This is a genomic window from Marinobacter sp. EN3, from assembly GCF_000475315.1.
Classification (GTDB): Bacteria; Pseudomonadota; Gammaproteobacteria; order Pseudomonadales; family Oleiphilaceae; genus Marinobacter; species Marinobacter nauticus.
Genome location: NZ_AXCC01000045.1, coordinates 1 through 57,671, shown reverse-complemented (window position 1 = coordinate 57,671; position 57,671 = coordinate 1). Strand labels below are relative to the sequence as shown.

43 protein-coding genes, 1 tRNA gene and 2 pseudogenes (1 of these 46 running past the window's edge) are annotated in these 57,671 nt (G+C 58.1%); 27 read left to right on the top strand and 19 right to left on the bottom strand.

From position 1 onward, the window contains the following. The 13 genes from ftsH to pnp all read left to right on the top strand — a co-directional run. Window positions 1-330, top strand: partial view of an ATP-dependent zinc metalloprotease FtsH gene (gene ftsH / locus Q675_RS32320; protein WP_022991281.1) — the end only. Its footprint begins 1,614 nt before the window's first position; only the last 330 of its 1,944 coding nucleotides appear in the window; its start codon lies beyond the left edge, outside the window; it ends in the stop codon at window positions 328-330. 97 nt (window positions 331-427) lie between these two features. Beyond that, window positions 428-1,261 carry a dihydropteroate synthase gene (gene folP, locus Q675_RS32315; protein ID WP_023011650.1) on the top strand — a complete coding sequence of 278 codons (834 nt, stop codon included), beginning with the start codon at window positions 428-430 and terminating at the stop codon, window positions 1,259-1,261. Then, the gene (glmM, locus tag Q675_RS32310; protein WP_023011649.1) at window positions 1,258-2,601 is read left to right on the top strand and encodes a phosphoglucosamine mutase; all 1,344 of its coding nucleotides are present in this window, start codon (window positions 1,258-1,260) and stop codon (window positions 2,599-2,601) included. Before folP ends, glmM begins: the two co-directional genes overlap by 4 nt. Window positions 2,602-2,680: 79 nt before the next feature. After that, window positions 2,681-3,439 carry a triose-phosphate isomerase gene (gene tpiA / locus Q675_RS32305; protein ID WP_031211574.1) on the top strand — a complete coding sequence of 253 codons (759 nt, stop codon included), beginning with the start codon at window positions 2,681-2,683 and terminating at the stop codon, window positions 3,437-3,439. A gap of 24 nt (window positions 3,440-3,463) precedes the next feature. Further along, on the top strand, window positions 3,464-3,847 hold the full coding sequence (gene secG, locus Q675_RS32300) for a preprotein translocase subunit SecG (RefSeq protein WP_014422594.1): 384 nt from the start codon (window positions 3,464-3,466) through the stop codon (window positions 3,845-3,847). An 8-nt stretch (window positions 3,848-3,855) separates the two neighbouring features. After that, window positions 3,856-3,940: transfer RNA gene (locus tag Q675_RS32295), tRNA-Leu, on the top strand. A gap of 313 nt (window positions 3,941-4,253) precedes the next feature. Next, entirely contained in the window at window positions 4,254-4,715 is a 462-nt protein-coding gene (gene rimP / locus Q675_RS32290; protein ID WP_011786762.1) for a ribosome maturation factor RimP, read from the top strand. A gap of 54 nt (window positions 4,716-4,769) precedes the next feature. Beyond that, the gene (nusA, locus tag Q675_RS32285) at window positions 4,770-6,263 is read left to right on the top strand and encodes a transcription termination factor NusA (RefSeq protein WP_011786761.1); all 1,494 of its coding nucleotides are present in this window, start codon (window positions 4,770-4,772) and stop codon (window positions 6,261-6,263) included. Between the two features lie 20 nt (window positions 6,264-6,283). Continuing rightward, the gene (gene infB / locus Q675_RS32280) at window positions 6,284-8,830 is read left to right on the top strand and encodes a translation initiation factor IF-2 (RefSeq protein WP_023011648.1); all 2,547 of its coding nucleotides are present in this window, start codon (window positions 6,284-6,286) and stop codon (window positions 8,828-8,830) included. Then, window positions 8,830-9,261 (top strand): 30S ribosome-binding factor RbfA, encoded by a 432-nt coding sequence (rbfA, locus tag Q675_RS32275; RefSeq protein WP_023011647.1) that lies wholly within the window; start codon window positions 8,830-8,832, stop codon window positions 9,259-9,261. Before infB ends, rbfA begins: the two co-directional genes overlap by 1 nt. Beyond that, window positions 9,258-10,181 carry a tRNA pseudouridine(55) synthase TruB gene (truB, locus tag Q675_RS32270; protein ID WP_023011646.1) on the top strand — a complete coding sequence of 308 codons (924 nt, stop codon included), beginning with the start codon at window positions 9,258-9,260 and terminating at the stop codon, window positions 10,179-10,181. Before rbfA ends, truB begins: the two co-directional genes overlap by 4 nt. 80 nt (window positions 10,182-10,261) lie before the next feature. Continuing rightward, the gene (rpsO, locus tag Q675_RS32265; protein ID WP_011786757.1) at window positions 10,262-10,531 is read left to right on the top strand and encodes a 30S ribosomal protein S15; all 270 of its coding nucleotides are present in this window, start codon (window positions 10,262-10,264) and stop codon (window positions 10,529-10,531) included. A 324-nt stretch (window positions 10,532-10,855) separates the two neighbouring features. Next, on the top strand, window positions 10,856-12,991 hold the full coding sequence (gene pnp / locus Q675_RS32260; RefSeq protein ID WP_413771518.1) for a polyribonucleotide nucleotidyltransferase: 2,136 nt from the start codon (window positions 10,856-10,858) through the stop codon (window positions 12,989-12,991). Window positions 12,992-13,064: 73 nt separating this feature from the next. Here the strand turns inward: pnp and Q675_RS32255 are convergent, their stop codons facing one another. The 10 genes and pseudogenes from Q675_RS32255 to Q675_RS32210 form a co-directional block, all read right to left on the bottom strand. Continuing rightward, a complete protein-coding gene (locus tag Q675_RS32255; RefSeq protein ID WP_022991288.1) occupies window positions 13,065-13,940 on the bottom strand; it encodes an alpha/beta hydrolase in 876 nt (291 codons plus the stop codon). Beyond that, window positions 13,910-15,779: pseudogene (locus Q675_RS32250) on the bottom strand (DUF4105 domain-containing protein). Before Q675_RS32250 ends, Q675_RS32255 begins: the two are co-directional and overlap by 31 nt. 79 nt (window positions 15,780-15,858) lie before the next feature. Beyond that, window positions 15,859-16,218 (bottom strand): DUF3015 family protein, encoded by a 360-nt coding sequence (locus Q675_RS32245; protein ID WP_227501252.1) that lies wholly within the window; start codon window positions 16,216-16,218, stop codon window positions 15,859-15,861. A 381-nt stretch (window positions 16,219-16,599) separates the two neighbouring features. Then, window positions 16,600-16,908, bottom strand: coding sequence for a TRL-like family protein (locus Q675_RS32240; protein ID WP_022991291.1), 309 nt, complete (start codon window positions 16,906-16,908; stop codon window positions 16,600-16,602). A 139-nt stretch (window positions 16,909-17,047) separates the two neighbouring features. Next, a complete protein-coding gene (locus tag Q675_RS32235) occupies window positions 17,048-17,749 on the bottom strand; it encodes an ABC transporter ATP-binding protein (RefSeq protein ID WP_011786751.1) in 702 nt (233 codons plus the stop codon). 9 nt (window positions 17,750-17,758) lie between these two features. After that, entirely contained in the window at window positions 17,759-18,514 is a 756-nt protein-coding gene (gene livG, locus Q675_RS32230; RefSeq protein WP_011786750.1) for a high-affinity branched-chain amino acid ABC transporter ATP-binding protein LivG, read from the bottom strand. A 5-nt stretch (window positions 18,515-18,519) separates the two neighbouring features. After that, entirely contained in the window at window positions 18,520-19,791 is a 1,272-nt protein-coding gene (locus tag Q675_RS32225; RefSeq protein ID WP_023011643.1) for a high-affinity branched-chain amino acid ABC transporter permease LivM, read from the bottom strand. Further along, window positions 19,791-20,714: a high-affinity branched-chain amino acid ABC transporter permease LivH gene (gene livH / locus Q675_RS32220; protein ID WP_014422583.1), complete on the bottom strand. Its 924-nt coding sequence runs from the start codon at window positions 20,712-20,714 to the stop codon at window positions 19,791-19,793. Before livH ends, Q675_RS32225 begins: the two co-directional genes overlap by 1 nt. A 162-nt stretch (window positions 20,715-20,876) precedes the next feature. After that, window positions 20,877-21,989: a branched-chain amino acid ABC transporter substrate-binding protein gene (locus Q675_RS32215; protein WP_023009683.1), complete on the bottom strand. Its 1,113-nt coding sequence runs from the start codon at window positions 21,987-21,989 to the stop codon at window positions 20,877-20,879. A 163-nt stretch (window positions 21,990-22,152) separates the two neighbouring features. Further along, a complete protein-coding gene (locus Q675_RS32210) occupies window positions 22,153-23,064 on the bottom strand; it encodes a TPR end-of-group domain-containing protein (protein WP_022991295.1) in 912 nt (303 codons plus the stop codon). Between the two features lie 175 nt (window positions 23,065-23,239). Here Q675_RS32210 and Q675_RS32205 point away from each other — a divergent pair, with 175 nt between their 5' ends. After that, window positions 23,240-23,764, top strand: a complete 525-nt coding sequence (locus tag Q675_RS32205) for a MarR family winged helix-turn-helix transcriptional regulator (protein WP_011786745.1) — start codon at window positions 23,240-23,242, stop codon at window positions 23,762-23,764. Between the two features lie 47 nt (window positions 23,765-23,811). Here Q675_RS32205 and lon read toward each other — a convergent pair whose 3' ends face one another. Further along, complete coding sequence (lon, locus tag Q675_RS32200) at window positions 23,812-26,262, bottom strand: endopeptidase La (RefSeq protein WP_023011642.1); 2,451 nt, start codon at window positions 26,260-26,262, stop codon at window positions 23,812-23,814. A 136-nt stretch (window positions 26,263-26,398) separates the two neighbouring features. Here lon and trxA point away from each other — a divergent pair, with 136 nt between their 5' ends. Beyond that, window positions 26,399-27,262 carry a thioredoxin gene (gene trxA / locus Q675_RS32195; RefSeq protein ID WP_023011641.1) on the top strand — a complete coding sequence of 288 codons (864 nt, stop codon included), beginning with the start codon at window positions 26,399-26,401 and terminating at the stop codon, window positions 27,260-27,262. Window positions 27,263-27,321: 59 nt separating this feature from the next. After that, window positions 27,322-27,642, top strand: a complete 321-nt coding sequence (locus tag Q675_RS32190) for a hypothetical protein (RefSeq protein WP_031211567.1) — start codon at window positions 27,322-27,324, stop codon at window positions 27,640-27,642. A 42-nt stretch (window positions 27,643-27,684) separates the two neighbouring features. Here the strand turns inward: Q675_RS32190 and Q675_RS32185 are convergent, their stop codons facing one another. After that, a complete protein-coding gene (locus Q675_RS32185; RefSeq protein WP_023011639.1) occupies window positions 27,685-29,049 on the bottom strand; it encodes a KamA family radical SAM protein in 1,365 nt (454 codons plus the stop codon). A gap of 664 nt (window positions 29,050-29,713) precedes the next feature. Here Q675_RS32185 and aceE point away from each other — a divergent pair. Both aceE and aceF read left to right on the top strand, forming a co-directional pair. Then, the gene (gene aceE, locus Q675_RS32180) at window positions 29,714-32,377 is read left to right on the top strand and encodes a pyruvate dehydrogenase (acetyl-transferring), homodimeric type (RefSeq protein ID WP_023011638.1); all 2,664 of its coding nucleotides are present in this window, start codon (window positions 29,714-29,716) and stop codon (window positions 32,375-32,377) included. A gap of 10 nt (window positions 32,378-32,387) precedes the next feature. Continuing rightward, window positions 32,388-34,043, top strand: a complete 1,656-nt coding sequence (gene aceF / locus Q675_RS32175; RefSeq protein ID WP_023011637.1) for a dihydrolipoyllysine-residue acetyltransferase — start codon at window positions 32,388-32,390, stop codon at window positions 34,041-34,043. A gap of 167 nt (window positions 34,044-34,210) precedes the next feature. On the opposite strand, the gene Q675_RS32170 is transcribed toward aceF, so the two are convergent. The 4 genes from Q675_RS32170 to Q675_RS32155 are packed head-to-tail and all read right to left on the bottom strand — an operon-like array spanning window position 34,211 to window position 41,456. Then, a complete protein-coding gene (locus Q675_RS32170) occupies window positions 34,211-35,296 on the bottom strand; it encodes a hypothetical protein (RefSeq protein ID WP_023011636.1) in 1,086 nt (361 codons plus the stop codon). Window positions 35,297-35,315: 19 nt separating this feature from the next. After that, the gene (locus tag Q675_RS32165) at window positions 35,316-36,413 is read right to left on the bottom strand and encodes a hypothetical protein (protein ID WP_023011635.1); all 1,098 of its coding nucleotides are present in this window, start codon (window positions 36,411-36,413) and stop codon (window positions 35,316-35,318) included. A gap of 19 nt (window positions 36,414-36,432) precedes the next feature. Beyond that, a complete protein-coding gene (locus tag Q675_RS32160; RefSeq protein ID WP_023011634.1) occupies window positions 36,433-37,530 on the bottom strand; it encodes a hypothetical protein in 1,098 nt (365 codons plus the stop codon). After that, complete coding sequence (locus Q675_RS32155; RefSeq protein WP_023011633.1) at window positions 37,527-41,456, bottom strand: hypothetical protein; 3,930 nt, start codon at window positions 41,454-41,456, stop codon at window positions 37,527-37,529. The genes Q675_RS32160 and Q675_RS32155 overlap by 4 nt, the downstream gene beginning before the upstream one ends. A gap of 124 nt (window positions 41,457-41,580) precedes the next feature. Here Q675_RS32155 and Q675_RS32150 point away from each other — a divergent pair. Then, window positions 41,581-42,013: pseudogene (locus Q675_RS32150) on the top strand (acyl-CoA dehydrogenase family protein); the annotation flags it as partial. A 457-nt stretch (window positions 42,014-42,470) separates the two neighbouring features. On the opposite strand, the gene Q675_RS32145 reads toward Q675_RS32150, so the two are convergent. Next, window positions 42,471-43,412 (bottom strand): DcaP family trimeric outer membrane transporter, encoded by a 942-nt coding sequence (locus tag Q675_RS32145; RefSeq protein ID WP_264673085.1) that lies wholly within the window; start codon window positions 43,410-43,412, stop codon window positions 42,471-42,473. Window positions 43,413-43,642: 230 nt separating this feature from the next. Here Q675_RS32145 and Q675_RS32140 point away from each other — a divergent pair, with 230 nt between their 5' ends. The 6 genes from Q675_RS32140 (at window position 43,643) to astB (ending at window position 51,577) form a co-directional block, all read left to right on the top strand. After that, window positions 43,643-45,106, top strand: a complete 1,464-nt coding sequence (locus Q675_RS32140) for an exonuclease domain-containing protein (RefSeq protein WP_031211563.1) — start codon at window positions 43,643-43,645, stop codon at window positions 45,104-45,106. Window positions 45,107-45,150: 44 nt separating this feature from the next. Beyond that, the gene (locus Q675_RS32135; RefSeq protein WP_023011628.1) at window positions 45,151-46,368 is read left to right on the top strand and encodes an aspartate aminotransferase family protein; all 1,218 of its coding nucleotides are present in this window, start codon (window positions 45,151-45,153) and stop codon (window positions 46,366-46,368) included. 249 nt (window positions 46,369-46,617) lie between these two features. Beyond that, the gene (locus Q675_RS32130) at window positions 46,618-47,634 is read left to right on the top strand and encodes an arginine N-succinyltransferase (protein WP_023011627.1); all 1,017 of its coding nucleotides are present in this window, start codon (window positions 46,618-46,620) and stop codon (window positions 47,632-47,634) included. A 27-nt stretch (window positions 47,635-47,661) separates the two neighbouring features. Next, the gene (gene astA / locus Q675_RS32125) at window positions 47,662-48,747 is read left to right on the top strand and encodes an arginine N-succinyltransferase (protein ID WP_023011626.1); all 1,086 of its coding nucleotides are present in this window, start codon (window positions 47,662-47,664) and stop codon (window positions 48,745-48,747) included. After that, window positions 48,747-50,222 carry a succinylglutamate-semialdehyde dehydrogenase gene (gene astD, locus Q675_RS32120; RefSeq protein WP_023011625.1) on the top strand — a complete coding sequence of 492 codons (1,476 nt, stop codon included), beginning with the start codon at window positions 48,747-48,749 and terminating at the stop codon, window positions 50,220-50,222. The genes astA and astD overlap by 1 nt, the downstream gene beginning before the upstream one ends. 14 nt (window positions 50,223-50,236) lie before the next feature. Beyond that, window positions 50,237-51,577, top strand: a complete 1,341-nt coding sequence (astB, locus tag Q675_RS32115) for an N-succinylarginine dihydrolase (protein WP_023011624.1) — start codon at window positions 50,237-50,239, stop codon at window positions 51,575-51,577. Between the two features lie 11 nt (window positions 51,578-51,588). On the opposite strand, the gene Q675_RS32110 is transcribed toward astB, so the two are convergent. After that, a complete protein-coding gene (locus Q675_RS32110) occupies window positions 51,589-52,233 on the bottom strand; it encodes a TetR/AcrR family transcriptional regulator (RefSeq protein ID WP_023011623.1) in 645 nt (214 codons plus the stop codon). Between the two features lie 163 nt (window positions 52,234-52,396). Between Q675_RS32110 and Q675_RS32105 the strand changes: the two genes are divergently transcribed. Next, window positions 52,397-53,488 (top strand): efflux RND transporter periplasmic adaptor subunit, encoded by a 1,092-nt coding sequence (locus Q675_RS32105; RefSeq protein ID WP_023011622.1) that lies wholly within the window; start codon window positions 52,397-52,399, stop codon window positions 53,486-53,488. Then, window positions 53,488-56,514 (top strand): efflux RND transporter permease subunit, encoded by a 3,027-nt coding sequence (locus Q675_RS32100; RefSeq protein ID WP_023011621.1) that lies wholly within the window; start codon window positions 53,488-53,490, stop codon window positions 56,512-56,514. Before Q675_RS32105 ends, Q675_RS32100 begins: the two co-directional genes overlap by 1 nt. A 24-nt stretch (window positions 56,515-56,538) precedes the next feature. Here Q675_RS32100 and astE read toward each other — a convergent pair whose 3' ends face one another. Beyond that, window positions 56,539-57,597 (bottom strand): succinylglutamate desuccinylase, encoded by a 1,059-nt coding sequence (gene astE, locus Q675_RS32095; protein ID WP_023011620.1) that lies wholly within the window; start codon window positions 57,595-57,597, stop codon window positions 56,539-56,541. Window positions 57,598-57,671 lie beyond the last annotated feature (74 nt).

Here is a 57,671-nt window from a genome sequence, read left to right as displayed (position 1 = left end):
CACACGGTGTACTCGCCAGAGACTGCCCAGCGGATTGATGAGGAAGTTCGCAATATCATTGATGAGTGCTACGAGAAGGCCAAGCAGATCCTGATTGATAACCGGGACAAGCTGGACATGATGGCCGAAGCACTGATGAAGTACGAAACCATCGATCGTTACCAGATTGATGACATCATGGCTGGCAAGGAGCCTCGTCCGCCCAAAAACTGGGGTGACAGTGGTCCCGCCGGAGGCGTGAAGGCTGAAGAGCCTGAGCAGGCGCCGGAGCCCAGAAGCTCCGACGATGGCCGGCAGCCCGGCGTAGGGCGTCCTGCCGGCGAGCACTGACTCGCCGTCAAAGCCTGAGTAACTGAATGCGCCGCCCGGGCCCCCGGGCGGCGTTTGTTTTTGCCTCTCTGAAAACTCTGCCTGTGGAAGCCGCGTTATGAAAATGAACTTTGCCGGTCGCGAACTGGATCTGTCTCGGTGCCACGTGATGGGTATTCTGAATGTCACCCCCGACTCGTTTTCCGATGGCGGACACTTTAATTCCAGGGAGGCTGCACTCGTGCGGGCCCGGCAGATGGTGAGCGATGGCGCTGCTTTCATTGACGTAGGCGGTGAATCGACTCGCCCCGGTGCAACTGAAGTGTCGACCCAGGAAGAGCTGGACCGCGTGTGTCCGGTAGTTGAAGCCATTGCCAAAGAGCTGGATACCGTGATTTCGGTGGATACCAGCAATCCCGTGGTCATGGCGGAAACCGCCAGGTTGGGTGCCGGCCTGATCAACGATGTCCGCGCCCTGCAGCGGGAAGGCGCGCCCGAAGTGGCGGCAAAAGCCGGCATTCCGGTGTGCATCATGCATATTCACGGTGAGCCGGATAGCATGCAGGACGATCCCCGGTACCGGAATGTGCGGCGGGAAGTCAGCTCTTTTCTGACGGAGCGTATGCGAGTGGCTGAGCAGGCCGGTATCCGTGCCGATAACATTATTCTTGATCCCGGTTTTGGTTTCGGCAAGAGCGTAGAGCATAACTATCAGCTGCTCGCCACCCTTGAACAGTTGCATATTCTCGGGCACCCATTGCTTGTCGGGGTCTCGCGAAAATCCATGCTGGGTGCGGCCACCGGTCGTGATGTGAATGAAAGGTTGCCGGCCAGCCTCGCTGCCGCGACAATATCGGCCATGAAAGGGGCGAGCATCCTCAGGGTGCACGACGTTAGGGAAACTGTGGACGCCGTCAGGATCGTAACGGCAGTGAAGGAGGCAATCCGATGACCCAGCGCAAATACTTCGGGACCGATGGCATTCGAGGGCGGGTCGGTGATAGTCCTATCACGCCAGACTTCATGCTGCATCTGGGCTGGGCAGCGGGGCAGGCGTTCAAACGGGCAGGCCAGCGTAACAGCGTGCTGATCGGCAAGGATACCCGGTTGTCTGGCTATATGTTCGAGTCGGCACTGGAGGCGGGTTTGTCGGCGGCGGGTGTTGATGTCAAGTTGCTGGGGCCAATGCCGACCCCCGCGATTGCCTACCTCACGCGTACCTTCCGGGCATCTGCGGGAATTGTCATCAGTGCCTCCCACAACCCTCATCACGATAACGGCATCAAGTTCTTTTCCTCCGCCGGTACCAAATTGGACGATGCCCTGGAAGCCGAGATCGAGCGCTGGCTGGACCAGCCTATCGAAGTGTGTGAGCCGGAAGAACTGGGCAAGGCGAGCCGGGTAGACGATGCGCCCGGTCGCTATGTGGAGTTCTGCAAAAGTACTGTGCCAAACGAGTTTACTCTCGACGGCATGCACCTGGTGCTTGACTGTGCTCACGGTGCTACCTACCACGTGGCGCCCAAAGTGTTCCGTGAGCTGGGGGCGAAAGTGACGGTGATTGGCGCCGAGCCAGATGGCCTGAACATCAACCTGAATGTTGGCTCTACCCATCTGGGCGCGCTGAAACAGGCGGTTGCCGAGAAAAAGGCTGATCTTGGTATTGCCTTCGACGGTGACGGCGACCGGGTGTTGATGGTGGATCGTGATGGTTCCGAAGTGGATGGCGACGAACTGTTGTATATCCTGGCTTCCCAGCGCCAGGCAGAAGGACGGCTGAACGGTGGTGTGGTTGGTACGTTAATGACCAACCTTGGTGTTGAGTTGGCTCTGCGCGAAATCGGCGTCGAGTTCGAGCGGGCCAAGGTTGGCGATCGTTATGTGATGGAGCGCCTGTTGGCCAATAACTGGCTGATTGGAGGCGAGGGTTCCGGGCATATGGTCATCCGGGATTGCACCACCACGGGTGACGGTATTGTCTCTGCGTTGCAGGTTCTGCTGGCAGTGCGGAAGTCCGGCAAGACCATGGGAGAGCTACGGGCAGGCATGAGCAAGCTGCCGCAGAAAATGATCAACGTACGCGTTGCCGAACGGTTTGATCCGTTGGGTAGGGCGGATATTGTTGAGGCCATGGCGCGGGCAGAGGCTTCGCTGGGTGATGCCGGGCGCATTCTGCTGCGGGCATCCGGCACCGAGCCGCTGATCAGAGTGATGGCCGAGGGTCAGAGCGCGGACGATATTACCCGGGTGGTGGAAGAGCTTGCTCTGGTGGTGGAGCGTTCAACACCCTGATTTCGAAGGGTGGTTGTGTACCGCGGGTGACTGCTGTATAGTTCCGCCTCCCTTTTGCTCGGGACTGTCGAGGACAGAGATGCGTCGCAGAATTGTTGCCGGAAACTGGAAAATGAACGGGTCGAAAGATCTGGTGAAACAGCTGGTTGGCGCAATTTGCGAGCAGTCCGGTAATGTTGGCAAAGATGTGGAGGTGGTTATTATCCCTCCTGCGATCTATCTGGGCCAGGTTGCCGAGCAGGGAGGTGGGCGGATCACTACCGGTGCACAGAACGTGTCCCAGTGGCAATCTGGCGCATACACCGGAGAAATCTCCGCCGAAATGGCCCGCGATATGGGGTGTGGTTATGTGCTGGTGGGGCATTCCGAGCGCCGGCAGTTGTTCGGTGAGACGGATTCTGTGGCAGCCGCCAAGGTTGAGCAGGTTCTGTTGAGTGGCTTGGTTGCGGTGCTGTGTGTAGGTGAAACGCTCGCAGAGCGGGAAGCCGGTCAAGCCGAAGCGGTGGTTGCCGAGCAGGTTCGCAGTGGGTTGTCAGTTGTGGCTGATGATCAGTGGTCCAGGGTTGTTGTGGCGTATGAGCCGGTCTGGGCTATCGGAACCGGAAAAACCGCGACGGCGGACGATGCCCAGGCCATGCATTCGGAAATCCGCAAGGTGCTGGATGGTATGAATGCACCGGCTAATGAGATTTCGGTACTTTACGGCGGCAGTGTAAAAGCGGATAATGCTGCCGCTTTGTTTGCAGAGCCGGATATTGATGGCGGTCTCATCGGTGGTGCATCGTTGAAGGCCGAAGAATTTATCAGCATTTGCCGGTCTTTCCCGGCAGGTGTCTAAGCCGACACGTTTACGAGAGTCTGTATGGATTGGTTGGAAACACTGGTAGTTGTTGTTCACGTCGTGATCGCCGTGTCGCTGGTGGGCCTGGTTCTGATCCAGCAGGGCAAGGGTGCAGACGCCGGAGCGGCTTTCGGTGGTGGTGCGTCCCAGACCGTGTTTGGTAGTCAGGGCAGCGGAAGCTTCCTGACGCGGATGACCACTTTTATGGCGGTTATCTTTTTTGTGACAAGTTTTTCGCTGGCAATTTTTGCCAAGCAGCGCGCCGAAGTGGCTGGCGAGGCAGGTATTCCGGTTGTTCAGGAATCGTCTCAGGCAGGTGCGCAAGCTGAGCAGGCTCCCTCTGCTGATGAGCCTGCAGCTAACAGCGAATCCGAGGGTGGGGACGCGCTCCCCGAACTCGAGTAAAGAATGATGCCCGGGTGGTGAAACTGGTAGACACGCCATCTTGAGGGGGTGGTAGCGAAAGCTGTGCCGGTTCGAGTCCGGCCCCGGGCACCATATTAAAAGAAGACGGCTTGGCAAACCCAGGCCGTTTTTTTTGGTCAGTCCTTGACCAGTCCGCGTGGCGTCACTATACTCCCGCGGATATTGGAGCCTGCGAGCATCGAGGCTTCCAGGCAGGCCAGGTGTCTGTCGGCAGAGCGCTTGAAAGGGTTGGCGCTTTGCGAATTCTTGCAACAAAAGGCCCCATGTTTCAGGGGCTTTTTGATTAAGGGGCCTGGCGCAAAGGGCCCTGGTGCATAAAAGGGCTGATTAACAGCCCTTTTTTTGTTTTTGTACCCTGAAAATTCGGAAACGGAGGCGGCGACACTTGTCAGCCAAACTGAAACAACTGGAAGACATCCTGCGCCCGGTGGTCGAGGGTCTGGGTTATGAGTTCTGGGGAATTGAATTCCGCTCCCATGGACACCATTCCAAGCTTCGGGTGTTTATTGATGATGCCGAGAACGGCATCGCGATCGACGACTGCGAGAAAGTCAGTCGTCAGGTCAGCGGGGTGATGGATGTGGAAGACCCCATCCAGACCGAATATACGCTGGAAGTGTCTTCGCCCGGTATGGACCGGCCGCTGTTCCGGCTGGAGCAGTACGAGGCATTTATTGGTCATAAAGTGCAGATCAAACTGCGTATGGCGTTTGAGGGCCGGCGCAAATTCCTGGGCCTGATCAAAGGGGTGGAGGGCGACGACGTGGTAGTTGTAGTAGATGACCACGAATACCTGTTGCCCTTCGACAGTATCGAAAAAGCCAACATCGTGCCGGTTTTCGAGTGACACATTCGAATAAATCTATAGATGTATCGTTTATTTTGAGGGCAGGGCAATCCCATGAGTAAAGAGATCTTGCTGGTAGTGGAATCCGTCTCGAACGAGAAAGGTGTCGAGAAGGATGTGATTTTCGAGGCGATTGAACTCGCACTCGCTACCGCTGCCAAGAAACGTTATGAAGACGAAGAGGCGGATATCCGGGTTGCCATTGATCGCCGCACCGGAGAATACGAAACCTTCCGCCGCTGGCTGGTGGTCGACAATGATGCCGTTCCTGCGTTGGGCACTGAGCTGACCCTGCAGGAAGCGGAAGAGATCGACACCAATCTGAAGCCGGGTGATATGTACGAAGAGAAGGTGGAGTCTGTGGCGTTCGGGCGCATTGGTGCCCAGGCGGCCAAGCAGATCATCTTCCAGAAAGTGCGCGAAGCCGAGCGCATGAAGATTGTCGACAGCTACCGCGATCGTATCGGTGAGCTGGTGTCCGGTACCGTCAAGAAGGTGACCCGGGACAATGTGATTGTGGATCTGGGTGGCAACGCAGAAGCTCTGCTTCCCCGTGAGCACCTGATTCCCCGTGAAACCTTCCGGATGGGCGATCGCGTTCGTGCTCTGCTGCTGGAGATTCGCACCGATCATCGCGGACCACAGCTGATTCTGAGCCGTACCGATTCGCAAATGCTGATCGAGCTTTTCCGCATCGAGGTTCCCGAGATTGCGGAGGAGCTGATCGAGATTCGCGGTGCCGCTCGCGATCCGGGCTCCCGGGCCAAGATTGCGGTGAAGACTAACGACCGCCGTATTGATCCGGTTGGCGCTTGTGTTGGTATGCGGGGCTCCCGCGTACAGGCAGTGTCTAATGAGCTGGGCGGTGAGCGTGTGGATATCGTGCTTTACGACGATAACCCTGCCCAGTTGGTCATCAACGCGATGGCGCCTGCTGAGGTGGCCTCCATTGTCATGGATGAAGACCGTCACACGATGGATGTAGCCGTTGCCGAAGATAACCTGGCGCAGGCCATTGGCCGGAACGGCCAGAACGTTCGTCTGGCGACCGAGCTGACCGGTTGGACCCTGAACGTGATGACGGAAGAAGAAGCCGGTGAGCGCCAGGAGCAGGAATACAACCGCCTGCTTGAACACTTTACCGCTCACTTGGATGTTGATGAAGAATTTGCCGGTGTTCTTATCGAGGAAGGCTTTACCTCCATTGAAGAGGTGGCCTACGTACCGATGGAAGAAATGCTGGCGATTGAGGGCTTTGACGAGGAAACCGTCACTGAATTGCGCCGTCGTGCCAAAGACGTATTGCTGAACCAGGCGCTGGCCAGTGAAGAAGCCCTGGAGGGCGCTGAGCCCGAAGACGATCTTCTGAACATGGACGGCATGGACCGGGCGCTGGCATTCAAGCTTGCCGGCATGGGCGTGCGCACAATGGAAGATCTGGCGGAGCAGTCGATTGATGAGCTGCTCGAAATTGAAGGTATGGATGAAGAGCGTGCTGGTCAGTTGATTATGACTGCGCGCGCACCCTGGTTTGAAGACCAGGCCTGATTCGGGAGAGGAGGACCAGTATGGCTGAAGTAACGGTAAAACAACTGGCCGCAGATGTAGGCGCTCCCGTGGATCGTTTGCTGAAGCAGATCGTGGAAGCGGGCCTGAAAGCCCGCAGCGAAAACGACTCTGTCACCAGCGATGAGAAGCAGCAGTTGCTGGCCTATCTGAGAAAAAACCATGGCGAGGCGGAAGCTGAACCGCGGAAGATTACACTCAAGCGCAAGACCACGACGACGCTTAAGGCCGGCAAGGCCAAGACTGTCAACGTAGAAGTGCGCAAGCGCCGCACCTATATCAAGCGTGCAGAGCTGCAACCTGAGCCGGAAGCTGAGGCGCCGGCACCGGAAGAGCCGGTACAGGCACCGGCGGCCGAACAGGCGCCGGTGGAAGAAGCGCCGAAGGTCGCAGCGGAAGCAGCACCTGCCGAAGCCCCTGAAACGGAAGCTCCGGCCGCAGCAGAAACCGAAGCCAAAGCTGCTCCGGAACCTGCTGCAGAATCCGCAGAGCCTGCCATCGCGCCGGAGGATATTCCCATGCCTCCGCCTGAGGATGAAGGTCGGGATCGCAAGCCGAAGAAGAAAAAAGAGAAGGTGCGTGAGCGCGGCGATGATATTGAAGAAGGCAAGCCGAAGAAGAAGCAGGCAGGCCATCGCGGTCCTCGCAGCCGTCCGGTAGAAGAACCGGTAGTACTGAGCGAAGACGAAGAGGAAACCACTCTTCGCAAGCCGCTGCGGGCCAAAAAGAAACCGAAAGAAAAGCGTCATGCTTTCGAGAGGCCCACAAAGCCCATGGTCAGAGAAGTACAGATTCCGGAAACCATCACCGTTGGTGATCTCGCCCAGCGCATGGCCGTCAAGTCCGCTGATGTTATCAAGACCCTGATGGGTATGGGGGTGATGGCAACCATCAATCAGGCGCTGGATCAGGAAACGGCGATCCTGGTGACCGAAGAGCTGGGCCACAAGCCCAAGGCGGTGAGCGAGGATGCCTTCGAAGAGGAAGTTCTGAGCGAAATCACCGGCCCGGACGAAGGCAAAGAGAAGATCAAGCGCGCGCCGGTTGTCAGTGTTATGGGTCACGTTGACCACGGCAAGACCTCACTGCTGGACCATATCCGCCGCGCCAAGGTTGCTGCCGGTGAATCCGGTGGTATTACCCAGCACATTGGTGCTTACCATGTAGAAACTGAACACGGCATGGTGTCCTTCCTGGATACCCCGGGTCACGCCGCGTTTACCGCCATGCGTGCTCGTGGTGCCCAGTGTACCGACATCGTTATCCTGGTGGTGGCAGCCGACGACGGTGTTATGCCTCAAACCAAGGAAGCCGTTGAGCACGCCCGTTCTGCCGGCGTACCGATCGTGGTTGCCATCAACAAGATGGACAAGGAAGAAGCCGATCCGGACCGCATCAAAAACGAGCTTTCAGCTCTGGAAGTCATTCCGGAAGACTGGGGCGGCGACGTTCAGTTCGTGCCTGTTTCTGCACACACCGGTATGGGCATCGATGACCTGCTGGAAGCGGTCTTGCTGCAGGCTGAAATCCTTGAGCTGGAAGCGTCCCCGGATGCAGCGGCGAAAGGTGTTGTGGTTGAATCCAGCCTGGAACGCGGCCGTGGTTCTGTTGCTACCGTGCTGGTTCAGAACGGTACGCTTCGCCAGGGCGACATGGTGGTGGCCGGTTCCTTCTTCGGTAAGGTGCGCGCCATGACCGACGAAGCCGGGCGCCAGGTGAAAGAAGCTGGTCCGTCGATTCCGGTCGAGATTCTGGGCCTGAACGGCACGCCAGACGCCGGTGACGAATTCTTTGCTGTGGCAGACGAGAAAAAAGCCAAAGAGCTGGCTGAATTCCGTCAGACCCGTGAGCGTGAGCAACGTCTCCAGCGCCAGCAAGCTGCCAAGCTCGAGAACATGTTCGAGAATATGGGCAAGGACGAGGTCAAGACCCTCAACGTGGTGCTCAAGACTGACGTGCGTGGTTCTCTGGAAGCCATTACCAAGGCCCTGCAGGACCTGGGCAACGACGAGGTTCAGGTGAAGATTGTTTCGTCTGGTGTTGGCGGTATCGCCGAGACCGACGTCAGCCTGGCCATGGCCACCAACGCCGTTATTTTCGGTTTCAACGTGCGTGCGGATACCGCATCCAAGCGTCTGGTTGAGCAGGAAGGTCTGGATCTGCGCTACTACAGCATCATCTATAACCTGATTGATGATGTGAAAGCGGCTTTGACAGGCATGCTCAAGCCGGAATTCCGCGAAGATATTGTGGGCATTGCCGATGTGCGTGACGTATTCCGTTCGCCGAAGTTCGGTCAGGTGGCTGGCTGTATGGTGACTGAGGGCACCGTATACCGTAACAAGCCGATCCGCGTACTTCGTGACAACGTGGTGATCTTTGAAGGCGAGCTGGAATCCCTGCGTCGCTTCAAGGACGATGTTGCCGAAGTTCGCAACGGTATGGAATGTGGTATCGGTGTTAAAGGCTACGACGTGAAAGTGGGCGACCAGATCGAAGTGTTCGATCGCGTCCGTGTTGAACGTCAGCTTGAGTCCACGGGGGCCTGATGGCACGGGAATACAGTCGCGTAGATCGCATCGGCGATCAGATGCAGCGAGAGCTGGCGCAGCTGATCCAGCGCGAGGTGAAGGATCCTCGCGTTGGTATGGTCACGGTTAATGATGTGAAAGTCAGCCGTGACCTCGGCTATGCCGATATCTATATTTCGTTGCTGTCCACCGAGGAGCTTACCGAGGACTCACCTGAAGTTCAGGATTCCCTGACGGTACTGAACAAGGCCTCCGGGTTTCTGCGCGGGCAGGTTGGTCGCGCCATGAAATTGCGTGTGGTACCCCAGCTGCGTTTTCACTTCGACAAGCTGTTGGGCCAGAGCCGCAAGATGGACCGCCTGATCCGAGAAGCGGTTGGCGACAAGCCGGCCGTGCCCCGGGACGATAATGATGACCCGGTTTCCGATAACCCGGAGCGTGACGCTTGAGCCGAAGACGCAAAGGCCGTGACGTAAACGGCATCCTGGTGATCGACAAGCCCCAGGGCGTTACCTCCAACGGGATTCTGCAGCAGGTCAAGCGCCTGTATGGTGCGGCGAAGGCCGGCCATACCGGTGCGCTTGATCCGCTCGCCACTGGCGTGCTGCCCCTGTGTTTTGGTGAGGCCACCAAGTTCTCCCAGACCATGCTGGACAGCGACAAGGCGTATATCACCACCGCACGCCTGGGCATCCGGACAGAAACCGGAGACAGCGAAGGGGCTGTGGTGGAGGAAAAGCCGGTTTCCCAGTTCAGTGAGGATGAGGTGGAGGCCGTGCTGGCCCGGTTCCGTGGCGACATTCAGCAGGTGCCCTCCATGTACTCGGCTCTGAAGCATCAGGGCAGGCCACTGTACGAATACGCCCGCGAGGGCATCGAAATTGAGCGCCCGGCCAGGCCGGTGACCATTTACGAGCTCAAATTGTTGGCGGTTCGGGAACAAGAGCTGGATCTTGCGGTTACCTGTACCAAGGGTACGTATATCCGCTCACTGGTTGAGGATATTGGGGAGGTTCTGGGCTGCGGTGCTCATGTCAGTGCTCTGCGCCGAACCCTGGCCTCCGGTTACACCCTGGCAAATGCCCACGATGTCAAAGACCTGGAAGCCATGCGTGAGCGTGGGGAAAGCCTGGATGGCCTGCTGCTGCCTCCGGAAACCGCCCTCACCATGTTTCCCGAGTACCGATTGTCCGGCGTGCCGCTGGTATCGATCTTGAACGGACAACCGGTTAGAATACCGGGTCAGCCTTTTGAGGGTTTTGTGCGCTTGTATGGCGAGCATTCCTTCGTAGGGCTGGCAGAAGCATTGCCGGAAGGCGATGGCACTCAACTAGTGCCGCGCCGTCTGGTCAAGAACAGCAAACGGTAAACGCCGTTTGCTGATTAGCCGGGCTGTAGAGATGCGCGGTTCGGCTGAATAGGTATGCATCGCAACCAATGAGGTGAAATATGGCACTGTCTGCCAGTGAGAAAGCTCAGATCGTTAAAGATTTTCAGCAAGGTGATGGCGATACCGGTTCCCCTGAGGTTCAGGTAGCTCTGCTGAGCGCCAACATCAACAAGCTGCAGGATCACTTCAAGGCCAACAAGCAGGATCACCATTCCCGCCGCGGCCTGATCCGGATGGTAAACCAGCGTCGTAAGCTGCTGGACTACCTCAAGCGTAAAAACGCTGACCGTTACCTGGAACTGATCCAGCGTCTGGGTCTGCGTCGCTAATCCGGTTTAGCGACCTGATGGCTGGCCCTGGGTTTCCCGGGGTCAGCCGTGCTTCTCTCCCGCTCCCTGCCTTGCTCATTCCGAACAAGCAGGAAGCGTTTTTTGCTGCAGTTGATTTGTCTGTGAAACCGAAGGATTTTCCCTGTCACAATGGAAAGCCGCTATTGATAGCAGGTTGTTGAAAAGCCCGGGAGCTCTGGCCGGGGTTTTGCAACAGCCTGTTAGCTTTCAGACGGGTTGCCTTTCGGTTCACTGATCAGACTGCTGCAGTTGTTGGAAAATGGCGAATGAATGGGTCATTGGCCAGAATCAAAACCGCTGAAAATGCAGGAGTTTATTGTGGAACTGCAACCACGTATTAAAACCTTTGAAATGGGTGGGGAAACCTTCACCCTGGAAACCGGTCGTATTGCCCGTCAGGCAACCGGCGCGGTACTGGTAAGCACCGGCGATACTGCCGTTCTGGGCACCGTCGTTGGCGCCAAAGAGCCCAAGCCGGGCCAGGGTTTCTTCCCCCTGACCGTGAACTACCAGGAAAAAACCTACGCTGCCGGTAAAATCCCGGGTGGCTTCTTCAAGCGTGAAGGTCGTCCGTCCGAGAAAGAGACGCTGACCTCCCGTCTGATCGACCGTCCGATCCGCCCGCTGTTTCCGAACGGCTACATGAACGAAGTTCAGGTTGTGCTGACGGTGATGTCTGCCAGCAAGAACCACGATCCGGACATTGCAGCCATGATTGCTGCCTCTGCAGCCCTGGCCATCTCCGGTATCCCGTTCGACGGCCCGATTGGTGCTGCCCGTGTGGGTTACACCAACGAGAAAGGCTACTTCCTGAACCCGACCTTCGAAGAGCTGGGCAGCTCCCTGCTGGACATGGTTGTGGCCGGTACCGACGAAGCGGTACTGATGGTTGAGTCCGAGGCAAAGGGCCTGACGGAAGACCAGATGCTGGGCGGCGTGCTCTACGCCCACCAGGAAATGCAGACTGCCATCAACGCCATCAAGGAATTTGCTGCTGAAAACGGCAAGCCGCGCTGGGAATGGCAGCCTGAGGCAGAGAACACCGAGCTGCTGAACGCCATCAAGGCCGAGTTCGGTGGTGCCATCGAAGAAGCCTACGCGATTCGCGACAAGATGGCCCGTTACGAGCGTCTGGGTGAGATCAAATCTGCTGCCGTTGAAAAACTGGCCGGTGAAGAAGAAGGCCAGCCTTCCGACGAGGAAGTGAAGAAGTACTTCGGCAAGGTCGAGAAGTCTGTCGTTCGTCTGCAGGTTATCGAAGGCAAGCCGCGTATCGATGGCCGTGATAACAAGACCGTTCGCCCGATCAAGGTGGAAGTTGGCGTACTGCCGTCCGTTCACGGTTCCGCCCTGTTCACCCGTGGTGAGACCCAGGCTATCGTTACCGCTACGCTGGGTACCACCCGTGACGTGCAGATCATCGATGCCCTGGAAGGTGAGCGCAAGGACCCGTTCCTGTTCCACTACAACTTCCCTCCGTACTCCGTAGGTGAAGCTGGCCGCATGGGCAGCCCGGGCCGTCGTGAAATTGGTCACGGTCGTCTGGCCAAGCGTGGTGTAGCCGCGGTTATGCCGACCATCGAAGAGTTCCCGTATGCCATTCGTGCGGTTTCCGAGATCACTGAATCCAACGGTTCCAGTTCCATGGCTTCCGTGTGTGGCTCTTCCCTGGCGCTGATGGATGCTGGTGTGCCTCTGAAGGCGCCGGTGGCCGGTATCGCCATGGGTCTGGTCAAGGAAGGCGACAAGTTCGCGGTCCTGACTGATATCCTGGGTGACGAAGATCACCTGGGTGACATGGATTTCAAGGTTGCCGGTACCAAAGAGGGCGTCACGGCCCTGCAGATGGACATCAAGATTCAGGGTATTACCGACGAAATCATGGAAATCGCCCTGGAGCAGGCCAACGCTGCGCGTCTGCACATCCTGGACGAGATGAACAAAGTGATCGCCGAGCCCCGCGCCGAGCTGTCTGAGCGCGCTCCGAGCATCACCACCATCAAGATCCATCCGGACAAGATCCGTGATGTTATCGGTAAGGGTGGCGCGACCATCCGTGGTATCTGTGACGAGACCGGTGCTTCCATCGACCTGGATGACGACGGCAACGTGAAAATCTACGCCGCTGACGCCGCCGCCGCTCAGGCTGCTGTAAACCGGGTCAAGGAAATCACTGCCGAGATCGAAGTGGGCGCTATCTACAAGGGCCGCGTTGAGCGGATTGTGGACTTCGGTGCCTTTGTTAACATCCTGCCTGGCAAGGATGGTCTGGTGCACATTTCCCAGATCTCCGAGCGCCGTATCGAGAACGTCACTGACGAGCTGAGCGAAGGTCAGGAAGTTCTGGTCAAGGTGCTGGATGTGGACAACCGTGGTCGCGTCAAGCTGTCCATGAAGGAAGTCAAAGAAGGCGAGCAGCCGACTGACTTCGCTGACTAAGATGATTCTTGGTTAGAAAAACCCGCCCGGCTTCAAGCCTGGCGGGTTTTTTCGTTTATGGACCTCGTGGCCTCTAAAGGCCTTTTTCCATGAATTCCAGTACTGCCTCTCTGTATGCCGGAATCACAAACGTCGCCGCATGGGGCGTATCGGTCTGCAAGAACTCCTTGGGCTGCTCCGCCGCCTCATACAACCGGACACCGTGCTCAAACGGAATAATGCCATCTCGAACGCTGTGGATAATCATTACTGGCACTGGTGACACGCCGGCGATGCGGTCTGTGCCCTCGTAGTCATTCGGGATGGTCCAGCTCAGTGGGTACTGGAATGGCCAGGTGAGCCAGAAAAGGTCGAGTTTTTCCCGGGCGATGTAGCGAAAGCCGGAGAAGGTGCCGTCGAGGATGATGCCGTCCAGGGTGGGTTGTTCGTTGCGCTGGGTCCATTCGCTGGCGAGCGCGATGCTCAGAGCGCCACCGAGGCTCTGGCCGAGCAGGTACAGCGGACGGTCTTCAGTGTGTTCCTGATGGGTCAGCCAGCGCAGGCCGGTTTCTGCGTCGTGCAGGGCGCCTTCGATGTCCGGGGCGCCGGTAGACTGGCCGTAGCCCCGATAATCGAGGGTGAACACGTTGTAGCCCTTTTCCGGCAGCCAGGCAACGTTGAGGATGTGGGCGCTGACGTTCTGGGCGTTGCCGTGCAGGTAGTAGATGGTGCCCTTGGCTGGTTCGTCGGTGAGGGCAGGGAGCCACCAGCCGTGGAGGGTTTCGCCGTCGGCGGTGTCGAGGTAGACGTCCTCAAAATCCAGGTTAAGCCGGTCGGGGGTAATGTAGGTGGCGTTGTCCGGATAGAAGAATACGCTGCTGCAGCCTGTTTGCAGCACCGCGGCGATGGCCAGCAGTGTGACGATGGTCGTTCTGGCGCTCAGAAGTAGGCGTGTAGGCCGGCTTGCCATGTGCTTTGGTACCTGTCGTAGTGGTCTTCCCGGGTGAATTTGGCGAATAGGCTGAATTCCCGGCCAATGTGCCAGTTGGCTTCGGCGTAAAACTGGTCTTGCCGGTGTTGGCTGTTGACGATCCAGGCTTTGGTTTTTACGCCGGTCAGCAGGCTGAAGCGGTTGTTCTGGTGCAGCAGGCCAAGGTCTGCACCCGGGGCGAAGTCGTAGCCACGTTTGATGTCATCGTCGATTTCTACATCGGCCGTGGCAATGGCGAAGGCCTGTGTGTTCTGGGCCAGGCTCCAGCTGCCGCCGGCTCCGCCTTCAAGATAAGGGGCCAGTACGCGATCATTGCCGGTGTCCGTGCGGCGGCCGCCGAAGCCAACTTGCCAGGAGATCGGTGCAAAGAACTGGTTCCGGGGGCTCAGGGAGCGTATTTCCACGCCGGTGATCTGTTCCACCTGAAGTTCGTCGTTGTCGTGGTAAAGCCGGGCGTCCAGGCGCAGGAACTGCAGTTGTGCACCGGTGCGGTAACCGGCGGGCGGATCCAGTACGTCGTGGGAGGGCCGGCCGGATGGTCAACTGGGTGAATTCACTGTGGGCCAGCTGGCCGGAACCGAGGCTCAGGCGAAAGGTGTCATGCCCCTGATCATCGCGGATCTCCGGTTCAGGCACGTCTGGAAGTTCTTCTGCATCATCAATCTGGCTGCGGGCCACCAGGAGCTGATGGGACAGCGGCGCCGCGTGTTCCCGGGGCCAGTCTTCGGCCTCGCTCTGGTAGCGGACGTAATCGTAAGTGGCATCCAGGATCTGGGCGCGGTCGTCTTTGGCCAGCTCGAGAACTTTCGGGTCGTTCACTGCCACGTAGCCATTGGCTAAGGCAGCGGCAATGGTCTGGTGGTCTGAGGGCAGGCTATCCAGGCTATGGGCTACAGAGGTGGCAGCAGACGGGCGGTAATGGATGCTGTCAAGCAGCCCGGCATCCCTTACCCAGCGCACGGTGTCAGACGGGATGGCGTGAGTGCTTACTTCGTCGAGCAGGTCTGTGCCTGGGCGGGCGGCGTCGATCAGGGCCAGCAGGCGATAGGCGCAGTTTTCGTCGAAGAAGTAATAGTCGAAGTTCTTGTCCTGAATTTCCCAGGTGTGGGCCAGCAGGGTGTCGACCTCCTGTTGGTCGAGATTCAGCGTGTACTCCCAGAGATCTCGGTGTTCGATGTCATTGTACAGCCGGATCATTTCGTAATAGGGCTTGATGGAGGTAATGCCCGGATAGCCGCCGAAAATACCGCGATAGGCAAACAACAACTCGCTGTCATGTTCGGCGGCATCGGCTGCGTAGGAAATGGTGTTGGCAAGCAGCAGATCGGTTTCTTCGTCATCCTGGGGGGGATCGAGCCGCAAGAAGGTGTGTCCGAACATGGATGAGGGACTGTTCAGATAGGACGCGGCAAATACCAGGGTGACTTTCTCGGTATTCAGTGTGCCTGCCCATTCCTCGAAAGCGGGGCAGTTTACCGGTGTATCCGGCAACTCCAGTTGCTCTCTCAGCCAGGTATCCCGGGCCGGGAATCGACAGCGGGCGTGGCTATCACCACCTCCGAGTTGTTGTATGGCCTCCAGGGTGGCTTCCAGCTCGGCTCTGGGCGATGTTTTGCCGTTGTCACTCAGAAAGAACGCCGGGTCATCGGCCTGGCTGGTGTAATCGGAACCGAACCTGTCCTGATGATAATGGCCGAGGGTCAGCCAGGTTGGATTGTGATGAAGGTCGTCCGGCAGTTTAACGGATTCTGCCTGCGCCCAGGCAGTACTGCATGCAAGCCATAAAACGGCCTGCCCGATACGGAGGGTAAAGCCCATGGAGTTGGTGTTTCCGGATTAGTGGCTCTGGGGTTTGTGTGCCGTCCATGGCGCCATTCTGTTCCATTGTCGCCAGTGATCAGGCGGCTACGTATTTGCTCAGAGCGTCGTTCTGCTCCAGCAGGGCCACGATGTCGTCTACGGCTTCACCTGAGGTGGTATCAGCGTTGGGGAAAATGGAAGCAAAGTTGTCTTGCAGTACTTTGCGGAAGGTATCACGGTCGGTTTCATCTACACCCAGCAGGACTGCCAGAGTGTCCAGGTTTTCACCGGAACCGCGGGACATGTCGCGGGCAACCTTGTCGATGTTGCTGTCCATGTACATGGCCATGGATTGAACAGACTGGTTGGTCTGACAGCCCAGAGTGCCGGTGGTCATACCAAAGGTCTGGTTACCGAAGGTTCCGTTGGTGGTCGCGGCCAGTACATGTGGCGCAATGCCGGACTACCCCTTCCAGATCATGGCTCCCACGCCACAGCCGGGCTGGGCGAAAGCCATGGAGGAAGCACCAAGAAGAATTGCACCTGCGATCAGTTTTTTCATTATCCACTCCTTTCTGTGGTTTTGCTTTGTCGCATACCCTGCAGCGGTCTGATTCCCTGGCTGCAAGACAACGGCCAGTATCTGATTAGGGTTATAGACCGTCAGTTTGAGTATAGATCAAAACCTAGGATTGAAAAGGAATCAAGCGCTTGGAGTGATTCAAGCTTGATGATGAAGCAGGTAAAGGCCGAGGAGGGGAATTTCTTGGCTAAAAAGTCTATTTCGGACCCTGTGGAAGCAAACCGGAGCACAAAGCTCCGGTAGTACTCAAGGTAATCAGTTACCGTGAACAGTCAGTTCATAGTTACCGATAATGCCCAGAATGTTGTTCGCTTTCCAGTCAATATGAGTAACGGAGGTGATGTTGCCGTCAGCTTTTGCTGCTTCGATGCTGCAGTCACCTTGAGCGATCAGAGCAAGGATGCTCTGGCATTTAGCGGTACCGACTTTCGATCCTTGAGCGTTGGCAGTAGCCGCAACCGGGAGTTGGATGTCAGTGAACAGGCCACCTACGGGAACAGAGGTTGCACAACCGGCCATGGTCATGGAAGCAGCGAGTACTGCTGTTGACATGATTTTTTTCATAACTGAAGTCCTTTTTGCTATTTCGATTATTAGGAACAGAGTTACAAACTCCGTGTCGGATTGTAATCCAATCGTTCGGAGTTTGGAATGTTGTAACGCTCTGAGTTATCAGGTAGTTGTGAAAGCAAAGATATTTCCGTCAACCACCCAGGTAGGCATCCCTCACTTCCGGATTGGCCAGCAGGTTCTTGCCGGTGTCGTGCAGGCGGATACGGCCGGTTTCCAGCACATAGCCCCGGTCTGCCAGGCTCAGGGCCTGGTGAGCGTTCTGCTCCACCAGGAACACCGTAATCCCTTCCTCTCTCAACTGGCCGATGATCTCGAAGATCTGCTGAATGATGATCGGCGCCAGCCCCAGTGACGGCTCGTCCAGGATGATCATTCTGGGTTTGCTCATCAGTGCTCGGCCGATGGCCAGCATCTGCTGTTCGCCGCCGGACATGGTACCGGCCCGCTGATGTTCACGCTCTTTCAGCCTCGGGAACAGCTCGTACACGTGATCCTGGCTTTTTCGAATTTCCGATTTGGTGTTGAAGAAACCGCCCATGTGCAGGTTCTCTTCCACCGTCAGCCCGGGAAACACCCGGCGGCCTTCGGGCACAATGGCAATGCCGGAGCGCATGATGTTGGAGGTGGCTTCATTGGTAATGTCGCGGCCTTCCAGAATCACCCGCCCTGAGCTGGCCTGCGGGCTGCCGCAGACGGTCATCAGCAGCGTGGTTTTGCCGGCGCCGTTGGCGCCGATCAGTGACACAATCTCGCCCTTCTTCACTTCCACGGACACGCCGTGCAGGGCCTCGATCTTGCCATAGTGGGTATGTACGTCTTCCAGTACCAGCATGGTGTCTCCTCAGGCCTCGCCCAGATAGGCTTTGATCACATCGTCGTTCTGGCGAACTTCGTCCGGGGTGCCGGCAGCCAGGGGGCGTCCCTGATTGATGACGGTAATCCGGTCTGAGATGTCCATAACCAGGCTCATATCGTGCTCAATCAGCAATACGGAAACGTTGTAGTCCTCTTTCAGGCTGACAATCAGCTGGTTGAGGTCTTTGGTTTCCGCCGGGTTCAGGCCTGCGGCTGGTTCGTCCAGCATCAGCAGTTTTGGTTCGGTCACCATGCAGCGCGCAATTTCCAGCCGGCGCTGCTGGCCATAGGCCAGGTTGCCGGCCTCCCGGTTGGCCAGTTCCAGCAGGCCAACGCGATCCAGCCAGTAGGCGGCCCGGTCAAGGGACTTGCGTTCCCGCTCCCGGTAGTCGGGTGTCTTGATCAGGCCGGATATCAGGTTGGTGTTCAGGTGCCGATGCTGGGCCACCAGCAGGTTTTCCACCACGGTCATCTGGCCGAACAGGCGCACGTGCTGGAACGTTCGCACCATGCCCAGTCGGGAAATCTTGTAGTCCGGTTTACCCTGGACTTCATTACCTTCAAACAGGATTTTCCCGCCCGTGGGCTTGTAAAAACCACTGATGCAGTTGAAGACCGTGGTTTTGCCGGCCCCGTTGGGGCCGATGATGGAGACTATTTCGTGTTCCTGCACGTCCAGGCTTACCTGGTCGACTGCCAGCAGGCCGCCGAAGCGCATGGACAGATTCTGTACTTCTAGCATGTCTGTCACTCCTGGCGTCTGAGTTCAATGTGAATGCGGCGCATGGGCATCAGCCCCTGTGGCCGCCAAACCATCATCAGTACCATGGCGGCGCCGAAAACCAGCATCCGGTAGTCGGAAAACTCCCGGGCCAGTTCCGGCAGGATGGTCACGGCAACGGCGGCAAGCACGACGCCCAGCTGCGAGCCCATGCCGCCGAGCACCACGATCGCCAGGATGATGGCAGACTCAAGGAACACAAACGACTCCGGGCTGATGAAGCCCTGTTTGGAGGCAAACACCGTGCCGGCAAACCCGGCAAAGAAAGCGCCAATGGTAAAGGCGGAGAGTTTCACCGCCGTGCGGCTCAGGCCCAGGGAGCGGGCTGCAATCTCGTCTTCCCGCAGGGCTTCCCAGGCACGACCAACGGGCATGCGCATGAACCGGCGGATGATCAGGGCTGTAATAACGGCCAGAACCAGAGCGATCAGGTAAAGGAAAATCACCTTGTGCTCACCGCTGTAGGCTATGCCGAAGGTCTCATGAAAGGAGGTGTTGCCTTCCTCGCGCACCCGACGGCCAAACTCCATGCCGAACAAGGTGGGATCGGGAATGCCCCCAATGCCGTTGGGGCCGCCGGTGACGGCAGTCCAGTTGTTGAGCAGAATCCGGATGATTTCACCAAAGCCGAGCGTAACGATGGCGAGATAGTCACCTCGTAATCGCAGCACGGGGAAGCCGAGAACCAGGCCAAACAAGGCTGCCAGGCAAGCTCCGATAGGCAGCGCCATCCAGAAGGAAATGCCGGCGTATTGGGACAGCAGGGCAAAGGTGTAGGCGCCAACCGCGTAGAACGCCACGTAGCCAAGGTCCAGCAGGCCCGCAAGACCCACGACGACGTTCAGTCCCAGTGCCAGCATAACGTAGATCAGAACCAGAGTGGCCAGATCCACAGCACCTCGGGAAACGAAGAAGGGCCAGAACAGGGCCAGCACGACAATGCCGGTAAGCACCCATGATTCGATTTTAGCCCGCTTGTTCTCGGCCATCGGCTCCTTCTGGGTTTTGGGCAGCGGGCTCGGGATGCTCTTGAGCCCGCCCATGATCTGGTCCCGGAACAACTGGAACAGGAACACGATCACCGCGGCCAGCAACACGAGGATAACCGTGCTGGTGTCGGCGCCGGTCAGGGTCACGCTGATGCCCTGAGCTTCCAGGTTGAAGCCGATGATCGGGTAGGAAATAATCAGTGTGATGATCGCGCAGAAGAGCGCGTGTCTGAAATTGTTGGCAGCCATCAGATCTTCTCAACCTCCGGTTTGCCCAGCAGTCCGGTGGGTTTGAACAGCAGAATCAGAATGAGCAGGCTGAACGACACCACATCTTTGTATTCACCACTCAGGTAGCCCGAGGTCATACTCTCGGCAACGCCGAGGATGAGGCCGCCCAGCATGGCGCCGGGAATGCTGCCGATACCGCCAAGGACGGCTGCGGTGAATGCTTTCAGGCCGGCAATAAAGCCGAAGAGCGGATCCACTGAACCGTAATACATACCCAGCAGCAGACCGGCGACGGCAGCGAGCGCGGCACCAATCACAAAGGTGGCTGAAATAATGCGGTTGGTGTCGATGCCCAGCAAATTCGCCATGCCCAGATCCTGCGAGACCGCGCGACAGGCCCTGCCGATACGGGAGCGGGAGATGAACAGGGAAAGTGCGGTCATACAGATCAGGGTGGTGATAAAGATGGTGATCTGAATGTAGGAGATGGACATCGGAAAGGTATCTTCGGAGCCGAACTGGAAACCACCTTCAATCAATGCCGGGAAGCCGATGTTGCGGGAGCCCTGGGCGAGGTGGACATAGTTCTGCAGAAAGATGGACATGCCGATGGCGGAGATCAGCGGAATCAGGCGGTGCCGCCCGCGTACCGGCCGATAGGCTACCCGTTCCACGGCCCATCCCATGGAGCTGGAGACAATCACCGCACATATGAGTGCAACGATCAGTACCAGTGGTAACCAGGCGATACCGAGGGTGGCCAGGCCCGTTATGGCGATCAGCGCGGTGTAGGCGCCGATCATGTAAACCTCACCATGGGCAAAGTTGATCATGCCGATGATGCCGTAAACCATCGTGTAGCCGATGGCGATCAGGGCGTAGGTGCTCCCGATCGTCAGCCCGTTAATGAGCTGTTGAAAAAAATACAGGAGGTCTTGCATGTTTGTGGAACTCCGAAAGCCCGCTCCCTCGCTTGGCTGCGACCGATCACCGGTGTCGCCGGTGCGGATGCAGTGAGGGTCTGCAGGAGCCCAGAAAAACACCTTCCCCCGGATCGCGGTGGGAAGGTGCTCTCATTATTACCGTTAGTTAACGATTTTGGCTCAGTTTACCGGAGTTTTACTGCCATCTGAATGCCATTCGTACACCACAAACTCGAACGACTTCATGTCGCCGGCTTTGTCGTACTGAACGGTGCCGATGGGGGTCTCGAAGCTTCCGGTACGAAGGGCCTGGGCCACATCGAACGGATCTTTTGAGTCGGCCGCTTCAATGCCTTCCGCAATCAGCTGTACGGCGGCATAGGAGGTGAGTACGAAGGGACCGGAGGGATCTTCACCTTTGGCGTCAAAGGCGGCGATCAGCTCCTGGTTTTCTTCTTTCTGGTCGAAGCTGGGCGGCAGGGTGACCAGCAGGCCTTCGGCGGCTTCACCCGCGATGGTGTTGATGTCTTTGTTACCCACGCCTTCCGGGCCCATGAACTTGGCATCCACGTCAGACTGGCGCGCCTGGCGGAGGATCAGGCCCAGCTCAGGGTGGTAGCCACCGTAGTACACGTAATCGACGTCAGCCTGTTTGATTTTGGTGACAAGGGAAGAGAAGTCCTTGTCACCGGCGGTAATGCCTTCAAACATGGCAATTTCGATGCCGGCATCCTGCAGGGTGTCGCGTACTGCAGTGGCAATACCTTCACCATACTGCTGTTTGTCATGAACGATGGCCACGCGCTCAGGACTCTGGCTGGCAATGTAGTTGCCGGCAACCGGCCCCTGCATGCTGTCCAGGCCGATGGTGCGGAACACCAGTTCGTAGCCGCGCTCGGTGATTTCCGGGCTGGTGGAGGCCGGAGTGATCATCAGAATGCCTTCGTCTTCATAGATGTCAGACGCCGGCTGGGTAGAGCTCGAACACAGGTGGCCCACCACGTAGCGAACACCTTCATTGACCAGCCGGTTGGCAACGGTAACGGCCTGCTTCGGGTCGCACACGTCGTCCACTTCAACGGCCACCAGGTCTTCGCCCATAACACCACCGGCAGCGTTAATCTGCTCGATGGCCATGCGGGCACCAGAGAACTGCATGTCACCGTACTGGGCAACGGGGCCGGTCATCGGGCCGGCGATACCAACTTTGATTTCAGCGGCGGCCTGGCCGGCAGCCATCAGAGCAACGGACGCGCCTACAGCGGTAGCGAGTTTCTTTACGGAGGTTTTCATCGTGTTTTTCCTGTTTGTGTCAGGGTTATTCTTATGTTCTCAGAGACTTAAACAAGCACCACAGTCTGTTGCTTGTCAAGCAAATCAGGCCAGGGTGTCTGCTCTGGAACACGGCGCAGCTATCGGGAAAGAATTAGCAAGCGCCGTGCCGTCCTGAGCAGTGTCACGCGTCCGTGCTGTCGTCCTTATTTTGAAAGACAAGATTCCTGAAACTTTCGTGATCGTGCAGGTGTTCGAAGCTCGGGTCAACCGATGCGTCGTCCCGATAGGCTTCCGAGATCTCAATGGCTTTTTCCAGATTGCTGACGGCATCTTCCCAGCGGCCAATCTCGGCATAGGCGCACGCCAACTGGTAGTGTGCGTGGCCATTGTCTGGTGCCAGTTTCAGTGCGCGCTGGCACAAACTGATGGCCCAGAGGGGCTCCTGCATTTCGAGTACGGCGTCGGCTTTATAGCTCAATGCCTCAACATCGTCCGGGCGCAGGTCCAGAATCTGGTCGTAGGCGGCGATCTTGTTCTGCTGCGAGGTTTCCTGGCTTGCCTTCAACCAGAGCGCGTGCACTTCGTTGGTGCGCTCAATCTCGGCCTGGTTCTGATGGATGATCTCGGACTTCTGCTGCAGTTGTTCTTCAATGGCCTTCAGGCGCTGTTCATATTCCACCACCAGTTCGTTTACCCGTTTCTCGGCCAGGCTGGTCAGCTGGTTGCGCATGTCGCGGATGGAGTTCCAGCCAATCACCACCAGAATGGAGGTGGCGCCGGCGATCAGGTAGAAAAAGTAAGTCACCGTGTCGGTGGCGTAGGACATGGTTTTGTCGGCCACGGACAGTTCCTTGTCCACCACTTTCTCGATCAGTTCCGCCCGGGTGTTCTGCATTTCCTGGCGCAGTGCCTTGGTCTCCTCCAGCAGGTAAAGCTCCACAAACGGGGTATACATGGGTTTTTCCAGGGTTCGTGTGCTTTCCTCTACGTCTTCCGCGGTCAGCTCTTCTTCCGGGCCGAGTTGTTGTTGCTGGGCATTAGCCTGGCCGACAAAAGTGAGCGCGAGGGCGAACATGAGGTAATACCTGATCATTAACCAGATCCATCAGTCAGTGAATTGAGGCGATTGCTGACCTTAGCATAGTGGCTGGCAGAAATAATGCTGCATTGCCCACCGAAGAGGGTAATGCCAACAAGAAAGCAAGCTAGTAAAACTGCACACTTGCAATCCTTGGTGCAAAGACCTCTAATAATTAGTGGTATAAATAATGGTCAGAAATCTCTTCCGGGGGACGGATGTGAACAGCTATGAGCAGGTTTTGGTGGCATTGCGCCGGGTAATCCGGGCCACGGATCTTCATTCCAAGCGACTCAGCAAGCACGCCGGGCTTACCGGCCCCCAGTTGCTGATCATGCGCACTATCCGGGATCTGGGTGAGGTTACGATCGGCACGATTGCCGAGAACGTGAGTCTCAGCCAGGCCACGGTGACGACCATTCTCGACAGACTGGAGCATCGCAAGCTGGTGTACCGGGTTCGCAGCACGAGAGACAAGCGCAAGGTTCACGCCCATCTCACGGAGGAAGGTGCTGAGATTCTGGCTCGTGCGCCCAACCCTCTGCAGGAGGACTTCATCCAGAAGTTTCAGAGCCTGGCGGAGTGGGAGCAGACCATGATTCTGGCCTCGTTGCAGCGCGTGGCCAACATGATGGATGCCGATGATATTGATGCTTCACCGGTGCTGACCGTTGGCTCGGTTCTGAAAGACGACGGCTGGAAAGAAAAGCCCTGACCTGGTTTTGAGACCGGCCCTGATCGAGGGCCGGCCTCAGCAGTTCATTAATGAACGCTTGATCCCTGCTTCGGCTTGCTGCCAAAACACACCTGAAACACATCGTTGTAGTGTTTGGCAAAGTTCACAGAGATACCTTCTTTCAGGTAATCGGGAAGTTCCTCGTAATCCCCGCGATTCGCTTCCGGCAGGATCAGGTTGTTGATCTTCTGCCGGCGTGCGGCAATCACCTTTTCCCGAATACCGCCCACCGGCAAGACCTGCCCGGTTAACGTCAGTTCCCCGGTCATGGCCAGGTTCTGTTGCGGCGCTTCCTTGCGGGCAATGGACAACAGGGCGGTGGCCATGGTGATGCCGGCGCTCGGCCCGTCTTTTGGCGTTGCGCCCTCGGGCACGTGCAGGTGGACAAAGGATTTGTCGAAGAAAGTCGGGTCACCCTTGAACCGCTTGAGGTTAGAGGACACGAAGCTGTAGGCGATCTCGGCCGATTCCTTCATCACATCTCCCAGTTGCCCGGTGAGCTTGAAGCCCCGCTGGCTGCTGTGAATGCGTGAGGCCTCAATGCTGAGAGTGGCGCCGCCCATGGCAGTCCAGGCCAGGCCCGTCACCACGCCGGTGCCTTTCAGGGATTTCTCCTTCTTGAATGCCGGCTGGCCGAGATAGTCGGTCAGATCGCCAACACCCACTCGAACCGGGTCATCCGGGTTTTCCAGCAGGCGCACGATGCCCTTGCGGACAATCTTGTGCAGCAGCTTCTCCAGATTCCGCACGCCGGCTTCCCGGGCGTAGCCCTCAATCACCTGGCGAATGGCAGCGTCGCTGATGTTCAGCTGCTTCTTCAGCAGGCCCGCCCGTTTGAGCAGGCGAGGTACCAGGTAATGTTTGGCAATGGCCAGTTTTTCTTCGCCGATGTAGCCGGACAGGCGGATCACGTCCATCCGGTCCAGCAGCGGCCGGGGGATCGTGTCCAACTGGTTGGCGGTACAGATGAAGAGCACTTTCGAGAGGTCCATGCGCACATCCAGGTAGTGATCCAGGAACTCCCTGTTCTGTTCCGGGTCCAGGGTTTCCAGCAAGGCTGAGGCCGGGTCGCCCTGGTAAGAGCTGCCGATCTTGTCGATCTCGTCGAGCATGATCACCGGGTTGGCCACTTTGCTGTCTTTCAGGGCCTGCACGAACTTGCCGGGCATGGCGCCGATGTAGGTGCGGCGGTGTCCCTTGATTTCGGCTTCATCACGCATGCCGCCCACACTGAAGCGGTAAAATTCCCGGCCCAGGGCATCTGCCACCGAGTGGCCGATGGAGGTTTTGCCGACCCCGGGCGGGCCGACCAGCAGCAGTATGGAACCGCTCACTTCACCCTTGAAAGTGCCTTCGGCCAGAAATTCGATGATGCGGTCCTTTACGTCGTCCAGGCCGTCGTGGTCCCGGTCCAGAATCTTGCGGGCCTCGGCCAGGTTAAAATGATCCTGCGAATGCACACCCCAGGGCACCTGGGTAATCCAATCCAGGTAGTTGCGGGTAACGCCGTATTCCGGTGAACCCTGTTCCAACACCTGCAGTTTCTGGATTTCATCCTTGAATCGTTCCTGCACGGCTTCCGGCGGATTCAGTTTTGCCATTCGCTCCTCAAAGCGTTCCACGTCTGCCGTCTTGTCATCCTTGGCGATGCCCAGCTCCCGCTGGATGACTTTCAACTGCTCGCGCAGGAAGAACTCCCGCTGGTGCTTCTGCACCTTCTCGTTCACTTCCTCGTTGATCTCCGATTGCAGGCGAGCGACCTCCTGCTCCTTGCGCATCAGCAGTAGTACTTTCTCCATGCGCCGGAGCAGGGGTACGGTATCGAGAACATCCTGCAATTCGCGGCCCGGAGCGCTGGTCATGGAAGCGCCGAAGTCCGCAAGGGGTGAGCTGTCGTCGGGCCCGAAGCGGGACAGGTATTGCTTCACTTCTTCGCCATACAGCGGGTTGGTGCGCAGCAGTTCCTTGATCGCACTGATGATGGCCAGGGTGTAGGCCTTGAGTTCGTCGGCCGGTTCTTCCGGCTCCTCGGGGTATTCGACTTCCACCAGATAGGGCGGGCGACGGCGGAGCCACTGGACAATCCTGAACCGTTGCAGGCCCTGGGCAATGAATTGAACCTTGCCGCTCTCGTTCTGGGCATGATGCACTCGTACGGCGCAGCCCATGGTCTCCAGTTCTTGGCTCTCCGGAATGCCGTTTTCGCCCTCTGGATTCTCGACAAAGCAGATGCCCAGAATTCGGTGATCGGTTTCGCCAACCCGTTTCAGAGTTTCCTGCCACGGGTCCTGGTTGACCATCACCGGCTGCACCTGTGCCGGAAAGAACGGCCGGTTGGACACCGGCAGAATATACATGCGCCGCGGCATAACCTGTTGTGGCAGCGCCAGGCTTTTGCTGTTTTCGTCTTTGCCAATGTATTCGGTTGCGTCTTCTTCAAATTCTTCCAGGGAGTCTTTGCGGTTCTCGTCATTCATACCGGATGCTCTCAAGGCGTAAGTGGTTAAAGACTATGTAACGACAAAAGCCGGGTTTTCAAGCTGGCTTGATTTTTTCGCCGTTGGCTCCATATCTTCAGACAATTTCATTCATTCTGGTTCAGGTTCCCGACATATGAGCAATTCGCCGCATATCTTTGATGCCACCGCCGACAACTTTCAGCAGAAAGTGATGGAAGCCTCTGCCACCACGCCGATTCTGGTGGATGTATGGGCGGAGTGGTGTGCGCCCTGCAAACAGCTGATGCCCATTCTGCAAAAGCTGGCGGAGGAGTATCAGGGTAACTTCCAGTTGGCCAAGGTGAATGCCGACGAACAGCAGGAACTGACGGCCTCCCTGGGAGTGCGCAGTCTGCCGACCATCATTCTGGTGAAGAAAGGTCAGGCTGTGGATGGTTTTAATGGCGCCTTGCCCGAGAGCGAAATCCGCAAGATTCTGGAAAAGCACATCGAAGCCCCGGCGGAAGATCCTTACGAGAAAGCCCATGCTCTTTGGGAAGCCGGTGATGTGGACGGAGCTCTGGCCATCCTCACGGAGTTGAACCAGAAAGATCCGGAAAACCTGGATGTGCTGATCGATCTGGCCCAGCTGAAAGCCGAGCAGGGTGACCTGGATACCGCCGAACAGGTGCTCAACAGCCTGCCGCCGGAAGAAAAAATGCAGCACAAAGCCAAGCAGCTGGCGGCCAGGGTGAAGTTCCTCAAGCAGTCGGGTGAACTGCCCGCGCAGGCGGAGTTGGAGGCAAAACTTGAGGTCAACCCGAAAGATCCTGAGGCTCTGCATCAGTTGTCCCTGCACATGGTTTTGCAGGATAAAAACGCGGAAGCCATGGATTTGCTGATCCGGCTGATGCAGGCCGACAGCACATACAAGGATGGCGTCGCCAAAACCACGTTGGTGGAGCTGTTTGAGAAACTGGGTAACAACAATCCAGACGTGCGCACCTACCGTAGAAAACTCTACACCTTGATGCACTGAGCTGGTTGGACTATGAGCCGGTCGGTAGCATCGCTGACCGGCTCAATCGCCTACCAACGATGCTGAAACTCCCTCCCCAGCCAGAACATTGCGAGCTTTGTGAACGCTCGGTGGCGAAGCTCACGCGGCATCACCTGATACCTAAGCATCTGCACCGCAAGAAGCGTTTCCAGAAACTGTTTTCCAGGGAAGAGTTGATCACCCGTACGCTCTGGGTCTGTCGTCCTTGCCATAACGCGATTCACATGGCGTGTTCGGAGTATGAGCTGGGGCTGAGTTACAACTCGCGGGAGAAGCTGCTGGAGCTAGAAGAGGTTAGGGTGTTTGTTGAATGGATTCGGGAAAAGCCGGCGGGGTTTGTGCCTAAAAAGGGTCGGTAAGACGGCCCGTCACGGGGACGGGCCTGATCTTAAGTCAACGCCTCAGGCGTTGCCGTTCTTCATTTCTTCAAACTCATCCTCAAAGAAGAACTTCTCTTCTCCGAAGGCTGGCTCCAGCTCATGCAGCCAGGTGGCCGTTTCGCTGTACTTGGCGAAGAACGGGCGTTGCACCCAGTCCGGGTTGCGGCCTTGCAGGAAGCGCAGTACGAAGACCTTCTCGCCCTTGATTTCGGTGATGCCCTGGATCTCTACCTTGCCGGGGCCGGCGCTCATGCTGGGGCCGCGGGCGGTTCGGGCAAGGCCGCTGACCTGCTTCATGGCTTCGCGGTAGATGTGGTAAGCCTCGGCCAGGGGCACCTCGAAATAGTTCTTGGCACCGGTGTCCCGCTCTACGAACATGTAGTAGGGGATGATGCCCAGCTTCACTTCTTTCTTCCACAGCTTGGCCCAGGCATCGGCATCGTCGTTCACGTGCTTGATCAGCGGGCCCTGGGCCCGGATCTCGGCACCGGTGGCGCGAATGCGGCGGATAGCTTCTTCCGCGATGTCGGTGGTGATTTCCTGCCAGTGGTTGTAGTGGGCCATGATGGCCACGTGTTTGCCGCCATCAACCAGCTTGGCAAACAGCTCGATCAGCTCGTCTGCATCCTTGTCGGTCACGAAGCGATAGGGCCAGAAAGTCAGTGCCTTGGTGCCGATGCGGATGGTCTGGATATGATCGAACTCTGGCTGCAGCAGCGGTTCCAGGTACTGCACCAGGTTTTTGGTCTTCATCACCATCGGATCGCCGCCGGTGACAAGCAGGTCGGTCACTTCGGTGTGCTCCTGCAGGTAGCCGTGCAGCTTTTCGGCATCGGTACTGGCCATTTTCAGGTCTTTATCGCCAACAAACTGCGCCCAGCGGAAACAGAAGGTGCAGTAGCTGTGGCAGGTCTGGCCCTGGGACGGGAAGAACAGCACGGTTTCACGGTACTTGTGTTGCACGCCATCCAGTATTTCGCCATCCAGCTCGGGCATGTTCATTTCCATCTGGCCGGCCGGGTGCGGATTCAGCTCGTCGCGGATTTCCTTGGCAGCCGCCTGGATGTCTTTCTTGTCTGCACCTTCCCGGTGCAGTTGCGCCATGCGCTCGTAGTGTTCGTCCTTGAGCATGCCTTTCTGGGGAAAGACCAGCTGATAGATAGGGTCGTTGGGCACCTTGTCCCAGTTGATCAGTTCGTTGATCACATATTCGTTAACCCGGAAGGGCAGCACGCTGGCCACCACTTTCATTTCAAACAGGGTTTCCTCGGGGAGATTCTGGATCGCCTCAATCTTGTCGAGCTGGCGGTCGGTAAACACCTTGAACCGGCGCTCCTCGAATTCCTGAACCGGAATACGGTTCGGAAAGGTGACGATGGAGTTCATGGATCGCCCTCTGTTGTGAGCCAAAGACAAAAGGAGGTGTGCCTCCTTCACTGGTTAAAAAACGGGCAGGCAAGTATACATAAATCATAATTTATTTTCAGGTCTAATTAATAAAACGGAGGTCCGGGCGAGGGGTTTCGGTCGTTCGGTCGGTATTAGCGCCTATTTGTCGCTAAATGCTGCGAAAAGTCGTGAATGACAGTTTCAGATTATGCTTAGTGTGTTGATGTAAATGAGCGCTGGGAGGGGGTTCGACCTTGGTCGGAGATCGGTTGTTTCGTGATCGGAATATCGCCATTATTGCGTAAGTAATCTAAATAAATGATGGGCATCTGCCATTCAAACAGGTGTTTGTTTGTTTCTTAGTGTCATTTTGTAGTAAAAGAACGAAAGTTTTGCTTCTGCTGGATAGTCAGGGCTGGCAGAACCATTCTCCGCGCAATCGGTCCGTGCCAAAAGCCATACCGATAACCGTTCGCGCGGCAGGAAAAATGAGAAAGCTGTTCTATGCTTGAGAGAGGTCAATCACGCAGCTCAGCCTTTCTTACAAGCTGACGTTTCCACAAAAAAATACTGCATACTATCGCAGCTTATCGACTTCGCACCGTCTTTGGCCGCTGATCGTGGCCGGCGTTGCACCTTTTGATGCCAAGGGGAGGGTTTGATGTACCAGGATGATGATCCCATTGAAACCAGTGAATGGCTGGATGCGCTGGAATCTCTGATTGAGAACGAAGGCGTAGACAGGGCCAAATACATTCTTGAACGGCTTTCCGAGCGAGCCAGCCGCGATGGCACCGAACTGCCTTATTCCATAACTACGCCATTCCGTAACAGCATCCCTGTGACCCAGGAATCTCGCATGCCGGGCGATCTGTTCATGGAGCGCCGCATTCGCTCGCTGATTCGATGGAACGCCATGGCCATGGTGGTACGGGCCAACAAGCGCCCGGGTGACCTGGGTGGCCATATCTCCACCTTCTCTTCTGCAGCCACCCTTTATGATGTGGGCTTCAACTACTTCTTCCATGGCGGTGGCGACGAACGCGCGTCAGACCTGGTGTATTTCCAGGGCCACGCATCGCCCGGTATCTACGCCCGTTCCTTCCTGGAAGGTCGTTTCAGCGAAGAACAGCTGGACAAGTACCGCGAAGAAGTGGATGGCGAAGGCCTGTCTTCTTACCCGCACCCCTGGCTGATGCCGGATTACTGGCAGTTCCCGACGGTATCCATGGGTCTTGGGCCGATTCAGTCCATCTACCAGGCCCACGTCATGAAGTACCTGCACAGTCGCGAGCTGATCGACATGGACGGCCGCAAAGTGTGGGCGTTTGTCGGTGACGGCGAGTGCGATGAGCCGGAAACCCTGGGGTCTATCTCCAAGGCCGGCCGCGAGAAGCTGGATAACCTGATCTGGGTGGTCAACTGCAACCTGCAGCGCCTGGACGGCCCGGTACGGGGCAATGGCAAGATTGTTCAGGAGCTGGAAGGTGTGTTCCGCGGTGCTGGCTGGAACGTTATCAAGGTGGTCTGGGGCCGCATGTGGGATCCGCTGTTCGAGAAAGACGAGGATGGCGTGATGCAACGGGCCATGGACGAGCTGTGCGATGGCGAACTTCAGAACCTGACGTTCAAAGGCCCGGCCTATACCCGCAAGGAATTCTTCGGCAAGCATCCGGAGCTGGCCAAGCTGGCGGAAAATCTGTCGGACGAGGATATCAGCAAACTGAACCGCGGCGGCCACGACCCTTACAAGGTCTACGCGGCTTATCACAAGGCTGTGAACCAGGCCAACGGCAAGCCCACCGTGATTCTGGCCCACACCATCAAGGGCTATGGTTTTGGTGCGGCGGGTGAAGCCCAGAACACGGCACACTCTTTGAAGAAGCTGGACATCGACACCCTGAAAGCATTCCGGGATCGTTTCGGTGTGCCGCTGAAAGACGAAGAACTGGAAGATGTACCTTATTACCGTCCGGCGCCGGACAGCCCGGAGCTGGTCTATATGAAGAAGCGCCGGCAGGAGCTAGGTGGTTTCTATCCCAAGCGCAACAAGGATTGCCAGCCGCTGCAGATCCCCGAACTGGATATCTTCAAGCAGGTGCTGGAAGGGTCTGACGGCCGTGAGATCTCCACTACCATGGCCTTTGTCCGCATTCTGAGTGCCTTGGTCAAAGACAAGCGCATCGGCAAGCGCGTGGTGCCTATCGTGCCGGACGAAGCCCGTACTTTCGGTATGGAAGGCATGTTCCGTCAGTTGGGTATCTACACGGCGGAAGGCCAGAAATACGTGCCCCAGGACCGTGACCAGATCATGTACTACCGGGAGGACAAGAAGGGCCAGATCCTGCAGGAAGGCATCAACGAAGACGGTGCCATGTCCACCTGGATGGCGGCGGCTACGTCTTACAGCACTAACAGCTTCCCGCTGATTCCGTTCTACGTGTTCTATTCCATGTTCGGCTTCCAGCGCGTGGGCGACCTGGCCTGGGCTTCCGGCGACATGCAGGCCCGAGGCTTCCTGATCGGCGGTACCGCCGGCCGGACGACCCTGAACGGCGAAGGCCTGCAGCACCAGGACGGCCACAGCCACATTCTGGCCAACACCATTCCCAACTGTAAGGCCTATGACCCGGCCTACGGCTACGAAATGGCCGTGGTGATCCGTCACGGTATGAAGGAGATGTTCGAAGACAACCAGAACGTCTACTACTACCTGACCATCGAAAACGAGAACTACGAACAGCCGGCGATGCCGAAAGACTCTGAAGACGGCATCATCAAGGGTATGTACAAGTTCGAGTCGGTGGAAACCAAGGGCCGCAAGAAGAGCCCGCGGGTTCAGCTGCTGGGCTCCGGCGCGATCATGAACGAAGTCCGTGCCGCGGCGCAGATGCTGAAGGACGACTGGGGTGTGGCCTCGGATGTCTGGAGTGTCACCAGCTTCAACGAACTGGCCCGTGATGGCCAGCATGTGGAGCGCTGGAACCACCTGCACCCGGATGACAAGCCGCGCAAGGCTTACGTCACCCAGTGCCTGGAGAAAGCCCAGGGGCCGGTGGTGTCGTCTACCGACTACATCAAACTGCACTCCGAGCAGTTGCGGGCATTCATCCCGAAAACCTACATGACCCTGGGCACCGACGGTTTCGGCCGCAGCGATACCCGTGAGAAGCTCCGTAATTTCTTCGAGGTGGATCGTTACTATGTGGCGGTGACTGCACTGGCCGCCCTGGCTAAAGATGGTGAGATCAAACAGGAGCAGGTTCTCGAAGCCATGCGCAAGTACGGAATCGATCGCAACAAACCGAACCCGGTGCTGAGCTAAGGAGACCGCCATGAGTGAACAGGAAATCAAGGTTCCCGATCTCGGCGGTGCTGATGAAGTCGAGATCATCGAAATCATCGTCAGTGAAGGGGATTCGGTTGAAGAAGAAGATCCGATTCTGACCGTTGAGTCTGACAAAGCCTCGGTAGAACTGCCGGCACCTGCGGCCGGCAAGATCACCAAAATCACAGTGAAAGTGGGTGACAAGGTGAAAGAGGGCGACGTGATCGGCATGCTGGCCGCCAGCGGTGATGCTGGGGGCTCGGACGACGACGGCAGCGACAAATCCGACGAGCCCGAGCCGAAAGCAGAAAGTAAAACCGAGGCCAAATCCGAAGACAGCAAACCGGCGCCCAGGAAAAAGTCCGGCGGCTCTCGCACCGAAGTGGTGAAAGTGCCTTCGCTGGATGGCTTTGAAGATGTGCCGGTGATTGAAATCAACGTGGCTGAAGGCGATACGGTTGGTGAGGAAGATCCGCTGGTAACAGTGGAGTCCGACAAGGCCACCATGGAAATTCCATCGCCCTACGCGGGCAAGATCGGCAAGATTCTGGTGAAGGAAGGCGACAAGCTCTCCGAAGGTTCAGACCTGCTGGAAATGACCATCGAAGACGATGGTGGTGAAGTGGAAGACTCTGCAGACTCCGGTGACAGCGCCCAGGCAGATAGCCAGGAAAGCCAACCGGAGCAAAAACAGGGCAAGCAGGAATCTGTGCCTCAGCCGCAGGGCTCTACCTACGAGCCGCCGTCACCTGGCACCAAGGTCCACGCCGGCCCGGCCGTGCGCAAACTGGCCCGGGAACTGGGTGCAGACCTCACTCGCGTGAAAGGTTCAGGCCCGAAAGGCCGGATCGTGAAAGACGATGTGCACGCCTACGTGAAGAGCCAGTTGCAGCAGGCCCAGCAGGGCAGTGGCGTAGCCACTGGCTCTGGCATTCCGGGAGTGAAGCTGCCGGACTTCAGCCAGTTCGGTGAGATCGAGCGTGAAGGTATGTCCCGCATGATGGCGGCCACCGCCACCAACATGCAGCGCAGCTGGCTGAACGTGCCTCACGTGACCCAGTTCGACGATGCCGATATCACCGAAATGGAAGACTTCCGCAAGGCCCAGAAAGCTGCCGGTGAAAAGCGTGGTGTGAAGATGACCCCGCTGCCGTTCCTGCTCAAGGCCTGCGCTGCCGCGCTGGCGGAACTGCCTCAGTTCAACGTGTCTCTGGACATGGAACGCAAAGAGGTGGTGCGCAAGAAGTACATCCACATCGGCATTGCGGTGGATACACCACACGGCCTGATGGTTCCGGTGATCCGGGATGTAGACCAGAAGGGCCTGTGGGAACTGGCGGCCGAAAGCGCCGAGTTGGCCCAGAAGGCGAGGGACAAGCAGCTGAAGCCGGCAGAAATGCAGGGTGCCTGCTTTACCATCACCAGCCTGGGCGGCATTGGCGGCACAGCGTTCACGCCGATCGTGAATACGCCGGAAGTGGCGATCCTGGGTGTGTCCAAAGCCTCCATGAAACCGGTGTGGGACGGTAAGGAGTTCCAGCCGCGGCTGATGCTGCCGCTGTCGCTGTCTTACGACCACCGTGCGGTGAACGGAGCGGATGCTGCCCGGTTTACCAACCTGCTGACGCAGCTGCTGGGGGACATTCGTACCCTGTTGTTGTAGTCCTGAGTCGAGGGCCGCTCCGTAGCTTCTTAGTGGCGGGGCGGCTTTCTCGTCTTTGCGTTGAGTCTGGCCAAACCTATATCAATTTGCTGCATAAGATTCGTTCCTGCCTTTGGCCTCCACCGGATGCCCTGGTCGGGCCGCCGTTTGTGGCTGGCGTATGGTATCTACTCTGGTGAAGCCTTACGCTGCCGGTGTGTTCTTGGTGAATACGCCCAACTATTCCGCATAATATCCAGCCGCCCTGGGGTGCTCAGTCGCAGCACCTGAAGCGCCATCTCGTCGTTTTTCTGTTTCCAGGTGTCGTTATCCATATCCCGCCAGTAACGGGGTGGGCGGTTTGTTCGCCGGTCGTGTTCGGCGGTAACCGGGTCGTTTGGGCGGTGTTCTTCCCAAAGGGGAATGTCCGGCAGGGGTCGGCTGGTGTCCATGAAGTTTTGGAACAGGTCCCACAGGGCGTAGCATTCCTCGGGGTTGGTTTTGCCGATCAGGGTGCCAATGGGAATCAGGATGTTGCGATACCGGTGAGCCAGGTACAGGGTGTGCACCACCCCGCCGCCGTGGATCAATTCGTTGGAGGTGTAGGCATCGAACTCGTAAAACGGGGCGGACTCTTCTTCTGGCTGCCCGGTTTTGCCCCAGGAGCCGTTTTTATCGTAGTGAAACACCGTCACCAGGCCAGAGCGGCGATTGAGTTCCCACAGCGGGCCCTTGTCGGGCTTGATGAGCTGCCGGGGGAAGAGTTTGAACAGGGAGGTGGGGATGAGATTGCAGGCGAAAAGGGGAACAAATACCCAGGAAAGCGCCCATAGGATCTCTATGAAATAGTCAACGTGATCCGTGCTGCTGGGTTTGTGGTAATAGGCGATTCCGACGGCAATGAGCATCGGAATTGAAACAATACCGATAAGTATAGGGTGACCAAACGCGCTAAAGAATAGAAGAATACGGGTTCTTAGTGCCGCCGTCGCATGGCGATAGCGCTCTTGGTCAATACGCTGGTGGAAATCAATGTTGGCGAAATTATTTGGTTCTCTCTCGAAACGTCTGAGCATCGCTGGAGAATAATCCGTCCGATAAGACTGAGGGGCCACATCCTCTGTGTGGCCCCAGGGCAGTTTCCGGTCGGCTTTTTGGTTAAACCAGGGCAGTGCCGGGTTGGCGCCCGGTGCCGGGCGCTTTTGTTGGGGGAGGTGTTCGGAATCGTAGGCCTTCGGGCCGTAGTATCCCGATGCAGGTTTATCCGTTGTCATCCCGTGGTTCCCAAAACGTTCACTCAGTGGCCTGCCGTGAGGCAACGGGCCGCTGTCGCCGAGGCCTTGGTGAGTGCGCCCAACTATTCCGCATGATATCCAGCCGTCCCGGGGTGTTCAGCCGCAGCACCTGAAGTGCCATCTCGTCGTTTTTCTGTTTCCAGGTGTCGTTATCCATATCCCGCCAGTAACGGGGTGGGCGGTTTGTTCGCCGGTCGTGTTCTGCGGTGACCGGGTCATTGGCGCGATGTTCTTCCCACAGGGGAATGTCCGGCAGTGGCCGGCTGGTGTCCATGAAGTTCTGGAACATGTCCCACAGGGCGTAGCATTCCTCGGGGTTGGTTTTGCCGATCAGTGTGCCGATGGGGATCAGAATGTTGCGGTACCGGTGGACCAGATACAGGGTGTGCACCACCCCGCCGCCGTGAATCAGTTCGTTGGAGGTGTAGGCGTCGAATTCGTAGAAAGGGGCGGTTTCTTCCTCCGGCTGGCCGGTTTTGCCCCAGGTGCCGTTTTTATCGTAGTGAAACACCGTTACCAGGCCAGTGCGGCGATTGAGTTCCCACAGCGGGCCCTTGTCCGGCTTGATGAGCTGCCGGGGGAAGAGTTTGAACAGGGCGGTGGGGATGAGGTTGCAGGCGATGAGGGGGCCAAATACCCATGCCGCGAAATAGGCCCAGTCCGCTAGATAATCAAGATGGCCAACACTTGCTGGCTTATCGTAATAATAAACTCCCAAAGTGAAGAGCATGGGTATGGCTACGAAACCAATGATTACTGGATTGCCAAAAGCATTGATGAACAACAGAATTCGAGTTCTCAAGGCAGCATTGGCGGCTCGGTAACATTCATGGTCAATGCGCTGATGGCTCTGCAGGTCTCCAAACGGGGTTGGGTTTTTCTCGAATTTCCGGATCATTTCGGGACGGTTTCGCCGTCGAATGATCTGTGGTGCGACATCCTCTGTGTGCCCCCAGGGCAGCTTCCGGTCGGTTTTTTGGTTAAACCAGGGCAAGGCCGGGTTGGCACCCGGTGCCGGACGCTTTTGCTGGGGAAGCTGTTCGGAATTGTAGGCTTTCGGGCCGTAGTATCCCGATGCAGGTTTATCCGTTGTCATCCCGTGGTTCCCAAAACGTTCACTCAGTGGCCTGCCGTGAGGCAACGGGCCGCTGTCGCCGAGGCCTTGGTGAGGACACCCAACTATTCCTCATGATATCCAGCCGCCCCGGGGTGTTCAGCCGCAGCACCTGAAGCGCCATCTCGTCGTTTTTCTGTTTCCAGGTGTCGTTGTCCATGTCCCGCCAGTAACGGGGCGGGCGATTGGTTCGTCGGTCGTGTTCGGCGGTAACCGGGTCATTGGCGCGATGCTCTTCCCACAGGGGAATGTCCGGCAGTGGCCGGCTGGTGTCCATGAAGTTCTGGAACATGTCCCACAGGGCGTAGCACTCCTCGGGGTTGGTTTTGCCGATCAGGGTGCCGATGGGGATCAGGATGTTTCGGTACCGGTGAGCCAGGTACAGGGTGTGCACCACCCCGCCGCCGTGGATCAATTCGTTGGAGGTGTAGGCATCGAACTCGTAAAACGGGGCGGAGTCTTCTTCTGGCTGACCGGTTTTGCCCCAAACTCCTTTTTTATCGTAGTGAAACACCGTTACCAGGCCAGTGCGACGATTGAGTTCCCACAACGGGCCCTTGTCCGGCTTGATGAGCTGCCGGGGGAAGAGTTTGAACAGGGCGGTGGGGATGAGATTGCAGGCGAAAAGGGGAACAAATACCCAGGAAAGCGCCCATAGAATCTGGATGAAATAGTCAACGTGATCCGTGCTGCTGGGTTTGTGGTAATAGGCAATTCCAACGGCAATGAGCATCGGAATTGAAACAATAGCGATGAGTATAGGGTGACCAAACGCGCTAAATAATAGAAGGATACGAGTTCTTAGTGCCGCCGTCGCATGGCGATAGCATTCATGGTCAATGCGCTGATGGCTCTGCAGGTCTCCAAACGGGGTCGGGTTTTTCTCGAACTTCCGGAGCATTTCGGGACGATTTCGCCGTCGAATGATCTGTGGCACGACATCTTCTGTGTGGCCCCAAGGTAATTTTCGATCGGCTTTTCGGTTAAACCAGGGCAGTGCCGGGTTGGCGCCCGGTGCCGGGCGCTTCTGCTGGGGGAGGTGCTCGGAGTTATAGGCTTCCGCGCCGTAATATCCCGATGCAGGTTTATCCGTTGTCATCCCGTGGCTCCCGAGTTGCTGAATTCGTTGACCCAGAAAAGCTGCTTTTTATCACTGAAGTCCGGCTCCGTATGTTCATTATCTTTGGTGTCAAAAATAGTTGAATCCTTGGGTGGCGGTGCCGGAAAAGCGAGTCCCCGGATGCCGGTTTCCAGGCGAACTTGGGCTTTTGGATGCCAGGAGTAGCTCACATTGTGAGTGCTGAGCGGTATGCGAAGAAACTTGGTCGTTTCCGTATGGGGAGAGGGTGTTCTGACGATGTATTCGTAACCATCCGGCGTGGCGCCCTCCCGGAGAATGTATCTGTGCATTTCGGTGTCTGGAACCGGCTGAGAGGCCAATGGAACCGAGTGGTTGCTATCCTGTTTAACTCGGTGGCTGAGTAGTTGAAGCTTGAACGTCATTTGTTGTTCCGTGAAGCCGGTCAAGCCCGGTAAATTGGTTTCCAGGCGGATGAGGTGTGTTGCCTGGGCAAGATCATGATTGTCCAACCCCTGGCGTTTCAGCGCTACGCGGGTAATTTCCGGAATCGGGGATAGGGTTACTCGCACCTGAGAGAGCAAGTACACCAGCCGGTACCAGGCTTCCAGGGCGTTGTTGTCGCCTTGGAGATGCGGTAAGCCGTTGTGTTCGCCGAAAGGTCCATTCTTCAGCCAGTTCTCTATGGGTTCGTCTTCATAGAGTGCGACAAGTACCGCACCCCCAAGGATCAGGCAGAGGCCGGCCCAACCCAGAGGACCCATGCCTAGTAGAGTGAGTTGGGCTGGAATCATCGCAGATAGCGTTGTTGCAACTCCCCCTAAGGTTACGATTCCATGCCCGAGCGCTGCCTGATCGCCGGTATTCATTGCATAAATGGTGTCAGACAGGCTGACGCCTGTGAGGGCCAGGCCTCCAATACCGCCGAGCAGCATTTTTACGGTCAACGCTTTTGCACCGAAAAATTGGGCGATAGCGGTGGCAGCTTGATGCTCGAACTCATAGCTGAGAGCAGCAGCAATGCTTCGCTTGAGAGCTTCATTAGCAAACCTCTCCGCCAATAAAATACTCGCGAAGGCCGCACCAAATAGAGATGTGCCTGACCCCGTTACCGCTCGGCTAAGCCCTCGTGTTCTTGTGGTTTCGTTAAACGTATCAAACGCATTCGCCACATTAACCGCCTCAATAGCCAACACGACCAACGGCAACGCCGGTGTATTCAGCACCCGGTGCAACCGGCTTCGCTCGGCAGCGTTTAGGTCCACCCGGTGTGCCTTCGCTTCGCTCTCCAGCTTGCGAATCTCCGCGTTGATATCCCGAATCCGGCCGCCGGTCTGTTTCAGTTCGTCGACCACCTGATTGTACCGGCTCTGGGCCGCCTGCAACTTCGCCCTGAGTTCTTCATGGTTGCCATTGGCTTCGGCCAGGGCCCGGCGTGCCAGGGTCAGCTGATTCTCGGCCCGGGTCAGTGCCTGGATAGCCTGGGTGGTGGGCTTGTCCCGGCTCAAAACCCAAACCAGGGCCTTGCCTGCGGCGGGTGTTTCCGGGTTATAGCGTGCGCCATCTGGCCCCAGGTCTTCCAGGCCGAGTACGTATTTGCCCTGGGCAATGGCGTCGCTCAGGGGCATTTGCCGTAAATCGGGCAGCATTTCCGGCATGGCGCGGCGTATACCTTCCATCGGGTTCGCCATGGCCGCAATGCGCTGAGCCATCAGGCGCTGCTGGATAGCCTGCCGGGTTTGGGCGTGTTGCTGTTCCAACCGCGCACTGGCGTCATCGAAGTCTTTGAGGGCTTTGGCGGCGGCCTGTTCTTTCCTGAATGCTTGGTCGCTGTTGCGCTTCATCCATTCCCGGCTGGCCGCGTCGTGTTCGGCTTTCAGGGCTGCGCGGCGCTGGGCCAGGCGGGTTTGTTCGTCAGTCAGGTTCTGGAGTTGTCGGTCGTTGTTCTCCAGCGCGGCCATGGCGGAACGGATGGACTGGTGCAGTTCACTGTGCGAGCTGTCTAATGCCTTCATGCCGGAGTTCATGCCCGCTAGCATCAGTGTGGTCAGTGCGCCGCTTTGAATGTCATCCGCTAGACGCAGTCCTTCCACCGTCAGTATTTCGCTCAAATCCTCCGGCAAATCCAGCTTTTCCAGGGCGGCGAGGGCGGCGCCCCGGAATACACCCGTGCCATCGTTGGGTTCGGGTGTTTCCGGGGGCTGGTAAGGTTCGGTTTGGCTGTCTGGTGTGGTTTGCGGCCACAACATGCGGGCGAGAGAGACTTCCTCTCGCGAGGCACTGGCGGCTGCCTGTTCGGTACAAAGTGATCTTACCCAGATTTTGCCGTCGCTGTCCGGGCTGGGCTGGCTGTGTTCCGGGTCCAGTGGGTCTTGCTTGCAGGCGGGTTCCAGGGTGTCGCTGATAAAATGCCCGGCGCAACGGAAAGCGCCGGCATAGTCGAAGCCTTCGGTGCTGAACAGGTCCGCCAGGGCTTGTTGATAGGGCTGGCGTTTCAGGCATTGCAGCAGTTCGGCCTGGGCCAGGGTCAGGTAGTGTTGGCCCAGGGTGCGCTCTTCGGTCATCAGTATCCGGCGAATCTTTTGCCGGCCACTGGAGGGCAGCGCCAGGCTGTATTTGGCCAGCGGGTTCTTCTGGCGCCCAATTCGCCCAGGCAGGATGAGCTGGTTCACCAGGAGGGCGTTTTCCAGTTGCGGATGCCTGCGGGCTTTCTCGGCACACAGTGCCAGCAGATGGCGCGCCGTGTTGATGCGTGCTTGCTGGTGCCGCATCTCGTAAAAATGATCTTCAATGCGCAGGCCGCAAACGCCCCGGTTTCTCAAATCCTCAAGGGCGTCTGTCTGGCAATCGCTGGTTCGCCACTCATCGTAGCTGAATGGCCGCTTCGCTGGGGTTTCGCTAGCGCGGTCCAGATCTTTTTGAATCGCAATGCCGAGCGCGGCCGGCTCGGGGTGTTCGAAGGGGGCCAGGGGCTCGGTGCGCTCACCGGCATTCCACTCTTCATAAAGGCTAGCCGCCATATCCAGTGCTTTGCCGGCGTAGGTTCCGGTGGTATCGGCCAGGTACTCCCAGGGCCGCTCAAACTGCCATTCTTTGGCGGGTGCCCTGGGCCTTTGTGCTTCAACTTTGTCTAATCGGAAGACGGTTCGTTTAGCGGCATCTGGCCAGCGGGCAAAGCCCATCTGGGGTTGGTCGGCGGGGTAAAGCTCCCGGAACTGGCTGCACCGGTAATGTCGAAGCCCGGAATCGCTCTGCAGGCAATTCAGCCGTGCCGCAGAGAGGGGAGATTCGCTGAAGGCGGCTTCAAGGGACTGATCCTGTCCGTCAAGGCGCACGGGTACCCACACATCGGCCAGCGGTTTGCCCACGGCGGGGCGGCGGTCTTCGGTAAATTGTCCGTCTTCCGTGCGATGGTCCGCGAGCCTTACGTCGCAGAATTGCGGCCGGTTGCCTTCCCAGGCGATTTGCAGCTCTCGCCAGAGCGTGCCGTTGCGGAAAAGATACAGAAACCCGGGGCGGGCGAGAGCCGGCCAGGTCAGGTGCTTGCCTTCGTGATTCATTCCCCGCACCCAGGCCATGGGCACGGTGGGCATCAGGATGTTGGCGGTGGTTTCGGAATGGATGCTTTCGGGCGCCGGAGCATCCGTGAGCGGAAGGTGAATCGGCGCGCCGGATTCTGCATCCACTTCCAGCACCGCCCGGCTGGCGGGCTGGTTGCGCCAGGGCCAGATGTGCAGGGCGGATTCCGCATTGCTGACCTCGCGCAGATAACTTTTCTGGATACCATCCGGCAGGCGCCGTTCAACCCCGGGGAACGGGGCTTCTGCCGTCTGAAAAACCACCGGGCGTTGCTCCTGGCTGTGCTTGCTGCCAAGCACAGCGACGATGAAATCACAGAAGGTGCAGGGAGGGCCGTCTGAAAGGCGGCTGTGGGCCAGATTGCTCATGGTGACATTCCTTATCAATGGCTGAGAGAAGCTTCTTGCTTCAATGCTTCGAAATTTTATATGGCCCGGATTGTGATGTCACATTGCTGTGCCTGTCAGTGCCGGAATGTGTGATGTTTAGCGGGCCTTCCGTAATGAACACACCGATCCTGCTATCTTTCGTGAAATGGGCGAGAACGGCCTGCTGGGTGCCACCCTGCCGGAGCAGTACGGCGGCAGTGGCCTCAATTATGTGAGCTATGGGCTGATCGCCCGGGAGATCGAGCGGGTAGATTCCGGCTACCGTTCAATGATGAGCGTGCAATCTTCCTTGGTGATGGTGCCCATCTACGAATTCGGCAACGAAGAAACCCGCCAGATATACCTGCCCAAACTGGCCTCTGGCGGATGTGGCCAGGCTCGCCCGGGACATGCTTGGTGGTAACGGCATCAGCGATGAATTCGGGGTGGCCCGCCAGCTGGTGAACCTGGAAGTGGTGAATACCTATGAAGGCACCTACGATGTCCATGCCCTGATTCTGGGGCGGGCACAGACCGGAATCCAGGCCTTCTTCTGAGGGCTGGGGAGAAACTTAAGCGGGCTGTCCTCCTGTGGGAGCAGCCCGTTTTTTTATGGCTGGAGTTCAGTCTGACCGAAACAACAGTCAGACTGAAAGCGCGTCAGTTGGCAAAGAACATCCAGTCGAAATAATCGTGCAGATCCTGCATGGCCCAGGCTTCTGCAGGTTGGGTCAGTTCGAACAACAGGTTTTGGTTTTTGGCGAGTTTCATGGCGTTACCTCACGTCGTTGCGATAGGAATGCGAGTTCGCTGTCGCCAGCGTATCAAGGCTTTTGCATTGGTCATGCCAAATCTTTTGACTGAAGGTAAGTCTATGAAAATGTTAAGTAAGGAATAATTGGCTTTGAAGCTGGAAGGTGAGAGCTGAGCAGGAATGGTGCCGGCGCACCATCCTGGAACGAAAAACCCCAGCCGGAGCCGGGGTAATTCTGAGTTAACTTCTGATAGGAAGGATCAGAAGTTGTACTGTGCTGCGAACATCAGGCGGTTAGCGTCTTCGCTGTCACCACCTTTGGTTTCGGTTTTCCAGTACTGGTATTCAACGCCCATCATCACGCTCTTGACCGGCGTCCACATGTAGTTGGCAATGATGTTGGAGCGGGTTTCTTCGTCTCCATCATTTTCAACATCCAGTTCCACCATACCGTAGGTCAGGTTGACGCTGCGGCCGTTGCCCAGGGACAAGCTGGTGCCGATTGAAGCGCCGTAGCCTGAGATGGTTTCGAGGTCTTCACCGTCGAGGTAGGCATCAGCTGAACCGGACTGGTACAGATAGGCATTGGCGCCGTCTGTGTAGTTCAGGGCGCCTTGGATAGACACCATGTCTGAAGCCTTGAATTTGGCAGCGCCAAACATGCCGTAACCCATGGCGGAGTCGTCTGCATCCGCGGTTTCATCCTCATAGGCGTTTTGCTTGACCAGGCCTGCTACAGCAAATGACAGAGCGTCCGCGGAGCCCTCATAGCGGGCAGTGACAGCGGGCATGCTGTCTTTTTCTTCCGTAGTGTCATCGATAGATCCTTTTGGATCCTCCAGGGCAACGGACAGTCCGCCCGTGGTGTAGCGAAGCTGAGCTGTGCGAAGCTGGTAGCCTGCCCAGCCGGCGCTGCCGTTGAAGTCCAGGGTCGGCGTATTGCCGGTGAAGCTGTTGTAGTTTGACCAGGTTTGACCGGCGAGGATGCCGTTATACTCACCGAAAGCGTGGCGCAGGCGGAAATTGCCTCCGCTGGCGAAGTCACCTTCAACGGTAATCCTGAAGTCTTGCGGCAGAGTTGCCTTCACGCCAATACGGCTTTGTGTGGCAGAAGCGTCAAAATGACCTTCATTGTCAGAGCCGTCAACCATTGAGAAATCACCAGCCAGAGTACTGTTGTCACCGGTGATCTTTTCGTTGATATCGTAAGTGGCAGTCAGTCGCGCGTAGCCGTCGCACGAATTGCCATTCTTAATTTGTTGCTTTGCATTGTTGTTGTCTCCACACGTTTATTGTTGTTGGACCCACAGACAAAGTAGTTACGAATCTATGACAATTCAAACAGAATCGGTGATTATTTAGACGAATGTCTATAGGCCTTCGATTCAGTCATGGTGGCATCCGGAGGAGTACTTTGGTCGTAATGGGCAAGATGACTTTCAAACACGAGATGCTATCTGAACCTACGTTTGCCTTCGTCGATATTGAAACCACCGGCGGCAATGCCCAGCGGGATCGGATTACCGAAATTGGTATCCGCTTCTGGCGTAACGGGGCCGTTGTGGGGGAGTGGCAAACGCTCCTGAACCCGGAAGCCCGGATCTCCGGGTTCATCGAACGACTGACGGGTATCTCCAATGCCATGGTGGCGAGTGCCCCTCGTTTTGAGACCGTTGCCGACGAGCTGGAGCGGCACCTGGACGGGTGCATTTTTGTCGCCCATAACGCACGCTTTGATTACGGTTTTATCAAAAGTGAATTCCGCAGGTTGGGGCGTCTGTTCAGTGCCCGGGTGCTTTGCACCGTTCGACTTTCCCGGGCGCTCTATCCGGAGGCCGAACGCCACAACATGGATGCGTTGATCGCCCGGCACGGATTACCAGCCGTTGAGCGCCACCGGGCCATGGGTGATGTCACTGCCATGCTGGCGTTCTTTGAACACACCTTGCTTGAGCAGGGCGAAGACACCGTTGGTGCCACCATCAACCGCCTGCTCCAGCGCCCCAGCACACCCTCCAACGTACCCGCGGAAATGCTCGCTGATTTGCCGGCGGGGCCCGGTGTGTACCGGTTTTATGGAGATAACGATGTGCTGCTGTACGTGGGCAAAAGCACCAATATTAGACAGCGGGTGGCCTCGCATTTTTCCGGCGATCATAAGAGCAGCCGTGGAATCCGGCTGTCCGAAAGCCTGCGCCGGGTGGAGTACACTGAAACCGCCGGTGAGCTCGGCGCTCTGTTGCTGGAGCTCAAACAGATTAAGAGCCTGAGCCCGCTCTACAACCGTCGCTCACGGGCAGCCAAAAGCCTGGTCAGCATCGACCTCCACCCGGACAACGCCGGCTACCTGAATGCCGGGTTGGCCAGAACCATCACGCCAGACCGTTTGGGAGATTACTTCGGCCTGTTTCGCAGCAAGCGGGACGCGCTAAGTGCGTTGCGGGGCATCGCCAGCAAAAACGACCTGTGCGGCAAACTCCTGGGACTGGAGCCGGCGGGCCCGGGGCCATGCTTTCAACGCTCCCTGGGGCGGTGCAAAGGTGCCTGTGAAGGCGCGGAAGACGTCACCCGATTCAACCTGCGCATGCAGATTGCCTTTCATAACCTGCGCCTGAAAACCTGGCCCTGGCCCGGCCCTGTCGCCCTGGCCGAAGAAAACCCGGATAACGGGCGCACGGACTGGCTCATCATCTGGAACTGGATCCACATAGACACGCTGCACAGCGATCAGCGCACCGTGGCCGATCTGCACGACTATCAGCCCGGGGAAGACCCGGTCACCTTCGATCTGGATTCCTACAAGCTGCTCATCAAAGCGCTCCTGGGGAAGGAACGAAACCACCATCGCATCATCGAGTTACATGCTATAACACAACCGGCTGTTCTTATGCCCTGAGTGGCGTATTATGGGGAGGAATCCATCCACTCAGAGAGAGATCCATGAACAGAGAACCTGTCTCCCGCGAACTTTTTGATGAAGTCATGGTGCCCAACTACGCCCCCGGAACCATCATCCCGGTGCGAGGCGAAGGCTCCCGCGTGTGGGATCAGGAAGGCCGAGAGTTTGTGGATCTGCAGGGCGGCATTGCCGTCACCAGCCTGGGTCATGCCCACCCGGGGCTATTGGGAGCGTTGCAGGAACAGTCAGAAAAAATCTGGCACCTGTCGAACGTCATGACCAACGAGCCCGCTCTGCGGCTGGCCAAAACCCTGTGCGATCTCACCTTCGCTGAACGGGTGTTCTTTGCCAACTCCGGTGCCGAAGCCAACGAAGCCGCCTTCAAGCTGGCCCGTCGTTATGCGTGGGAACACTATGGCCCGGAGAAGCATGAAATCATCTCCTTCAAAAACGCCTTCCACGGGCGCACCCTGTTCACCGTCAGTGTGGGCGGTCAGCACAAGTACCTCGAAGGCTTCGAACCGGCCCCGGGCGGCATCCATCACGCAGATTTCAACGACCTGGACTCGGTAAAGGCGCTGATCTCCAAGGATAAAACCTGTGCCGTGGTGGTTGAGCCCATCCAGGGCGAAAGCGGCGTACTGCCGGCGGATCCCGAATTCCTCAAGGGCCTGCGCCAGCTGTGCGACGAACACAACGCCCTGCTGGTGTTCGACGAAGTCCAAAGCGGCGTAGGCCGCACCGGCCACCTGTACGCCTACGAAATGTACGACGTAACGCCGGACATCCTCTCCAGCGCCAAAGGCCTGGGCGGCGGCTTCCCCGTTGCCGCCATGCTGACCACCGCCAAAGTCGCGGCCAGCCTGGGCGTAGGCACCCACGGCAGCACCTACGGCGGCAACGCGCTAGCCTGCGCCGTGGCCCAGAAAGTCATCGACACCGTCAGCCAGCCGGAAATCCTCAAGGGCGTCAAAGCCCGCTCCGAAAAACTGCGCAAAGGCATGATGGACATCGGCGAGCGCTACGGCGTGTTCTCCGAAGTTCGCGGTGCTGGTCTACTCTTGGGTTGTGTGCTGACCGAACAGTGGCAGGGCAAGGCCAAAGACTTCCTGAACGCCGGCCTGGATGAGGGCGTGATGGTGCTGGTGGCCGGAGCCAATGTGGTGCGGCTGGCGCCTTCGCTCATCATTCCGGAAACGGATATTGAAGAAGCGCTGGAAAGGTTTGAAGCTGCAGTGAAGAAGATCACGGCTAAGTAAAATTTAGCCCCTGGGGCTGGGTTCCCCTTCCGGAAATTTCGGAGGCCATGGATGGCCGGAGAGAAGCGCACAGGGGTTCGGCCGAGCGCTTATGAAGCAAAGCTTCATGCGACAGCCGAACGACCACAATCTGCGATTGTGGGCCGGACCCCGGAGGGGAGCTTGTAGCGGTTTCCGGAAGGGGAGCCCAGTTCCAGGGGCGGGCGAGCCTGCTCCAAAAATCCTGATGGTTCGATAGAGGAGCGCACCATGTGGCGAGTCAGACCAGCCAAACTGGATGACCTGCAACAAATCCTGGACATAGCCGGCGCCCAAACCGCCAGGCTATCGTCCACCCTGCCCAAAACCGAAGAAACCCTGGCCCGGAAAATCCAACACTCCCGGGCCTCCCTGGCCGACAACGCCCCCGAAGGCACCCCGCGCCGCTTCCTGTTCGTACTCGAAAACACCGACACCGGCGAAATCGCTGGCACCGCAGGCATCGACAGCCGCGCCGGCAATGGCCAGCCATTTTACAATTACCGGCGCGACTACCTCATCCACGCCTCCCACGAACTCAACGTCTCGCGCCGTGTCGAAGTCCTGTACCCGAGCCACGCCCTCACAGACCTGACCCTGCTGTGCTCCTTCACCCTGAAAGAACAACACCGCAACACCCCGGTATTCGAGCTGCTATCCCGGGCCCGAATGATGTTCATTGCCAGCCACCGGGAATGGTTCACCAACCGAACGGTGGTTGAAATCCAGGGCATACAGCACGAAAACGGCAGCGTGCCCTTCTGGGACAGCCTGGGGCGACATTTCTTCAACATGGATTTTGAAACCGCCGATCAATATTCCGGCCAGCTCAGCAAAACCTTTATTGCCGAACTCATGCCGCCGAACCCGGTGTACGTCACCCTGCTCAGTACCGAGGCTCAGGAAGCCCTCGGCCAACCACACCCGCTGACCGAACCCAACTATCAGCTACTCCAGCGCGAAGGTTTTCAGCCCGGATGCTACGTCGATATCTTTGACGGCGGACCGGTGATGGAAGTGCGCACCGACAGCCTGAAAACCCTGGTGACCAGTCAGCCCAAAACACTGCACGGCAGCCACCAGGACGATGGCGAAACCTGCCTGATCAGCGCCGGCGAAGGTGAGCACTTCCGCTGCCTGTTGACCCCGGTGGCAGAAACGTTGGCGGATGATGTGAAAGTGCCGGTGACCACCTGGCATGGCCTGGAAAGCAGCGCTGGCGACCCGGTAAGGATTTCACCGTTATGAGCATGCAAATACAGGGGAGGGCGTAACATGCTGGTGATCCGCCCGCTTCAGTCTGACGATCTGGAAGACCTCTATGCCATGGCCCAGAAGGCCGGCAAAGGCCTGACCACACTGCCCGCCGACCGGGAACTGCTTCAGCGCAAGATTGACCGCGCCCGTGAATCCTTCAATCAACGCTGCGCGCCGGAAGCGGCCCTGTACCTGTTTGCGCTGGAAGATATCCGGGCCAGAAAAACCGTTGGCATCAGTGGCATCGAGGCCCGAGTTGGACTGGAAGAAGTGTTCTACAATTACCGGCTGAGTGTCACGGTCAATGCATCGAAAGAGCTGGGTGTGCATGTGCGCACGCCCACGCTGAACCTGTCCAACGACATGACCGACACCACCGAAATCTGCTCACTGCTGCTTTCCGACGAGTATCAGGGCGGTGGTAATGGCCTGTTATTGTCTCGCTGTCGTTTTATGTTCCTGGACGATTTTCGCAAACGTTTTTCCGACAAAGTTTTCGCGGAAATGCGTGGGGTCTCGGACAAAGACGGCAAAAGCCCCCTGTGGGACGCCCTGGGCAGCAAGTTCTTTGACATGGAGTTCAGCCAGGCCGACATGCTCTCCGGGCTCGGCAATAAATCGTTCATTGCTGAACTGATGCCGAAATACCCCATCTACCTGCCGATGTTGCCAGACGCTGCGCGGGCGGTCGTTGGCATGGTGCACGATAACACCCGGCCAGCGTTGAAAATGCTGCAGGCCGAGGGTTTTAACTTCAACGGTATGGTGGATATCTTCGATGGCGGGCCTGTGGTTGAGGCCTTTGTCCATAACATTCGTACGGTCCGGGAAGCGGTCAACCGGCACGCCATGGTGGTCAATCACAGCATGGATCTGGATGTGCCGCCAGAGCAACGGGTGATGATCTCGAACCGGTCGTTCCGGGACTTTCGGGTAACCACCATACCTATGAACTGCATCGGGCCTGACACTGTCAAAATTCCTAGAGTGCTGGCGGAGGCTCTTTTAGTGGAGTCGGGTGATCCGGTGCGTATTGCCCCCTTGAAGGAGGGGGCTTTGTCGCCGATCCGGCCAAACAATTCCGAACCGGGAGGTGGTAAATAATGGCAAACCTGACAGGCAATGTGTACATCGACGGGCTCTGGCTGCAAGGCCACGGAGCGCCCTTTGAATCGGTGCAGCCGGTAACAGGTGAAACGGTCTGGGATGGCAATGCTGCCAGTCTCGAAGATGTGGACGCAGCGGTTCGGGAAGCTCGAAAGGCGTTTTTGGCCTGGCGCCGGAAAAGTCTCGCAGAACGCCAGGCGGTGATTGAGGTCTTCGGGGAACTGCTTGAGGCCAACAAGGAAGAAATAGCCCATCAGATCGGCCTGGAAACAGGAAAGCCTCTCTGGGAGTCCCGCACCGAAGTGGCGGCCATGATGGGCAAAATTCCGATCTCCGTGAAAGCCTACAACGAGCGTACGGGGCACACTGAATCTGACGTGGCTGGCGGACATGCGGTGTTGCGCCACCGCCCCCATGGCGTGGTCGCCGTGTTTGGCCCCTATAACTTCCCGGGCCATCTGCCCAACGGGCACATTGTGCCGGCCTTGCTGGCCGGCAATACCGTGGTGTTCAAACCCAGTGAACTGACCCCGGGGGTGGCGGAACTCACCGTCAGGCTCTGGGCTAAAGCCGGTCTGCCGGATGGGGTGATCAATCTGGTTCAGGGCGGTTCCGATACCGGCAAGTGCCTGGCCCGCCACTCGCTGATTGACGGTTTGTTCTTTACCGGCAGTTCCACCGTCGGGCACCTGCTGCACGAACAGTTCGGCGGCCAGCCGGAAAAAATCCTGGCGCTGGAGATGGGCGGTAATAACCCTCTGATTGTTCAAAATGTGTCAGATCTGGATGGCGCCGTGCACCACGCACTGCAGTCCGCGTTCCTTTCGGCCGGACAGCGCTGTACCTGTGCTCGCCGGCTACTGGTGCCCAAAGGCAAGAAAGGCGATGAATTTCTGGCACGGCTGGTGGAAGTGGCGGCCCGCATCACCGTGGCGGAATTCGATGCTGACCCGCAGCCGTTTATGGGCTCGGTGATTTCTGCCGATGCGGCAGACCAGCTACTCAAGGCTCAGGCTGCGATGCTGGAGAAGGGTGCGACCTCGCTGCTGGAAATGAAACAGCTCAAGCCCGATACAGGTCTGTTGTCGCCGGGAATTGTGGATGCGACCGGGATAGAGCTGGAAGACCAGGAGTTTTTCGGCCCGCTGCTGACGGTGTATCGCTACAAAGGCTTCGATGAGGCTCTGGAGCTTGCCAACAACACTCGCTACGGGCTGTCTGCCGGCATCCTCAGCGATGACCGCAAACTCTACAACCGCCTGGTGGAGGAAGTGCGTGCCGGTATTGTTAACTGGAATAGGCCCCTCACTGGTGCCAGCAGTGCCGCACCGTTCGGCGGTGTCGGTGCCAGCGGTAACCATCGCCCGAGCGCCTACTATGCGGCCGACTACTGTTCCTGGCCGATGGCCTCTCTGGAAGCCGGCAAGAGCGAGCTACCGGACAGCCTGGCCCCGGGCCTGAATTTTGACTGACAGGAACAGCTGCCATGGTTAAGCATGCGGTAGAAGCAAACTTTGACGGCCTGGTGGGCCCGACCCATAACTACGCCGGGCTGTCCTGGGGCAATGTGGCCTCAAAATCCAACGTCAATGTGGTGGCCAACCCCAGGGAGGCGGCACTCCAGGGACTGGCGAAAATGAAGCGGCTGGCGGACCGGGGCTATGTGCAGGGCATTCTGCCGCCCCACGAGCGCCCGCACATTCCCACTCTTCGTGCACTGGGCTTTGAGGGCAATGAACGCCAGATTCTGGAAGCCGTAGCCAAAGCCGATCCTGCGATTCTGGCGGCGGTGTCGTCGGCGTCCTGTATGTGGACAGCGAACGCGGCCACCGTTTCCCCCAGTGCTGACACCGCGGATCACCGGGTGCACTTCACCCCGGCCAATCTCAGTGCCAAGTTCCACCGCTCCATTGAGCACCAGGTAACGGGTCGTTCATTGAAGGCGATCTTTGGTGACGAAAGCTACTTTGCACATCATCCGGCGCTGCCGTCAGTCAGTCATTTTGGTGATGAGGGCGCGGCCAACCACACCCGCCTGTGCAGTCGGTACGGGGAGCCGGGCGTTGAGCTGTTTGTGTATGGTCAGGTCGCGTTCAATGAATCCGCTCCGGCGCCAAGCAAGTACCCGGCGCGCCAGACCCTGGAAGCGTCACGCGCCATTGTCCGCCTGCATGGCCTGACCGATCGCCATGCCGTGTTTGCCCAGCAGAATCCGGCGGCTATCGATGCCGGCGTGTTTCACAACGATGTGATTGCGGTCGGTAATGGCAATTGCCTGTTCTATCACGAGCAGGCTTTTCTTGATGAAGCCCGGGTACTGGCAGACATTCAGGAGCGCCTGACCGGTGCCGAGCTGGAAGCCGTGCGTGTTTCATCAGCGCAGGTGCCCATCGAAGATGCGGTGGCTTCCTATCTGTTCAACAGCCAGCTTCTGAATACCGCAGACGGCATGCTGCTGGCGGTACCCGGTGAGTGCCGGGAAGTGGCCTCGGTCAGCCGCTATCTGGATGAACTGGTGAAAGCCGATACGCCCATCACCGCAGTAGAAGTGTTTGATGTAAAACAATCCATGCGCAATGGTGGCGGGCCTGCGTGTCTGCGCTTACGGGTGGTGCTCAACGACGACGAGCTGCACGCTATCAACCGGGGTGTGATCCTGACCGATGCGCTCTATGAGCGACTGACCTCCTGGGTTGAAGCCCACTACCGCGACCAGCTCAGCCAGCAGGATCTGGCCGACCCGATGTTGCTGGAGGAAGTGCGAAAAGCGCTGGATGAGCTGACCGGTATTCTTGGTCTCGGCAGCATCTACGATTTTCAGCTGTAGGGCTTACCGGTTCAGTGTACCGGCTGGCTGGAGATAGAGCGGGTCAGCATATCCATGGTGTGGCGAATCAGTGCTTCGGAAGGAAACTCCTGAGCCTGGGTTGACTCTGCCTGGCACAGCATGATCACTCCATGGAGGGCACCGCGCAGGTAAAGTGCGGTTTGCGCCGGCGACTGTATGCGGTCGCGGCTGATGGTGCCGTCTTCAAGGCCGAGATGAATCGCCGCTTCCATCAGCACCATCAGTTCGTTCTTTGAACACAGCATCTCCCTGGCCTGGTCTTCTTCCGCATCAGCGATGGCGGTGGAAGCCTTGGTCAGGGCAGTGAAGTAGTCCGGAGCTTCCACAAAGAAACGATAGTAAGCCTCACCCATGGCCCGGATTTTCCCGAGCCCGGTATCGGTTGCCTGCATGGCACGCTCAAACCGGGTCACCAGATCCTGCCCCGCCCGTAGCATGATGCCTCGCTGGATGGCGGCCTTATCCTTGAAATAAACATAGAGCAGCGCCCGGCTCAGGCTGGCCGTGCGCGCAATGTCGTCCATGGAGGTGCGGTCGTAGCCCTTTTCTGAGAACACCCGTTCGGCGGCGTCCAGAATGGCGTCGTACCTGGCCTGTTTTTCCCGTTCCCGTCGTGACTTCAGCGGTTCATTCATTGTGATCCTGAGCTTTCCGGCTTTGGCTGCATGATAACTGAAAACCGATGAAAGCCGATTATTGACAATTTGTCAAAGAGTGACATGATGTCCGAAACAATGGGCAACCTCCGATGGACCGGAGGTCACAATCAACCTGTTCAGGGAAAGGGGCTGGAACACTATGTCTCTCACACTACGTCACTCTCCGTTTGTTCTGGCCAGTGCGCTGCTGGCCGTGCTGTCTGTCTCCGGCTGCCGCGGTGGCGGCACCGAATCCGGCGAAAACGCTGAAAATACGCCGGTCGCCGTGCGGGTATCCGCTGTCACCGGTGGCCAGATGGAAGAAATTCCTATGCGGTTTTCCGGCATTGTCCGTGCGGCCCAGCGGGCAACCCTGACATTTCAGGTCAGCGGGACGCTGAAGGAACGCCCGGTTGAGCTGGGGCAGACGGTAAAGCCCGGTGATGTGCTGGCGCGTCTGTACAATCCGGCGCTGGAACCGGCGCGGGATTCCGCAGCTGCCCGCCTGGATGAGCTGAGAACCCAGTTTGAACAGGCCCAGCGGGAGTGGGAACGCTCCAGCCGGTTGCATCAGCGAGGCGTGGTCTCGGAGCAGACGCTGGAACAGATTGCCGCCCGCCGGGATTCGCTGAGGGCAAGCATGGCGACGGCCGAAGCCTCACTGGCCGAAGCCACAAGGCTGCTTGAGGAAAGCGTTTTGAAGGCGCCCTTTGCCGGGCAGGTGGAAGCATTGCTGGTGGAGCGGGATGAGTTCGTGGGGGCGGGGCAGCCGGTCATGCGCTTGTCCTCGCCGCTGGGGCGGGAAGTGGAAGTGCGGGTGCCTGCGCACTTGCTCGGCCATGTCCGGATTGGTCAGGAGTTGCCGGTTTGGCTGGTGCAGGACCGCAATCGTGAACCTGCCACTGGCACAGTCGTGGAGATTGCACAGGGTAGTTCCATCCGTGGCGAACTGCATCCGGTACTGGTCAGCCTGCCGCCAAATTCCCTGTCCTCCGGTGAGCCGGTAGAAGTGGGCATTGCCCCGGTGCGGGAATCGGCCATTACCGTGCCCCTGCTGGCGGTCGTTCGCGACAGTACCGGCACCAGTGTGTTCCGGGTGCAGGATATGATAGCTCAGCGGGTTCCGGTAGAGGTTGACCGGGTCATCGGTGAGCGCGTGATGGTGCACCCCGGCGCATTGAGCCCGGGAGATCAGGTGGTGTATGCCGGTATGACCCGGCTGGTGGATGGTGACACCGTGGAGGTGCGCTGATGACCCGCCGACTGCTTAATTATCAACGCTTGCTGGGCATGGTGGTGACCATGCTCTGTCTGCTCGGCATTGCCGCCTACAGCACCATGCCCCGTCAGGAAGATCCGAGTTTTCCATACCGGGCCGGAATGATCACAGTGAGTTATCCCGGTGCCAGTGCCGAGGCGGTTGAGCGCCTGGTGCTTCAGCCGCTGACCGATGAGTTACGCCAGGTCGAAGAGCTGGACTGGAGCCAGGGCACTGCCAGAACCGGCGTGGCACTGGCCCGGCTGAAACTCCGGGACCGCATCTACGACACCGATTCGGCCTGGGATCGGGTTCGGCAGGCCATGGAGCGGGCGCGTCAGGATTTCCCTGATGATGTGGGCCTGATGGAGCTGGACGATCGGCTGATCGACATCCCGGCCGTGGTGCTGGCTGTGGGTGGTTCACCCTCCGTGACAGAGCTTTCGGAGGTGGCCGAACGCCTGAAACAGAACCTTCTGGATATCCCTGGCATCTCCCGCATTGAACTTGAAGGGGATGCCGACGAACAGATTACCCTGGCACTTGACGACGCCGCGCTGTATCGGCTGGGAGTTCCGCCCAAGCGGATACTCGACACCCTGGCCCGGCGCAACCAGACCATCCCCGGTGGCTTCGTGGTGGTGGAAGGCAAACGCCTGTCAGTGTTGCCGAACACTGAGTTCACAGATATAGACGCGATTCGCGCCACACCCATCGAGCTGCCAGACGGCTCTCAGGTGCCCCTGGCCGCGGCCGCAGAGGTATGGCGGGGGCCGGCCGAACCCCGGCAGCCAGAGACCTGGTTCGACGGCGAGCGGGTGGTGTTGCTGTCGATCATCATGGAGGAAGGTTCCACCGACGCCATTCGCTTTGGCGAGCGGATCCGGGAACGGCTGGAACAGGTCCGTCCAGACTTCGAGCCCTACCAGCTCCGCGAGATGTTTTTTCAGCCCGACAAGGTGTCTGACCGGCTGGATGACCTGGCCTGGAGCCTGGTGCTGTCGGTACTGATCATCGTGGCGGTGGTGTTTACCGGCATGGGTATCCGCATGGGCCTGCTGGTGGCGTCCATCCTGCCCATGGTGGCCCTGATCAGCGTGGGGCTCTATGACCTCGGGGGTGGGGTGTTACATCAGATTGCCGTTATCGGGATGGTCATTTCCCTGGGTATCTTGATCGACAACGCCATCGTTATCGTGGAAAACATACAGGGCCATTTGGATGAGGGCATGCGCCGGCTGGATGCCCTGCGCAAGGCGGTCGGTGAGCTGGCCGGGCCCTTGGGTGCGTCTACCGGTACAACGCTCGCCGCCTTTGCACCGCTGTTAATGGCCAAGGGTGGCGCCGCGGATTTCACCCGAGGCGTGCCGGTGATGATCATGCTCACCCTTTCTGTGAGCTATCTGCTGGCAATTTCTGCCGTGCCCCTGCTGGCGGCGCGTTTTCTGAAGCCCCGGAAAAATATTCACAAAGACCGGCTTATCGGCCTGGCCAGCTACCTCGGTGGCCTGGTGTATCGGCACCCGGGCCGGTTGATTACCGCCGGCGCCCTGCTGGTGGTGATCAGCCTTGGCATGACCCCGTTCATGGCCCAGCAATTTTTTCCCAACGCAGACCGCCCTCGTGTCATCGTCGAGATGTACATGCCCGAAGGCACCGATCAGGCCCGAACCTCTGAAGTGGCTGCCGTTCTTGAACAGGCCATTCGGACCCGGCCCGAGGCACTGGAAGTGCACCGCTTTGTCGGCTTTACCGGGCCGTCGTTCTATTACAATCTGCAGCGCTCGCCACAGGCGCCTAACCGGGCAAGGCTGGTGGTTCGCACGCCGACGCTGGCCGATACCACCGACCTGGTGAAATGGATCCGCCACGAGGCTGCCCGGTCGCTACCGGAGCTGGATATTACCGCCGGGATTCTGGGGCAGGGACCACCGCGGCCTGCGCCGGTAGAAGTCCGTATCTTCCATCCGGACGACAACGCCCGCGCCCGAGCCACCGAGCAGGTCTATTCCATTCTCAGGGGTGTTGAGGGCACGGTGGATGTTCGCCATGATCTCGACATTGGTGTGCCCAGCATCGCCATCAATGTGGATGACGCCACCGCCGCCCGCTATGGCCTCACCCGAGCCGATGTTGCCCAGAGCCTGTATGGCCAGAGCTACGGTGCTGTGGCTGAGCGTTACCGACAGGAGGACGACCCGATACCCATCGTGCTGCGCTCCCGCGAAGGCACGTCGTTGTCACTGTCGCGCCTGCTATCTGTGAATACCTACAACGACCAGGGCGATGCCATTCCGCTATCGGCCGTGGCCACGGTGGAAACCACCTGGGAACCGGCGGCGGTTTACCTGCGCAACGGGGTACGGGTGAATACGGTCAGTGCCAATCTGGAGGAAGACTACAGCTTCAGCCAGGCGCTGGATGGCCTGTATGCGGGCCTGGAACAGAATCCATTGCCGGCGGGCACGCGACTGGACATGGGAGGCGATGCCGAAGGTTCTGACCGTGCCAACTCCGCACTGCTGACCGCGGCACCTATCGGCATGCTGCTGTTGCTGTTCTTCCTGCTGTTGCAGTTCAACTCCTTCCGGCGGGTGGGCATTATCCTGCTGACCGTACCGCTGGCAACCGTTGGCATCTTTCCCGGGCTGGTTCTGTCCGGCTCGCCCTTCGGTTTTCAGTCGCTGCTGGGAGTTATTGCCCTGGTCGGTATTGTGGTGAACAACGCCATCGTCCTGCTGGACGTGATGGATCGGGAACTGGAACGGGGCCGGGCCATCGCCGATGCCGTGCGCACCGCTGTGGAACGCCGTACCCGGCCCATCCTGCTGACCACCGCAACCACCGTGGCCGGCCTGCTGCCGCTGGCGTTCTCAAGTTCCACCCTGTGGCCACCCATGGCCTGGGCCATCATCAGCGGTCTGCTGGCTTCGACGGTCCTGACCCTGCTGGTGATACCGTCAGTCTGCACCAAACTGATCAAACTGCCGGTGGGCGAACCCGAAAACTCGCCGGCCTGAACCTGGTGTCATGTACAGGGCGGCTCAGACAGAGCCGGCCCTGTACACTTCCTTGGCTCGGATCATCAAACCCACCCGCTGGCCCACAGGCACCGCCCGGTTCGGAAACACCACCGCCTCCGGCGCGGTTCCGACCCGGTAGTCGTCCTGATCATCCTCCCAGATCACCGTGCCAGGCTGATACTCCGTGAAGTTCGCCACATCGTCCGGAACATGAAACCGGAAAGACGGCCCGGTATTGAGCACCTCATGCACCACCTCAAACACCGTCAGATGATCAAACGGTGGCCGCACTGCCGGTGCTGCCTCGCCCCGGAAGCGCCGGCGCAAGGCCCGCTCAATGCCTTGGAACCGTCGCAGATCATTCCGGCCAAACGGCTCCACCTTGCCCAGTTCAATGGTAAAACTCTCCGCCTTCAGCGTGCTGGCAGTGAACGATGAAAACACTGTCGATTCCTTATGCTGCAGCAACAGGGTCTCCACCTCGGCCTCCAGCAGGAACGCACACTGGCCGGCCGGAACCGACCGCCCTTCCACGTACGGGTACAGCGCAAAGCGCTCCCGTTTCGACGGGCGAATAGCGGTATGCAGATCATAATGGCTTAACGCCAGGCCCTGATGCGCCATCGCAAATTGCCGACACATTTCCTCCAGAAACCGAGCCCGCCGGCCCTCCGCAAGCCTGGAATATTCCGGTTTGCCATGGGCACCATTGAACAACCGGTTCATGTTCACTTCCAGAAACCGCTCACCCGCCACCATGGCAGGAGGGTTGCCCAGGATCAGCAGCAGCGGGCACGCCAGCGACCAATCCCCGGAAAACAACTCCGACACCAGCGTGTTGAGCACTTCAATCGGCGCCGTTTCATTGCCATGCACACCGGCAGAAATGATCAGCGCTTCCTGATTCGGGTTAGCCCTGTCAGCCGGTGGCGTCAGCCACAGAACCCCGTTGGCCTTGCGGGAAACCTGGGTGCCATCGGGCAGGGAGGTTTTGGTTTCGGGCAGATCAGCGGAAGCGTTGGCGAGGGTATGGCTAAGCCAGTCCGGGTGAAAGTCAAAGAGTTGATTGGTAGCCTTCATAGACTCCCCTGCAGCGTTTGGGGGCATCTGGCTGGATAGGCTTTCCGGGAATTTCGGAGGCCATGGATGGCCGG

Coding starts and splice junctions, on each gene's coding strand:
- folP (WP_023011650.1), top strand. CDS start 428: ATGAAAATGAACTTTGCCGGTCGCGAACTGGATCTGTCTCGGTGCCAC.
- glmM (WP_023011649.1), top strand. CDS start 1,258: ATGACCCAGCGCAAATACTTCGGGACCGATGGCATTCGAGGGCGGGTC.
- tpiA (WP_031211574.1), top strand. CDS start 2,681: ATGCGTCGCAGAATTGTTGCCGGAAACTGGAAAATGAACGGGTCGAAA.
- secG (WP_014422594.1), top strand. CDS start 3,464: ATGGATTGGTTGGAAACACTGGTAGTTGTTGTTCACGTCGTGATCGCC.
- nusA (WP_011786761.1), top strand. CDS start 4,770: ATGAGTAAAGAGATCTTGCTGGTAGTGGAATCCGTCTCGAACGAGAAA.
- infB (WP_023011648.1), top strand. CDS start 6,284: ATGGCTGAAGTAACGGTAAAACAACTGGCCGCAGATGTAGGCGCTCCC.
- rbfA (WP_023011647.1), top strand. CDS start 8,830: ATGGCACGGGAATACAGTCGCGTAGATCGCATCGGCGATCAGATGCAG.
- rpsO (WP_011786757.1), top strand. CDS start 10,262: ATGGCACTGTCTGCCAGTGAGAAAGCTCAGATCGTTAAAGATTTTCAG.
- pnp (WP_413771518.1), top strand. CDS start 10,856: ATGCAGGAGTTTATTGTGGAACTGCAACCACGTATTAAAACCTTTGAA.
- Q675_RS32255 (WP_022991288.1), bottom strand. CDS start 13,940: ATGGCAAGCCGGCCTACACGCCTACTTCTGAGCGCCAGAACGACCATC.
- Q675_RS32240 (WP_022991291.1), bottom strand. CDS start 16,908: ATGAAAAAAATCATGTCAACAGCAGTACTCGCTGCTTCCATGACCATG.
- Q675_RS32235 (WP_011786751.1), bottom strand. CDS start 17,749: ATGCTGGTACTGGAAGACGTACATACCCACTATGGCAAGATCGAGGCC.
- livG (WP_011786750.1), bottom strand. CDS start 18,514: ATGCTAGAAGTACAGAATCTGTCCATGCGCTTCGGCGGCCTGCTGGCA.
- Q675_RS32225 (WP_023011643.1), bottom strand. CDS start 19,791: ATGGCTGCCAACAATTTCAGACACGCGCTCTTCTGCGCGATCATCACA.
- livH (WP_014422583.1), bottom strand. CDS start 20,714: ATGCAAGACCTCCTGTATTTTTTTCAACAGCTCATTAACGGGCTGACG.
- Q675_RS32215 (WP_023009683.1), bottom strand. CDS start 21,989: ATGAAAACCTCCGTAAAGAAACTCGCTACCGCTGTAGGCGCGTCCGTT.
- Q675_RS32210 (WP_022991295.1), bottom strand. CDS start 23,064: ATGATCAGGTATTACCTCATGTTCGCCCTCGCGCTCACTTTTGTCGGC.
- Q675_RS32205 (WP_011786745.1), top strand. CDS start 23,240: ATGGTCAGAAATCTCTTCCGGGGGACGGATGTGAACAGCTATGAGCAG.
- lon (WP_023011642.1), bottom strand. CDS start 26,262: ATGAATGACGAGAACCGCAAAGACTCCCTGGAAGAATTTGAAGAAGAC.
- trxA (WP_023011641.1), top strand. CDS start 26,399: ATGAGCAATTCGCCGCATATCTTTGATGCCACCGCCGACAACTTTCAG.
- Q675_RS32190 (WP_031211567.1), top strand. CDS start 27,322: ATGCTGAAACTCCCTCCCCAGCCAGAACATTGCGAGCTTTGTGAACGC.
- Q675_RS32185 (WP_023011639.1), bottom strand. CDS start 29,049: ATGAACTCCATCGTCACCTTTCCGAACCGTATTCCGGTTCAGGAATTC.
- aceE (WP_023011638.1), top strand. CDS start 29,714: ATGTACCAGGATGATGATCCCATTGAAACCAGTGAATGGCTGGATGCG.
- aceF (WP_023011637.1), top strand. CDS start 32,388: ATGAGTGAACAGGAAATCAAGGTTCCCGATCTCGGCGGTGCTGATGAA.
- Q675_RS32170 (WP_023011636.1), bottom strand. CDS start 35,296: ATGACAACGGATAAACCTGCATCGGGATACTACGGCCCGAAGGCCTAC.
- Q675_RS32165 (WP_023011635.1), bottom strand. CDS start 36,413: ATGACAACGGATAAACCTGCATCGGGATACTACGGCCCGAAAGCCTAC.
- Q675_RS32160 (WP_023011634.1), bottom strand. CDS start 37,530: ATGACAACGGATAAACCTGCATCGGGATATTACGGCGCGGAAGCCTAT.
- Q675_RS32155 (WP_023011633.1), bottom strand. CDS start 41,456: ATGAGCAATCTGGCCCACAGCCGCCTTTCAGACGGCCCTCCCTGCACC.
- Q675_RS32140 (WP_031211563.1), top strand. CDS start 43,643: ATGACTTTCAAACACGAGATGCTATCTGAACCTACGTTTGCCTTCGTC.
- Q675_RS32135 (WP_023011628.1), top strand. CDS start 45,151: ATGAACAGAGAACCTGTCTCCCGCGAACTTTTTGATGAAGTCATGGTG.
- Q675_RS32130 (WP_023011627.1), top strand. CDS start 46,618: ATGTGGCGAGTCAGACCAGCCAAACTGGATGACCTGCAACAAATCCTG.
- astA (WP_023011626.1), top strand. CDS start 47,662: ATGCTGGTGATCCGCCCGCTTCAGTCTGACGATCTGGAAGACCTCTAT.
- astD (WP_023011625.1), top strand. CDS start 48,747: ATGGCAAACCTGACAGGCAATGTGTACATCGACGGGCTCTGGCTGCAA.
- astB (WP_023011624.1), top strand. CDS start 50,237: ATGGTTAAGCATGCGGTAGAAGCAAACTTTGACGGCCTGGTGGGCCCG.
- Q675_RS32110 (WP_023011623.1), bottom strand. CDS start 52,233: ATGAATGAACCGCTGAAGTCACGACGGGAACGGGAAAAACAGGCCAGG.
- Q675_RS32105 (WP_023011622.1), top strand. CDS start 52,397: ATGTCTCTCACACTACGTCACTCTCCGTTTGTTCTGGCCAGTGCGCTG.
- Q675_RS32100 (WP_023011621.1), top strand. CDS start 53,488: ATGACCCGCCGACTGCTTAATTATCAACGCTTGCTGGGCATGGTGGTG.
- astE (WP_023011620.1), bottom strand. CDS start 57,597: ATGAAGGCTACCAATCAACTCTTTGACTTTCACCCGGACTGGCTTAGC.